The following is a 55,780-nucleotide window of genomic DNA, read 5'->3' as shown; positions in this document are numbered from 1 at the left end:
AAAGCCAAGAATTCGAGAAAGCGGCATCGCTGCGCGATACGGAGCAGAAGCTGCGCGAAGAGCTCGATTCGACGAAGAACGAATGGAAAGAGAAGCAAGGACGCACCGACTCCGAAGTGACGCCGGACGATATTGCCCAGGTCGTAGCAAGCTGGACCGGTATTCCTGTCGTGAAGCTGGCTGAGGAAGAAACTCAGCGCCTGCTGAAAATGGAATCCATCCTGCATGATCGGGTGATCGGCCAAGACGAAGCGGTCAAGGCGGTCAGCCGCGCGATTCGCCGGGCTAGAGCAGGTCTGAAAGACCCGAAACGCCCGATGGGCTCGTTCATCTTCCTTGGTCCAACCGGGGTCGGGAAAACCGAGCTGGCCCGTGCGCTCGCTGAGTCTCTCTTCGGTGACGAAAATGCCGTCATTCGGATCGACATGTCCGAGTACATGGAGAAGCACTCTACGTCTCGTCTGGTCGGAGCGCCTCCGGGATACGTCGGGTATGAAGAAGGCGGTCAGTTGACCGAGAAAGTGCGCCGCAAGCCGTACTCCGTTGTCCTGCTGGACGAAATCGAAAAAGCGCACCCCGAAGTGTTCAACATTTTGCTGCAGGTGCTTGAAGACGGTCGTCTGACGGATTCGAAGGGCCGTACGGTCGACTTCCGCAATACGCTAATTATCATGACATCGAACGTCGGGGCCGATATGATCAAGAAAAACTCGACGCTTGGCTTCACCGCCGCGCATGATGCAGGCAGAGATTATAACAATATGAAAGAAAAAGTGATGGGCGAGCTGAAGAAAAGCTTCCGTCCGGAGTTCTTGAACCGGATCGACGAGATTATCGTATTCCACTCCTTGGAAGAACATCATATCGCCGAAATCGTGACTTTGATGGCCGAGGAGCTCCGCAAACGATTGAAAGAGCAGGAAGTCGAATTCTTCCTGACCGACTCGGCCAAAGCGTTCCTGGCCAAAGAAGGCTATGATCCGGCCTTTGGCGCAAGACCGCTGCGCAGAGCGATTCAGAAGCACATCGAAGACCGATTGTCCGAGGAATTGCTGCGCGGCAACATTACCAAAGGCGACTCGCTTACGATCGACGAGAAGGACGGCGAATTGACCGTTCACCGTAACCAAGGCGTCGGTACGCAGGCTTAAGTCAAAAACTTTAGGAGGCGCAGGCTCCTTCCATAGCATCCCACGGCCGCAAGCTGGGCCGAAGGGATGCTTTTTTTTACTATATAAAGCTTTTTTTCTTTTCAGTGGCGGCAAGGGTTTTCAAGACAGGGTCAAAATGGTAAACTTTGAGTTGGGATAAGAAAGCAGGGTTAGATAATGGCGAAAACAAAAACAAAGTTCTTCTGCCAGTCATGCGGCTACGAATCGCCGAAATGGCTCGGCAAATGTCCAGGCTGTGAAGCTTGGAATACATTTGTGGAAGAAGTGGAAACCGTTGTTAAGAGCAAAGGGCTGCATACTAATTTTTTGAACAAGAAAGAAAAAGCGGTTTCTATCATAAACATAGAAAGCAGTCAGGAAGAGCGGATCGTTACGGACAACCGGGAGTTGAACCGCGTGCTTGGCGGCGGCATTGTGCCCGGCTCCTTGATTCTGGTGGGCGGCGACCCGGGGATCGGGAAGTCGACGCTGCTTCTGCAAACGTCGCATTTGCTGACGCAGCTGGACTTGAAGGTGCTGTATATTTCCGGAGAGGAATCCGTGCGCCAGACGAAGCTGAGGGCTGACCGGCTGCAAGCCGTTTCGCCGCTGTTGTTCGTGCTTTGCGAAACGAATGTTGAGCATATTGAAGCTGCGATCGACGAGATCGAACCGGATTTCATCGTTATCGATTCGATCCAAACGGTATACCATGGCGCGGTAGCCTCCGCTCCCGGCTCGGTCTCTCAAGTTCGGGAATGCACTGGGCATTTTATGCGGATTGCAAAAATGAAAGGAATCGCAACGGTCCTCGTTGGTCATGTTACTAAAGAGGGCGCTATTGCGGGACCGCGATTACTCGAACATATGGTCGATTGCGTGCTGTATTTCGAAGGGGAGAGGCATCATTCATACCGGGTGCTTCGCGCCGTTAAAAACCGGTTCGGTTCGACCAACGAAATTGGGATCTTCGAGATGCAGGAAAGCGGCTTGGTCGAGGTCAACAACCCGTCGGAGCTGTTTTTGTCCGAACGGCCTCTGGGCGTTGCCGGCTCGACCGTCGTCGCCAGTATGGAGGGGACGCGTCCAGTGCTCGTTGAGCTTCAAGCGCTCGTCTCGTCCACCAACTTTCCATCCCCCCGGCGGATGGCGACCGGCTTCGACCATAACCGGCTGTCGCTCATTATTGCGGTGCTGGAAAAGCGGATGGGCATGTTTTTGCAAACTCAGGACGCTTACCTAAACGTCGCGGGCGGCGTGAAGCTGGATGAGCCGGCCGTCGACCTTGCGGTAGCGGTCAGCATCGCCTCGAGCTTCCGCGATCAGCCCACGCAGCCGTTCGACGTCGTCTTCGGCGAGGTCGGACTAACGGGCGAGGTGCGCGGCGTGTCGCGCGTCGACCAGCGGGTACGGGAAGCGGAGAAGCTCGGCTTCCGCCGCGTCATTCTCCCGCAAAAAAGCCTGAAAGGCTGGACGCCCCCGGCAGGCATTCAAATTATCGGCGTCAACACCGTAGCCGAAGCGCTATCGGCTGCTTTAGTATAATTCTTTTGGTTATCAAGTTTTCAGTGGAGAACAGTGCAACTGCCAGAGAGTTTACGTGCCGCCTTTGAATGCGGAAAAATACCGCTATAGTTATATTAAATTTTCCGAATTCAAGAGCGGCCGCAGGCAGTTGCAGCTGTCTCGGAACGTCCAAACTTGATAACCAAAATTCGTCAGGAGGGACACCATTGAGCAAGGAAGAAGCAAAACGCGACGTCATGAGCCAACTGCTGCAGCTCGTTGCGCCGGGCACGCCGTTCCGGGAAGGGCTGGAGAATGTGTTGCGCGCCAAGACGGGCGGTTTAATCGTCGTCGGCTACAGCCCGGAAGTGATGGAGATTGTAGACGGCGGCTTTTCGATCAACTGCGATTTTTCCCCGAACTACTTATATGAGCTGGCCAAAATGGACGGCGCGATCATCCTCAGCGAGGATTTGAAGCGTATTCTGTATGCGAATACGCAGCTCATTCCAGACTCTTCGATTACGTCCTCCGAAACGGGCATCCGGCACCGGACGGCGGAGCGCGTCGCGAAGCAGACCTCCAAGCTTGTGGTGTCCATTTCACAGCGGCGCAACGTCATTACTTTGTATCAAGGCAGCTTGCGCTATTCGCTGAAAGATATCGGCGTCATTCTGACGAAAGCGAATCAGGCGATTCAAACGCTGGAGAAATACAAGTCGGTATTGGATCAGGATTTGACCAATCTGGGCGCTTCCGAATTTGAGGAGCTGGTCACTTTGCACGATGTGACTGGTGTGATGCAACGTATTGAGATGGTTTTACGTATTAAAGCAGAGATCAAGCGTTACATTAACGAGCTCGGTAACGAAGGCCGGTTGATCAGCATGCAGTTGGAGGAATTGGTTGGCAACACCGAGCATGAGGCTTATCTCTTGATTAAGGATTATGTCAAAGAGTTGACTGACGAGAAGGTGAAAGAAGTCCAAGCGACTCTTAAGAAGCATTCCACCGACGAGATGCTCGATCATTCGCACATTGCACGGACGCTCGGCTATCCACATACGCCTGGCAGCGCGGAGGAGACGATCTCGCCAAGAGGCTACCGGGTATTGAATAAAATACCGCGTCTTCCCTCTGTCATTATACATAATCTGGTGGAACGATTCTGTCAGCTTCCGCATCTGATGATGGCGACGATTGAAGAATTAGACGAAGTGGACGGCATCGGGGAAGTGCGTGCGCGTACGATTAAAGAAGGATTAAAGCGAATCCAAGATCAGGTACTCATTGACAGACATATTTAACTTGCATACAATCAGAGGATAGCCAAATATTATTACGATATTAGGGTAAAGTAAAACCAGAGGTGGACTAAAATATGATAACAAAATCCCTTCCGAATTTGTTTACGATTGGGAACTTGTTCTTAGGTATTATTGCGATTATTTCCGTGTTTAACAATAAACCCGAGCTTGCGGCGATCATGGTCATCGTTGCCATGCTTCTGGACGGATTGGACGGACGGGTTGCCCGTGCGCTCAATGCGCAGAGCGAATTCGGCAAAGAGCTGGACTCGCTATCGGATGTCATCTCGTTCGGTGTAGCTCCGGCATTCATCATGTATGTGGTGGCTTTCACCGAGATGAATACGGCGGCAGCTTGGATCGTGACAGCGATCTTCCCGATCTGCGGTGCGCTTCGTCTGGCCCGCTTTAATGTTGTTGCTGGAACGCCAGGATATTTTATCGGTCTGCCGATTCCTGCGGCCGGTGGCGTATTGTGTACGCTCGCGCTGTTCCATAAAGAATTGAACACCGTCGTACTCGTCTTGTCGACGCTTCTGCTGTCCTACTTGATGGTCAGCACCGTCAAATACCCAAACTTCAAAAAGGTCGGCATCCCGAAAGCTGCCATCTGGATTACACCCGTTGTCGTCGTGGTTGCCGTTGTACTGGCTGTCATGTATCCGGGGCTGTTATCCAAGCTCATCTTCGTACCGCTGCTTCTTTATGCGCTGTACGGCTTAAAAAAAAACGTTGATCGGCTGTTCTTCTGGAAACGAAGAAAACGTCCGTCCATGGAAGAGCCGGAGTCCAAAACAACGAGCATCTAAAACCGAATAAGCCACAGAAGGCTATGAAAATGAAAAGCATTTGTTTTCCGCAAGGAAAATGAGTGCTTTTTTTCATTTTCTTCAACTGATACGATTAGGCTGGAGTAATTTGGATCATAATTGTAACGAAAGGTAGAATTTGTTATTTTTATGGAGGTGAAAGTCTATGATGAAAAAATGGTTTCAGCTTCTATTTGCAGTTATCGGCGGTGCGCTAGGAGTACGGTGGAGTGATACGATAGGGAAACCATGTTTTGAATTCATAGCATCGGTTTTGGGGCGGGAAGAGATTCAAGGACAAGCCCTCTGGATGCTGGGGGCCGGCGCGCTGCTCTTCTATTCGATCAGTTCTTGGGCATTAACGTATCTACTGAAAGTGGTGCAGCGGGGAGAGGAACGCATCGCTAACGTACCAGTGACCGATCTGCTTGCGGGCTCGATCGGGATGGTTGTCGGCTTGCTCTTTTCGTCGGTACTGCTCCATCCGTTCAGCCAGGCAGGCGTATTCAGCCCCCTGCTGCATATGCTGCTGATCGCGGCATTTTCGTATGCGGGCTATCGGCTTGGGGCAGTGAAACAGGAGGAGCTATTCACCGTGCTGGACGCACGCCGTTCGGATCGCGGGAAGGGAGCTTCTGGGGAGGCCAAAGGATTCGAGGAGCATAAAATTCTCGATACGAGCGTCATTATTGACGGGCGTATTGCGGATATTTGCAAAACCGGATTTATCGAGGGAACCCTCGTCATTCCCGAATTTGTGCTGGAAGAGCTGCAGCATATTGCCGATTCGTCGGATTTGCTCAAGCGCAATCGCGGCCGTCGGGGGCTGGACATTTTGAACAAAATCCAGAAGGAGCTTGATGTTAAAGTACTGATCTACGAAGGGGATTTCGAAGAAATTTCCGAGGTGGACAGCAAGCTCGTGCGTCTGGCTAAAGCTTTGCATGGGAAAGTGATTACGAACGATTTCAATCTCAACAAAGTATGCGAGCTGCAGGGTGTGTCGGTTCTGAATATCAACGATCTGGCGAATGCGGTGAAGCCGGTCGTACTGCCCGGAGAGGAAATCCTCGTGCAAGTCATCAAGGACGGCAAGGAGCATGGACAAGGCGTCGCCTATTTGGATGACGGCACGATGATTGTCGTAGAAGGCGGCCGGGATTTTATCGGCATGACGCTCGATGTGCTGGTGACGAGTGTTCTTCAAACGTCCGCCGGTCGAATGATATTTGCCAAGCCGAAGCTATTGGAAAAAGCGCTCTAACACGGTATGATAAGATAGATGCGCTTGGAATAAGGCAAACAGGTTTGCTTCATTCGGAGCCGAACGATAGTGGCAGGTGGACAAGGTGACGGATAAACTGGGGGTCGTGGTCGTAGCCGCGGGCAGAGGCTCGCGGATGCGAACACAAGAAAGCAAGCAATACTTGCTGCTGGACGGTAAACCGATTTTGGTACATACGCTGGAACTGTTCGATCGGCTGGAAGCCGTAAGCGACGTCGTGTTGGTTACGGGGGCGGACGATGTAGAGCGGTGCCGGGGCTATATCGAGACTTACGGGCTAAGAAAGGTGAAACGGGTGATTCCCGGGGGGAAGGAACGTCAAGACTCCGTTTACCAAGGGCTGTTGGCCTTGGACGGCACCGTCCGTTGGGTGATGGTGCACGACGGCGTCCGGCCGTTTGCCGCCCGGGAGCATATCGCCGCATGCCTGGATAAAGCGATAGAGACTGAAGCGGCTGTTCTGGCTGTACCCGTAAAAGATACGATTAAAATCGTGGACGGCGAAGGGTTGATCCAAGCGACCCCGGACCGGCGCAGCTTGTGGGCGATTCAGACCCCGCAGGCTTTTCGCTTTTCTTTATTGCGCGAAGCGCACGAGCGGGCACGGGAGGAAAGTTTCGTCGGGACGGACGACGCCATGCTGGTCGAACGGCTCGGCATCCGGGTCGCCGTAGTGGAAGCCGACTATTACAATATCAAAATCACGACGCCTGAGGATTTGCCTTGGGCCGAGTGGATCAATCGACATGTCAGGGGAGAGCGAGAGTCATGATACGAGTGGGGCAAGGGTTTGACGTGCATCAACTGGTGGAGGGACGCAAGTGCATTATTGGCGGCGTAGACATTCCTTTTGAAAAAGGATTGCTCGGGCATTCCGATGCAGATGTGCTGCTGCACGCGCTAACCGACGCGATTCTTGGGGCGCTGGGGCTCGGGGATATCGGTAAGCATTTTCCCGACACGGATGCCGCGTATAAGGATGCGGACAGCTACAAGCTGCTTGTGCAGGTATGGGAGACTGTCAGGAAAGCGGGGTACCGTCTGGGCAATGCGGACTGCACGATCATCGCGCAGAAGCCGAAGATGGCGCCGTACATTCCCGCAATGGTCGAGCGGATCGCAACTGCGCTCGAAGCGGAGCATTCGCAGATTAATGTGAAAGCGACGACGACGGAGCAGCTCGGCTTCACCGGGCGAGGGGAAGGGATTGCCGCACAGGCGGTTGTTTGTCTCGTGAAAGATGTGCTATCATAACAAATAATCTTTTTACGGATCATAATGGCTTCCGGCGAGCGGTTGGCGCGGGAGTACGGGAGGAGAGGGCATTATGGCAGAGTTTCGCGTAAGATACGCGCCGAGTCCGACAGGGCATTTGCACATCGGCGGAGCACGGACGGCATTGTTCGATTATTTGATTGCCCGCAAGCAAGGCGGGAAATTCGTGGTCCGTTTCGAGGACACGGATCAGACGAGACATGTGGAATCGGGCGTCGACAGCCAGCTTAATGGCCTCAAGTGGCTCGGCGTGGATTGGGACGAGAGCGTGGACATCGGCGGACCGTACGGACCGTATCGGCAAACGGAACGGCTTCATTTGTATCAGCCGTTTGTCGATCAGCTGCTGGAAAGCGGTGATGCGTACCGCTGCTATTGCTCGGAAGCGGATCTGGAGAAGGAGCGCGCAGAGCAAGAAGCGGCAGGACAAATGCCGATGTACTCCGGCAGGTGCCGTCATTTGACGACGGAGCAAGTCGAAGCGTTTGTGGCCGAGGGCCGCAAGCCGTCGATTCGGTTTCGCGTACCGGAGAACCGGATGATCGCCTTCGAGGACCGCATCCGCGAGCATGTTGAGTTTGAGAGCAACGGGATCGGCGACTTCATCATCGTGCGTCAGGACGGGATTCCGACGTATAATTTTGCCGTTATTCTGGACGATCATCTGATGAAAATTTCATTGGTCATCCGTGGCGAAGAGCACCTGACCAACACGCCGCGGCAAATTATGATGTACGAGGCGCTCGGGCTGCCTGTGCCGGAGTTTGCCCATCTGGCGCTCATCTTGAACCCGGACCGCAAGAAGATGAGCAAGCGGGACGAGTCTATCATCCAATTCATTGAGCAGTACAAAGAGCTCGGGTATTTGCCGGAAGCGGTTATGAACTTTATCGCCCTGCTCGGCTGGTCGCCCAAAGGCGAGGAAGAAATTTTCACCAGAGAAGAGCTGATCGAGCAGTTCGATCTGGACCGGGTGTCCAAAAGTCCGGCCGTGTTCGATATGGATAAGCTCAATTGGATGAATAACGTATATATTAAAAAAGCCAATACCGCGCGGATTACAAAGCTGGCACTGCCACACTTGCAGAAAGCCGGAAAGCTGCCGGAGACGCTCAGTCCCGAGCAGGAGCAGTGGGTTCACTCGCTCGTCGGGCTTTATCAGGAGCAGCTGCCGTACGCCGCCGAAATCGTGCCGTTGTCCGAGCTGTTCTTCCGTGAGGATGTCAGCTATGACGATGAAGCCAAAGCGATGCTTGCCGAAGAGCACGCGCCAGTCGTCCTTGGCAGCTTCTTGAAGCAGGTCGAGGCCGCAACCGAGTTTACCGTGGATGCGCTGAAAGCGATGATCAAGGCGGTGCAGACAGAGACCGGATATAAAGGAAAGCAGCTGTTCATGACGATCCGCGTGGCGCTGACGGGACAAATGCACGGGCCCGACCTGAACATGACGCTGCATTTGCTGGGAAAAGAAACAGTGTCCGCACGCATCAAGAAGTTATTGTAATGCCTACAGTTTTCTTATATACTTAGAAAAAAATAAGATCATTTCTTCGATAACATACATCTACGGCGACGAACGGGAAAGTACGGAAAAGTCGGGATTCCCAGAGAGGACGATCGGTTCGGAAACGAACCGGCTGCGAGTCGTTCAATTCCCCTTTTGCGGAAGTGCACCCGGGAGCCGTAAAGACGATCTGACGCGAGCGCTCCGGTGCAGCGGCAGGGTAGTCTTTACCGTGACGTTCACGATACGAACGATTAAGACGGATAGACGTTGGGAGTGCGTTGCCCTTGTACGTTTATCCAAGCAGAGTGGAACCGCGAAAAAAGACGCCTCTGCAGCCGAAACGGCTGTAGAAGGCGTTTTTTTGCGTGATGCGTAGACGAAGCGTGCGCACAGGAACGGGGGATGATTCGTGTTTGCCAGAATGAAAGAAGACATCGAAACGATCTTTGAGAACGATCCGGCGGCGAGAGGCTGGTTTGAGGTCGTGTTCACCTATTCCGGTTTGCACGCTCTCTGGGGGCATCGCGTGGCGCACTGGTTTTATAAAAAAAGCTGGTTCACCCTCGCGCGCATCATTTCGCAAGCCAGCCGTTTTATGACAGGGATCGAAATTCATCCCGGCGCTGTGATCGGGAGGCGTTTTTTCATCGATCACGGTATGGGCGTCGTCATTGGAGAAACGTGCGAGATCGGCGACGACGTACTGCTCTATCACGGCGTAACGCTCGGGGGCACCGGCAAGGAGCGGGGGAAGCGGCATCCGACCATCGGCAACAACGTGGTCATCTCGGCGGGGGCGAAGGTGCTCGGGTCCTTCACGGTAGGGGATAACTCGCGGATCGGGTCGAACTCTGTCGTATTAAGCGAAGTCCCAGTCAACAGCACCGTCGTCGGAATCCCGGGCAAAATCGTCAAGCGGGACGGCGTGCGTGTCGGACGCTTGGAGCATGACAAGCTTTCGGACCCTGTTCAAGATATGATTCGCCAAATGCAGCAGCAAATCGACGAACTGAAGGCTGAGGCCCATAAAGAAAAGACCAGAATTGGAGGAGCCGTGAAACATGAGTCTTAAGATTTATAATACGTTGACTCGCACGAAAGAAGATTTCAAACCGCTGGAACCGGGGAAAGTGAAAATGTATGTCTGTGGTCCCACTGTGTACAGCTACATTCACATCGGAAACGCGCGTCCGGTCATTTTTTTCGACGTCGTGCGACGTTATTTGGAATCGATCGGCTACGAAGTGACATATGCCGCCAACTTTACGGATGTGGACGACAAGCTGATTAAAAAAGCGGCCGAAATGGGAGTCACCGTACCGGAAGTTGCCGACTTGTTCGTGCAAAAATATTACGAAGACACCAAAGGGCTCGGGGTGCGGGAAGCGACGCTTCATCCGCGCGTCACCCAGAACATGGCCGAGATCATCGATTTCATCTCCGGACTGATGGAGAAAGGCTATGCCTACGAGGCCGGCGGGGACGTCTTCTTCCGGACAGCCAAATTTCCGGAGTACGGCAAGCTGTCCCATCAGAACCTGGAAGAGCTGCAATACGGCATTCGCGTGGATGTCGACGAGCGGAAGGAAAGCCCGCAAGATTTCGTACTCTGGAAAGCGGCGAAGCCGGGCGAAATCAGCTGGTCGAGTCCGTGGGGCGAAGGGCGCCCGGGCTGGCACATCGAATGCTCGGCGATGATCCGCAAATATTTGGGCGATTCGATCGACATTCACGGGGGTGGGCAGGACCTGACCTTCCCGCACCACGAATGCGAAATTGCCCAATCCGAAGGCTTGACGGGGCAGCGGATGGCGAACTACTGGATGCATAACGGGTTCGTGAACGTCAACGATGAGAAAATGTCGAAATCGCTCGGCAACGGAATCAATGTACACGAGCTGCTGAAGACGATTCCGGGCCAAGTGATCCGGTATTTCATGCTGTCCGGGCATTACAGCAATCCGCTCAACTTCAGCGACGAAGCTGTGGAGCAGGCGAGAGGAAGCTTGGCGCGGATTGAGAACTGTCTTTCCTCGCTGAAACACCGTCTCAAGACGGCGGAAGCGGGGAAAGTCGATGCCGAAATGGCGGCGGCGGTGCAAAGTGCGCAGCAGCAGTTCGAAAGCAAGATGAACGACGATTTCAATACGCCGGACGCGATCACGGCGGTATTCGAGCTCGTCAATGCGGCGAATCCATACATCAACCGCGAGCAAGTGACGGTTCCCACCTTGGAGCTGCTGCTGAAGCAGTTTGAAGCGATGGATCAAGTGCTGGGCATACTAGCTCCTGAAGCCGAGGACCTGCTGGATGAAGAAATCGAACAATTGATCGTCGAGCGGACGGAAGCCCGCAAAGCGAAAAATTGGGCGCGTGCCGACGAAATCCGCAATTTGCTGACCGAGCGCGGCATCGTGCTTGAGGATACGGCCCAAGGCATTCGTTGGCGGCGGAGCTAGAGCGATGGAACGAGATGAACAGGCGCTGCCTTATTTGCAAGCGAATTTGTTTTCATTTCCGCCTTCGCGCGAGCCGAGGCTGCTTAATCCCCTTGTGTTGGCCTATATGGGCGATGCCGTCTACGAAGTCTTTATCCGGCAATATGTCGTCTCGCAGACGAATCATAAGCCGAACCATCTTCACCGGCTGTCTACCCGGTACGTCTCGGCCAAGGCGCAGGCGAAGGCGCTGCAGCGCTGGCTGCCGCTTCTGACCGAAGAGGAGACGGATATTGTCAAGCGGGGAAGAAACGCCAAATCGGGCACAACGGCCAAAAATGCCGATGTGCTCGAATACCGCCACAGCACGGCGTTTGAGTGCCTGATCGGCTACTTGTATTATACGCAGCGGTGGGAGAGGCTTCAGCAGCTGCTGATGCTCTCCTTGGAGCGGGACGAAACATCAACGACAACAGGAAAGGGGGACGCCTGACGTGGAAGAATTTATCGGAGGCAAGCATTCCGTACTCGAAGCGCTGCGTTCCGGGCGGACCATCAACAAAATTTGGATCGCCGAGCAGGCTCAAAAACAACTTACCCAGCCGATTCTCGCGGAAGCGAAGCAGAACGGCGTCATCGTGCAATTTGCGGACAAGCGCAAGCTGGACCAAATGGCCGGCGGTGTGCAGCATCAAGGCGTCGTTGCCCAGGTAGCGGCGTATGCCTATGCTGAGGTGGAGGATTTGCTGGCTTTGGCCGCGGAACGCAATGAAATGCCATTCCTGCTCATTCTCGACGAAATCGAGGACCCGCATAACTTGGGGTCCATCCTGCGGACGGCGGATTGTACCGGCGTACACGGGGTCATCATTCCGAAGCGGCGTTCCGTGGGGCTGACCGCAACGGTATCCAAAACCTCCGCAGGCGCGGTCGAATACGTGCCCGTGGCCCGCGTCACCAACCTCGCGCAGACGATCGAACAGCTCAAGGAGCAGGGCGTTTGGATCGCCGGAGCCGATGTGGGGGCGCAGCAGCCCATCTATCAAACGAACTTGAATCTGCCTCTGGCTATCGTGATCGGCAATGAGAACAAAGGCATCGGGCGGCTCATTCGCGAAAAATGCGACTTTTTGTTGAAGCTGCCGATGTTCGGTCAAATCAACTCGCTTAACGCCTCGGTCGCAGCGTCGGTCTTCATGTATGAAGTCGTCCGGCAGCGAATGGCTGCGGAATAGCGTCATGCTGCGGGGCAATGCGGCATGATTCAGGAGATCCTCATCGTAGACGGTTACAACATCATCGGATCATGGCCGGAATTGCAAAGGCTGAAGGAGATCCGGCTGGAGGAAGCACGCGACCGGCTGATCGAAACGATGGCCGAATACCAGTCGTTCTCCGGGATGAAGGTTATCGTGGTGTTTGACGCATACTACGTTCCGGGGCTTGGCGGCAAATATTTGCAAAGCAAGCTCCCGGTGTATTACACCAAGGAAAAGGAAACGGCGGATGAGCTGATCGAAAGGCTCGTCACCGACCATATCGGACGGCGCAAGCAGGTATACGTCGCGACCTCCGATATGACGGAGCAGCATGTAATTTTCGGCAAAGGGGCTCTCCGGATTCCGGCAAGCGAGCTTTTGGTCAAGGTGAGGCAGGTCCGCCAGGAAATCCGCCGGACGATCGACACCGAAGCATCGCCTAAGCGCAATTCATTCGACAGCAGGCTTAGCGGAGATATACGCGATCAGTTGGAGAAATGGCGCAGGGGGAATTAGAGGCTTTGAAGGCAATGCCTGTTGATTCGGCAACAATCTAGCTTTTTGTAGCGGGACTCCGGTTGACGGCGCTAGATTACATAATGTATACTAGTCCTATCTTTCAAGCGTTGGGCCGGAGGGATTGTAGTGAGTGTCAACCTCAAAGAGTTGAGAATGTACGAATACGACCTCAAGGCAGATGAAGATGTGGTCGAAGCAGTCCGTGAAGGGGATAGCGACGCCCTGGAGTACTTGATCAACAAGTACAAGAACTTCGTTCGCGCCAAAGCGCGCTCTTATTTTCTAATCGGCGCTGATAGAGAGGATATCGTACAAGAGGGAATGATCGGCCTATATAAATCGATTCGCGACTTCCGCGGCGATAAGCTAGCCTCCTTCAAAGCGTTTGCCGAGCTTTGCATCACCCGCCAAATCATTACAGCCATCAAAACCGCTACTCGCCAGAAGCATATCCCCCTAAATTCCTACGTTTCGTTGGACAAGCCCATCTATGATGAAGATTCCGACAGGACGCTGCTTGATGTCATTTGCGGCTCCCGCGTATCCGATCCCGAGGAATTGATCATTAACCAGGAGGAGTTCAGCGGGCTGGAAGATAAAATGGGAGAGATATTGAGCGACCTGGAACGCAGGGTGCTGATGCTGTATTTGGACGGACGGTCCTATCAGGAAATCGCCGTCGATTTGGACAGGCATGTCAAGTCGATTGACAATGCATTGCAGCGCGTGAAGCGCAAGCTGGAGAGGTATCTGGAAGTGCGTGACGCATAAAACGTAGATAAGCGCCTTTATTGCTGCGATAGCAAGGTGCTTTTTTGTTTATGTCTAGAGATTATTATAGAACGAATGTTCGTGTATGGCAAGCTGTTCTTTTGTAAAAAAATGATCAAGTTTTCGTTTAGGAACGAGCCGCCTGGTCAATAATGGATGAGACGGGACAGGCGCTATGTTAATCCTTTTTCCTTGACAGAAGATAGGCCGTATGCTAAAGTATATCGGGTAGCCTTAGACGGAAAGGCGTTTTTTTTGCTGGTCGTGTAAGGTTGTAAATTTCGAGGCTGGTCCGTAGGAGGTGTACATCATGCGGGTGATCATCACGTTAGCGTGCACAAACTGCAAGCAAAGAAACTATGCATCCACCAAAAATAAGCGCAACCATCCTGACCGCATGGAGCTCAAGAAATATTGCAAGTTTTGCAATGAACAAACTGCTCATCGCGAGACTCGCTAGTTTTTGGAGGTGTAGTTGTGTCCTTTTTGGCTAAAATGAAGCAGGGATTCGGCAACACATTTTCCTTTTTCGGCGACAGCTGGTCTGAGCTGAAAAAAGTGAAATGGCCTACCCGTAAAGAGCTGATTAGCTATACGCTGGTCGTGTTGTTTACGGTTGCCTTCGTGACGGTGTACTTCTACGTTTTGGACTTAGGAATTTCTGAGCTGCTTCGCCTCGTGTTTAAATAAATTTAGGCTATAGGGTGGCGCTATGGAAATGGAAAAAAGATGGTACGTCGTACATACCTACTCTGGGTATGAAAACAAGGTAAAGGCCAATTTGGAGAAGCGCGTCGAATCCATGGACATGAAGGACAAGATCTTTCGTGTGCTCGTTCCCATGGAGGAGGAGCTTGTGAATAAGGATGGCAAGAAAAAAACGGTTATGCGCAAGGTGTATCCGGGGTACGTTCTTGTGGAGATGATCCAAACGGACGACTCTTGGTATGTGGTGCGGAACACGCCCGGTGTTACCGGGTTCGTGGGTTCAACCGGTTCGGGATCGAAGCCGACGGCTTTGCTTCCGGACGAAGTCGATTCTATTCTCAAGCATATGGGTATCGAAGAGCCGAAGCCGAAAATCGACTTCGAACTCAAAGAGACTGTGCGCGTGAAAGTCGGGCCGTTCGCCAACTTTGTCGGTTCGGTGGAAGAAATTTTGCTCGACAAAAGCAAGCTGAAGGTCCATGTCAACATGTTCGGCAGAGAAACGCCGCTTGAGCTCGACTACCACCAGGTGGAAAAGCTGTAGCGTGAAACACTGCCATACTACGGGCGAGGAGGTGTCACACAATGGCAAAAAAGGTTATTAAAGTTGTGAAACTGCAGGTTCCTGCAGGGAAAGCGAATCCGGCTCCGCCGATCGGTCCGGCTCTCGGTCAAGCAGGCGTAAACATCATGGCGTTCTGCAAAGAGTTCAACGCTCGTACTGCCGATCAAGCAGGTCTTATCATTCCGGTTGAGATCTCCGTATTCGAAGACCGTTCTTTCACGTTCATCACGAAAACGCCGCCGGCTGCCGTATTGTTGCGCGTAGCTGCTGGGATCGAAAAAGGATCCGGCGAACCGAACCAGAAGAAGGTTGCAACTGTAAAACGCGCGAAAGTGCGTGAAATCGCCGAGCAAAAAATGCCTGACCTGAACGCTGCATCCGTTGAGGCTGCTATGCGCATGGTTGAAGGTACGGCTCGCAGCATGGGCGTAGTCATCGAAGACTAATCGCTTGCTGCACTCAGTGGGAGGATGTTCCGCTAATACCACATAGGAGGACATAAAAGTGGCTAAACACGGTAAGAAATACCTTGAAGTTGCTAAGCAAATCGATGCTGAGACGTTCTACGAGCCGCTCGAAGCCATCGAACTCGTTAAGAAAACGGCACGCGCCAAATTCGACGAAACCGTTGAAGTGGCTGTGCGTCTGGGCGTAGACCCGAGAAAACAAGACCAAGCCGTTCGCGGTGTGGTTGTACTGCCTCACGGCACAGGTAAAACGAAACGCGTTCTTGTATTTGCCAAAGGCGACAAAGCCAAAGAAGCGGAAGCGGCAGGCGCCGATTTCGTAGGCGATCAAGACATGATCAACAAAATTCAGCAAGGCTGGTTCGACTTCGATGTCTGCGTAGCTACGCCGGACATGATGAGCGAAGTGGGTAAACTCGGTCGTATCTTGGGTGGTAAAGGTTTGATGCCGAACCCGAAAGCGGGTACCGTTACGTTCGACGTGGCGAAAGCCGTTCAGGAGATTAAGGCAGGTAAAATTGAGTACCGTCTGGACAAGGCTGGACAAATCCATGCGCCGATCGGTAAAGTATCCTTCGACGCCGAGAAGCTTGCTGAGAACTTCAAAGCTTTGATCGACGCGCTCAACAGAGCAAAACCGGCTGCATCCAAAGGGGTATACCTGAAAAACATCGCGGTATCCTCGACGATGGGGCCAAGCGCTCGCGTCAATGCAACAGCCCTGAGATAAGGTAAAGCTTGGTAGTTGACTTTTGAAGTCATCCATGCTAACCTGTTTTAGGTTAACAAACGAATATGCTTACCGTAGACAGCAGGTGCTTTCGAGCTTAATTTCCTGCCGAGGTGTTGTGATATAAATTCGATATTCTGTATGGAATATATGAATCATCATGCCTTCGCCGTGTCTGCGAAGGCATTTTCGCTTTTAGCGGGAATGTCGGCGGAGAGTAGCGGCGAGGAAAGGAACGACCTCGGGAACGTGTTTACGAAGTAAGTTTTCGGACGCTTACGAAGCAGTTTTCTTACGAAAACTTGTAGGAGGTGCAAAATGGCAAACGTAAAAATTATCGAGCAAAAAGCTCAGCAAGTTACGGTAGTATCTGAAAAGCTGAAAGAGAACTCTTGCTCCATCGTAGCTGACTACCGCGGTTTGAACGTGAAGCAAGTAACCGAGCTTCGCAAACAACTGCGTGAAGCGGGCGTAGAATTCCAAGTGTTGAAAAACACACTGATTCGTCGCGCGACAGCTAGTGCGGAATTGTCTGATCTGGATGAGTATTTGACCGGTCCTACCGCGATTGCATTCAGCAAAGATGACATTATAACTCCGGCCAAAATTTTGACCGAGTTCGCCAAGAAAAACGACCAACTCAGCGTAAAAGCGGGTGTCGTTGAAGGTAAAGTGGTTGATTTCAACCAAATCAAAGCGCTGGCGGAACTGCCTTCCAGAGAAGGTCTTCTGTCCATGTTGCTCAGCGTGCTTCAAGCTCCGGTTCGCAACTTCGCCCTTGCGGTTAAAGCTGTGTCCGAGAAGCAAGAAGGCGGCGCGCAAGCATAATTGCGCGGCTTGAAATGATTAAAAAACATTCTTATTTGAAGATAATGGAGGTTTAACCATGAGCAAAGAGCAAATCTTGGAAGCCATTAAAGGCATGACTGTTTTGGAACTGAACGATCTGGTTAAAGCAATCGAAGAAGAGTTCGGCGTAACTGCAGCAGCTCCGGTAGCTGTTGTAGCAGGCGGCGGCGCTGCAGCAGAAGCTGCAGAGCAAACAGAATTCGACGTTGTTTTGACAAGCGCTGGCGCGTCCAAAATCAACGTTATCAAAGTTGTTCGCGAAATCACGGGTCTCGGCCTGAAAGAAGCAAAAGATCTCGTAGACAACGCACCGAAGCCGCTTAAAGAAAAAGTTTCCAAAGAAGAAGCTGATTCCGTTAAAGCAAAATTGGAAGAAGCAGGCGCTTCCGTAGAAGTGAAGTAATTCGAGCTACAGCACCCCTTGCAGAGGCGATCCTCTCCAAGGGGTTTTCCTTTTCAATCCGAACCAGGAGGCGGTGGATACGTGTCCGAGCATTACTATACCCCGAGACCCAGCGTAGAGCACGATTTGCATACGATCGAGGAAACGCTGCGCGGTCGTAGCTTTGTTTTTTGGACGGATGCCGGGGTCTTCTCCAAAAAGGGGGTCGATTACGGATCGAAGCTGCTTGTGCAGACGATGGTTTTGTCGAAGCAAGCCAGAGTGCTGGATGTGGGCTGTGGGTACGGCCCGATTGGACTGGCGGCCGCAGTACAAGCGGAGCAGGGAACTGTTACGATGGTGGACATTAACGAGCGTGCCATTGAACTCGCGAAACGAAACGCCGAGCGCAACCGGATCGCAAACGTACGGATCTTGCAAAGCGATTTGCTAGCAGAGGTGATGGACCAGACTTTTGATACGGTGCTGACCAATCCGCCTATACGCGCCGGCAAAGAGACGGTACACCGCGTGTTTGAGCAGGCTCACCATGTATTGGCTCCTGGCGGGGCGCTATGGGTAGTCGTCCAGAAAAAGCAGGGGGCGCCTTCGACGTATGCTAAGCTTGAGTCTCTCTACTCCCAAGTGGAAGAAGTCGAGCGCGACAAGGGCTATTGGATTATCAAGGCCGCGAAGTAATATTTCGGTTGGCGGCCATTTTTTTTATCCCATTCCTTTTAAGGTGATACGTAGTTAGAAGGAATGGGACAAAACGTGTCTGAGCTTAAGTTGACCGATATATTCCGCAGCAGGAAATATGTTGACTTGACTTTTGTTTTGTGATATTATTATAAAATGTCAGCATTAAGATAGGGTAAAATCTCTTTAGTCGACTAAAATGTCAAGATTTTTTTATACCAGTATGAATAAAATTTTTCCATTTGACGTATAATGTTAAAATTTTAGGTAAACCATACAAAGTATAAGGGAATTTATGGCAAGTCGAAAGGCGGACATCCATATTACTATTTGTATTAGTCATTTAGAAGCTTCCTGAAGAAGTGACACTTCGCGCAGTTATTTACTCGAGAAGGCTTCCCAAAGAGGCTTTTATTTTGTTCTATTGAGTAGACATGAGGGGTGAATCTAAGTTGGCGGGACATCTTGTTCAATTAGGTAGACGTAAACGCAGGTCATACGCTCGGATTCATGAGGTTTTGGAGGTTCCGAACCTGATTGAAATCCAACAAAAATCATATCAATGGTTTTTGGATGAGGGATTGCGTGAAATGTTTCAAGATATTTCCCCGATCCAAGACTTTACGGGGAATTTGGTGTTGGAATTTATCGACTACAGCTTGGGAGAGCCTAAGTATTCGGTCGACGAATCCAAGGAACGCGACGTCACCTTTGCTGCACCGCTTCGTGTGAAAGTACGCTTGATCAATAAAGAAACCGGCGAGGTTAAAGAGCAGGAAGTGTTTATGGGCGACTTCCCTTTGATGACCGAGACAGGCACCTTTATTATCAACGGCGCTGAACGGGTTATCGTCAGCCAGCTGGTTCGTTCCCCTAGCGTTTATTTTAGCACGAAAGTCGATAAGAACGGAAAGAAAACATATACGGCAACCGTGATCCCGAACCGCGGAGCCTGGCTGGAGCTGGAGACGGACGCCAAGGACATTATCTACGTGCGGATCGACCGTACGCGGAAAATTCCGGTCACGGTGCTGCTCCGCGCTCTTGGTTTCGGTACCGATGCGGAAATCATAGATTTGCTCGGCGACAACGAGTATATCCGCAACACGCTGGACAAGGACAATACCGATTCGACGGACAAGGCCTTGATCGAGATCTACGAGCGTCTTCGTCCGGGCGAGCCGCCTACGCTGGATAACGCGAGAAGCTTGCTTGTTGCACGCTTTTTCGATCCGAAACGGTACGATCTGGCTAACGTCGGCCGGTACAAAATCAACAAGAAGCTGCATATCAAAAACCGTCTGTTCAATCAGCGGCTGGCAGAGACGCTTGTCGATACGAATACCGGAGAAATCGTTGCCGAGGCCGGCCAACTGCTCGATCGCCGTCTGCTAGACACGATCATTCCTTATCTGGAAGAAAGCGTCGGCTTCACGGAATACAACGTGATCAACGGTGTGACCGAGTCGGATAAAATTCCGCTGCAGTGCGTCAGCGTATATTCTCCGCTTGAGGATGGGAAGGTCGTTAAGGTTATTGCCAACGGCAAGATCGATAAAACGGTCAAAAACATTACCCCGGCCGATATTATCTCATCCATCAACTATTTCATTAACCTGCTGCACGGTATCGGCAGCACGGACGACATCGACCACTTGGGGAACCGTCGTCTGCGCTCCGTCGGCGAGCTTCTGCAGAACCAGTTCCGGATCGGCTTGTCCCGGATGGAGCGCGTTGTGCGCGAGCGGATGTCGATTCAAGACGTGAACACCATCACGCCGCAGCAGCTTATCAATATTCGTCCGGTCATTGCGTCCATCAAAGAGTTTTTCGGAAGCTCCCAGCTTTCGCAGTTTATGGACCAAACGAACCCCCTTGCCGAGCTTACGCACAAACGTCGTTTGTCCGCATTGGGACCCGGCGGTTTGACGCGGGAGCGCGCAGGTTTCGAAGTCCGGGACGTTCACCACTCTCACTATGGACGGATGTGTCCGATTGAGACGCCGGAGGGACCGAACATCGGGTTGATCAACTCCCTTTCGACCTTTGCACGTGTGAATGAATTCGGCTTTATCGAGGCGCCTTATCGTCGCGTTGACCCGCACACGGACGTTGTGACGCATGAGATCTCCTACCTGACGGCCGATGAAGAGGATAATTACGTGGTGGCTCAGGCGAACGCCGAACTGACCGAGGAAGGCAAGTTTGCGAACGACTCCGTCATCGTGCGTTACAAAGACGACATTTTGACGCTTCCGAAAGAGCGAGTCGACTACATGGACGTCTCCCCGAAACAGGTTGTGTCCGTGGCGACCGCTTTGATTCCGTTCCTTGAAAATGACGACTCCAACCGTGCCCTGATGGGTTCGAACATGCAGCGTCAGGCGGTACCGCTTCTTATTCCGAAGTCGCCACTTGTCGGCACGGGGATGGAGCACAAATCGGCCAAAGATTCCGGCGTATGTATCGTTTCCAAAGTGAACGGCGTCGTCGAACGGGTTTCGGCTAACGAGATTTGGGTGCGCCGTCAGGAGATGGTGGACGGCCGCTTGGTCAACGGAGACATTATCAAGCATAAGCTGCATAAGTTTTTGCGCTCCAACCAAGGAACTTGCATCAACCAGCGTCCGATTTGCCATAAGGGCGAACAGGTGCGCGTCGGCGACATTTTGGCCGACGGTCCTTCGACCGAACAGGGCGAGCTGGCGCTTGGCCGCAACGTCGTCGTTGCTTTCATGACTTGGGAAGGCTACAACTACGAGGACGCGATTCTGCTTAGCGAAAAGTTAGTGAAGGAAGACGTCTATACTTCCATTCACATTGAAGAATACGAATCCGAAGCGCGCGACACGAAGCTCGGACCGGAAGAAATCACCCGCGATATTCCGAACGTGGGCGAAGACGCGCTGAAGAACTTGGACGAACGCGGCATTATTCGCGTCGGTGCGGAGATTGCCGCCGGCGATATTCTGGTCGGTAAAGTTACGCCTAAAGGGGTAACCGAGCTTACGGCGGAAGAGCGTCTTCTGCACGCGATCTTCGGTGAAAAAGCCCGTGAAGTCCGCGACACTTCGCTTCGCGTACCTCATGGTACGGACGGTATCGTCGTCGACGTGAAAGTGTTTACCCGCGAGAACGGTGACGAGCTTCCTCCAGGCGTCAATCAATTGGTACGCGCTTATATCGCCCAAAAACGGAAAATTTCCGAAGGCGACAAAATGGCGGGACGCCACGGTAACAAAGGGGTTATCGCGCGCATTTTGCCAGAAGAGGACATGCCGTTCATGCCGGACGGGACGCCGGTTGAAGTCGTATTGAACCCGCTGGGGGTTCCTTCCCGGATGAATATCGGACAGGTGCTGGAAGTTCACTTGGGGATGGCCGCGAAATATCTCGGTATTCACACGGCCACGCCGGTATTCGACGGCGCCCGCGAGTACGACGTTTTCGATACGATGGAAGAAGCCGGAATGCAGCGCAACGGTAAAACGATGCTGTATGACGGCCGGACCGGAGAATCGTTTGAACGCGAAGTTACCGTTGGCGTCATGTACATGATCAAGCTGGCGCACATGGTTGACGATAAAATCCATGCCCGTTCTACGGGACCATACTCTCTCGTTACGCAGCAGCCGCTCGGCGGTAAAGCGCAGTTCGGCGGCCAGCGCTTCGGGGAGATGGAAGTTTGGGCGCTTGAGGCGTACGGCGCAGCTTATACGCTGCAGGAAATCTTGACGGTCAAGTCCGACGATGTCGTCGGCCGCGTGAAGACGTACGAATCAATCGTCAAGGGTGAGAACGTTCCGGAGCCGGGCGTTCCGGAATCCTTCAAAGTATTGATCAAAGAGCTTCAAAGCTTGGGTATGGATGTGAAAATCTTGTCCGAGAATGAAGAAGAGATCGAAATGAAGGAAATGGACGACGAGGATGAGGTAACCAGCGACAAGCTGAACCTGAATCTCGAAGGCGCGGAGATTGGTGTAGAGTAAGGCTGAGATGGAATGCTTTGCAGACGTAAGTCATGGGCATATGCCCGCACACAGAATTTGCTGCACAAAACATGGAGGAGGGTTGCTCCTTGATCGACGTCAATAATTTTGAGTACATGAAAATCGGATTGGCTTCCCCCGACAAGATCCGTTCGTGGTCCAGAGGCGAAGTGAAGAAGCCGGAAACGATCAACTACCGAACGTTGAAGCCGGAAAAGGAAGGCTTGTTCTGCGAGAAAATCTTCGGGCCGACCAAAGACTGGGAATGTCATTGCGGTAAATATAAACGCGTCCGTTACAAAGGCGTCGTCTGTGACCGATGCGGCGTAGAGGTTACTCGCCAAAAAGTTCGCCGCGAGCGCATGGGCCATATTGAACTGGCTGCGCCGGTTTCGCATATTTGGTACTTCAAAGGCATTCCGAGCCGCATGGGGCTTGCGCTTGACATGTCTCCCCGTTCGTTAGAGGAGATCATCTACTTCGCATCCTATGTTGTAACGGATCCGGGAGATACGCCGCTGGAGAAAAAACAGCTGCTCTCCGAGAAAGAATACCGCAGCTATCGCGAAAAGTACGGCTATGCGTTCCAAGCTGGCATGGGCGCCGAAGCGGTGAAGAAGCTTCTGCAGGACATCGACATCGAGAAAGAAGTCGATACGCTGAAGGAAGAACTGAAGACCGCACAAGGGCAACGCCGCAACCGCGCAATCAAACGGTTGGAAGTCATGGAAGCGTTCCGTAACTCGAAAAATATGCCGGAGTGGATGGTGCTGGACGTACTGCCGGTCATCCCTCCGGAGCTCCGTCCGATGGTGCAGTTGGACGGCGGACGTTTTGCGACTTCCGACCTGAACGACCTGTACCGCCGGGTAATTAACCGGAACAACCGTCTGAAAAGACTGCTCGACTTGGGCGCTCCCGACATTATCGTGCAGAACGAGAAACGGATGCTGCAGGAAGCCGTAGACGCCTTGATCGACAACGGTCGCCGCGGCCGTCCAGTAACGGGTCCAGGTAACCGTCCGCTCAAATCGCTCAGCCATATGCTGAAAGGGAAACAAGGCCGTTTCCGTCAAAACCTGCTCGGTAAACGGGTTGACTATTCCGGCCGTTCCGTTATCGTCGTCGGACCGAGCCTGAAGATGTACCAATGTGGGCTCCCAAAAGAAATGGCGCTTGAGCTGTTTAAGCCTTTCGTTATGAAGGAGCTTGTCAACAAAGGTCTTGCACACAACATCAAGAGCGCGAAGCGCAAAGTAGAACGCGTTAGCCCGGAAGTATGGGACGTGCTTGAAGAAGTTATCAAAGAGCATCCGGTCCTGCTTAACCGTGCCCCCACGCTTCACCGTCTCGGGATTCAGGCGTTTGAGCCGATCCTGGTCGAAGGGCGCGCGATCAAGCTGCATCCGCTCGTATGTACGGCCTATAACGCCGACTTCGACGGAGACCAGATGGCCGTTCACGTGCCGCTGTCTGCAGAAGCGCAAGCAGAAGCTCGCGTCTTGATGCTGGCTTCGGGGAACATTTTGAACCCAAAAGACGGCAAGCCTGTCGTTACGCCTTCGCAGGATATGGTTCTCGGCAGCTTCTACTTGACGACCGATAATAGGCAAGCGAAAGGCTCGATGACGATTCTTCGCACCGTTTCTGAAGCCGTGTCCCTGTATCATCGCGGAGATGCTTCGCTTCATGCCCGCGTAGCCATTCCGGCCAAAGCGCTCGGGAAAACGAGCTTTACGCCGGAGCAGCAAGAAGCGATGCTTATTACAACGGTCGGAAAAATCATCTTTAACGAGATTTATCCTACGGACTTCCCGTACATCAACGAAGCGACCAAAGCGAACTTGTTGAACGGACCGTCGGATACCTATTTCGTATTCGAAAAAGGCGAAGACATCCGCAAAAAGATGGAAGAGCTGCCGGAGACGAAGGCCGTAGGTAAAGACTACCTCGGCACAATCATCGCTGAATGCTTCCGCCGTTACCATACGACGCAAACGTCGGTGACGCTGGATAACATTAAGCAGCTTGGCTTTACCTACTCTACACGGGCAGGAATCACGATCGCGGTGGCGGACGTTACCGTTCCGCAGGAGAAGGATCAAATTCTTCTAGAGTCCGACGAGAAAGTCAAGGTCGTGACGAACCAATACCGTCGCGGTCTGATAACGGACGACGAGCGGTATGAACGCGTCATTGCGATCTGGAGTAAAGCGAAGGATGAAATTACCGACATTTTGATGAAGTCGCTTGATAAATACAACTCCATTAACATGATGGTAGAGTCCAAGGCGCGCGGTAACAAATCGCAGATCACCCAGCTTGGCGGAATGCGCGGTCTGATGGCGACGCCGACAGGCCGGATCTACGAATTGCCAATCAAATCGAACTTCCGCGAAGGCTTGACGGTCTTGGAGTACTTCATCTCCACGCACGGTGCGCGGAAAGGTTTGGCCGATACGGCGCTTCGTACCGCTGACTCCGGTTACCTGACCCGCCGTCTTGTCGACGTAGCGCAGGACGTCATCGTGCGCGACGAGGATTGCGGTACCGACAAAGGCTTCCTGGTTAGCCGTATTCAAGACGGCAAAGAGGTTATCGAGGATCTGTACGACCGGATCGAAGGTCGCTATTCCTTCGAAACGATCCGCGATCCGAAGACCGGTGAAGTCATTGTTTCCCGCAACGATCTGATTGATGCAGGAAAAGCCGACCGGATTATTGATGCCGGCATCGAAAAAATACAGATTCGTTCCGTACTTAGCTGCCGCTCCAAACACGGGGTGTGCAAGAAGTGTTACGGACGTAACCTGGCGACAGGCCAGCACGTTGAGATCGGCGAAGCCGTAGGCATTATCGCGGCGCAATCCATCGGGGAACCGGGAACGCAGCTGACGATGCGTACGTTCCATACCGGGGGCGTTGCGGGCGACGATATCACCCAAGGTTTGCCGCGGATTCAGGAGCTTTTCGAAGCGCGGAATCCGAAAGGGCAAGCGACGATTTCGGAGATCGACGGCGTGGTAAAAGAAATTCGCGAAGCCAAAGACCGTCGGGAGATCGAGGTTCAAGGCGAAGCAGAATCCAAGGTGTACTCCATCTCTTACGGTTCCCGTATCCGGGTCTCCGTCAACCAGAACGTAGAGGCTGGCGACGAGCTGACCGAGGGTTCGATCGACCCGAAAGAAATGCTGCGCATTAAAGGGATCCGCGGCGTGCAGAACTATATTTTGCAAGAGGTTCAGCGCGTGTACCGGAACCAAGGGGTGGAAATCAACGACAAGCACGTTGAGGTTATGATCCGCCAGATGCTGCGTAAAATCCGTATCGTCGATGCGGGCAATACGACGCTACTTCCAGGCTCATTCGTGGATATCCACGAATACGAGGAAGCGAACAAAGTGGCTCTCTTTGCGGGCGAAGAGCCTGCAGTAGCGAAGCCGGTGCTCCTCGGGATCACCAAAGCGTCGCTGGAGACCGACTCGTTCCTGTCTGCGGCATCGTTCCAGGAAACCACCCGGGTTCTTACCGATGCGGCGATCAAAGGTAAAGTCGACAAACTGCTCGGCTTGAAGGAGAATGTCATCATCGGGAAGCTGATTCCAGCCGGTACGGGGATGTCGAGATACCGCAACATCCGTATCACCGACCCGAACGCCGTTCCGCTGGATGAAGAAATGACCGAGGCGGAAGCTGTAACGGTAGAATAAAGCATCTCATAGACTTGCCTTTAAAGTTTGAATTGAAAAATCTTGTTTAAAGGCAAGTCTTTATTCTTGACAGGGTATAATTGAAGTGCTAATATATCAAAGTGTGCCATTTTAGAGGCTCGTCACCTGGCCCTTGGAGGGGTTGTCACATGTCTTATGATAGAGTGAAGCAGGCAGCGAAACTGACTATTGGCACGAAGCAAGCGATGAAAACGGTGGAGCAAAGTCAAGCCACGGAAGTGTTCATTGCAAAAGATGCAGATCCGCGAATTACGATAAAAATAGTTAACCTCTGCAAGAAATTCGGGGTTAAAGTGACATACGTGGACTCCATGAAAATGTTAGGTAAAGCGTGTGGAATCGATGTAGGCGCAGCTGTGGCTGCGGTGGTGAATGAATAGACGTTTTTGTCCGAGAAACAGTGATGGATCGAGGGCAAAAACTTTTCCTTTGTTCATTTACGACTCGCCTGGATCTGTGGGCTTGAAAATTGCAACATCATTACAATGAAGGAGGTGGCCAATATGCCAACAATTAACCAGCTCGTTCGTAAAGGACGTCAAGCTAAAGTTGTAAAATCCAAATCCCCTGCTCTTCAAAGAGGCTTCAACGCTCTGAAAAGAGAAGTAACGGATCTGAGCTCCCCTCAAAAACGCGGTGTGTGCACTCGTGTAGGTACGATGACGCCGAAGAAACCGAACTCCGCACTTCGTAAATATGCGCGTGTTCGTTTGACCAACCGTGTCGAGGTTACAGCTTACATCCCGGGTATCGGACATAACCTGCAAGAGCACAGCGTGGTTCTGATTCGCGGAGGTCGGGTAAAAGACCTTCCGGGGGTACGTTACCATATCGTTCGCGGTGCGCTTGATACTGCAGGCGTGAACAACCGTAAACAAGCTCGTTCCAAGTACGGCGCGAAACGCCCGAAAGTGAAGAAATAATGAGTAGGAATCTAATCTAATGAACTTTTTGAGAAAGGGGGATAACTATGCCTCGTAAAGGTCCAGTTACTCGCAGAGACGTATTGCCAGATCCGGTGTATAACAGCAAGCTTGTTACCCGTTTGATCAACCGCATCATGATTGATGGTAAAAGAGGAGTAGCACAACAACTGCTTTACAATGCTTTCAATCTGATTCAAGAGCGTTCAGGTAAAGAGCCGATGGAAGTTTTCGAACAAGCCATCAAAAACATCATGCCTGTTCTCGAAGTTAAAGCCCGCCGTGTGGGGGGAGCTAACTACCAAGTGCCGATTGAGGTTAGACCTGAACGCCGCACGACGCTCGGACTGCGTTGGCTCGTCAACTACTCCCGCCTGCGCGGTGAGAAGACGATGGAAGAAAGACTGGCGCAAGAGATCATCGATGCAAGCAACAACACGGGCGCTTCCGTTAAAAAACGTGAAGACACGCACAAAATGGCTGAAGCCAACAGAGCGTTCGCGCACTATCGTTGGTAAAATTTTATTCCTATCAATAGGAAGGAGACAACCTGATGGCAAGAGAGTTCTCCTTAAAAGATACGCGTAACATCGGGATCATGGCGCATATTGATGCCGGTAAGACGACCACGACCGAGCGTATTCTGTTCTACACAGGCCGTTTGCACAAAATCGGTGAAGTTCACGAAGGTGGCGCAACGATGGACTGGATGGAGCAGGAACAGGAGCGCGGAATCACGATCACGTCCGCCGCTACAACCGCTCAATGGAAAGGTCACCGCATCAATATTATCGACACCCCGGGTCACGTTGACTTCACCGTTGAAGTTGAACGTTCCCTGCGCGTATTGGACGGAGCAGTAGGCGTATTCAGTGCCAAGGAAGGCGTTGAGCCGCAGTCGGAAACCGTTTGGCGTCAAGCGGACCGTTACGGCGTTCCTCGGATTGCTTACGTCAACAAGATGGATATCATCGGCGCAGACTTCCTGGGTGCCGTACAGCAAATGCGCGACAAATTGGGTGCAAATGCCGTTGCCATTCAACTGCCGATCGGTGCCGAGAGTGATTTCAAAGGCATTATCGATCTGGTTGAACGAGTCGCCTATATCTATAAAGACGACCTTGGTAAAGACGTTGAGCAAAGCGAAATCCCGGAAGACTACAAGGAAAGAGTCGAAGAGCTCCGTACAGAGCTTATCGAGAAAGTTGCCGAGCTGGACGAAGAACTCACAATGAAATACCTCGAAGGCGAAGAGATCACCGTTGATGAAATCAAGGCTGCCCTTCGTAAAGGGGTATGTGAAGTGAAAATCTTCCCGGTTATCTGCGGATCTTCGTACAGAAACAAAGGCGTACAGCCTATGTTGGATGCCGTTGTTGCGTACCTTCCATCCCCGATCGACGTACCGGATATCAAAGGTACGTTGGAAGACGGAACGGAAGTTGTGCGCAAATCCTCCGACGAAGAGTCTTTCTCAGCGCTGGCGTTCAAAATCATGACAGACCCGTTTGTCGGTAAGTTGACATTCTTCCGCGTATACTCCGGTGTCCTTAACTCCGGTTCCTACGTGGTCAATGCAACGAAAGGCAAGCGTGAACGGATCGGCCGTATTCTCCAAATGCATGCGAACAGCCGTCAAGAAATCAGCGTCGTATATGCTGGTGATATTGCAGCTGCCGTAGGCTTGAAGGATACAACGACCGGCGACACCCTTTGCGACGAGAAAAACCCAGTTATCCTGGAGTCGATGAACTTCCCAGAGCCGGTTATCCAACTCGCGGTTGAGCCGAAAACAAAAGCCGACCAAGACAAAATGGGTATTGCTTTGGCAAAACTGTCCGAAGAAGACCCGACCTTCCGCGCTCACACGGACGAAGAAACAGGCCAAACGATTATCGCAGGTATGGGTGAGCTTCACCTTGAGATTCTCGTTGACCGTATGCTTCGCGAGTTCAAGGTAGAAACCAACGTGGGTAAACCGCAGGTTGCTTACCGCGAAACATTCCGTCAAGCGGCCAGAGTCGAAGGTAAATTCGTTCGCCAATCCGGTGGCCGCGGTCAATACGGACACTGTTGGGTGGAGTTCGAACCTCTTGAGGCGGGAACAGGCTTCCAATTTGAGAGCAAGATCGTCGGCGGTGCGATTCCGAGAGAATACGTTGCGCCGATCCAAGCTGGTATCGAAGAGTCGATGAAAAACGGCGTGTATGCAGGCTTCCCGCTTGTAGACATCAAAGCTACCGTTGTCGACGGATCTTACCATGATGTTGACTCCTCCGAGATGGCGTTTAAAATCGCAGGTTCCATGGCCCTCAAAGCCGCTGCGGAAAAATGCCGCCCGGTTCTGCTTGAGCCAATCATGAAAGTGGAAGTTACCGTACCGGAAGAGTACATGGGCGACGTTATGGGCGACCTGAACTCCCGCCGCGGACGGATCGAGGGTATGGATACTCGACACGGAGCTCAAATCATTCGTGCGAAAGTGCCTCTCTCCGAAATGTTCGGTTACTCCACGACACTACGTTCCCGTACGCAAGGTCGCGGCGTATACTCGATGGAAATTTCCCATTATGAAGAAGTGCCTAAGTCCATTGCAGACGAAATCGTCTCCAAGCACAAAGGCGCCTAATATATTTAGTTATTTAAGGAGGCAATCTACTCATGGCAAAAGCGAAATTTGAGCGTAATAAACCGCACGTTAACATTGGTACCATCGGTCACGTTGACCATGGTAAAACAACTTTGACTGCTGCAATCACGACTGTATTGTCCAGAAAATACGGCGGTGCTGCTGTAGCATTCGACCAAATCGACAAAGCTCCGGAAGAGCGCGAGCGCGGTATCACGATCTCCACTGCGCACGTTGAATATGAAACTCCTAACCGTCACTACGCACACGTTGACTGCCCAGGCCACGCTGACTACGTTAAAAACATGATCACTGGTGCGGCTCAAATGGACGGCGCGATTCTGGTTGTATCCGCAGCTGACGGCCCTATGCCGCAAACTCGCGAGCACATCCTGCTGTCCCGCCAAGTAGGCGTACCTTACATCGTCGTATTCCTCAACAAATGCGACATGGTTGAAGACGAAGAGCTTCTTGAGCTGGTTGAAATGGAAGTTCGCGACCTGCTCAACGAGTATGAGTTCCCGGGCGACGACACTCCAATCGTTCGCGGTGCAGCTCGTGAAGCATTGCAAAACCCAGACGGTCCTTGGGCTGACAAAATCGTTGAGCTGTTTGAGCACATCGATTCCTACATCCCGACGCCTGAGCGCGCCACTGACAAGCCTTTCTTGATGCCGGTAGAGGACGTGTTCACGATCACTGGTCGTGGTACCGTAGCTACAGGTCGCGTAGACCGCGGTGTAGTTAAAGTCGGTGACGAGATCGAAATCATCGGTCTGGTTGAAGAAACTCGCAAATCCGTTGTTACGGGCGTAGAAATGTTCCGTAAGCTTCTGGATTCCGCTCAAGCGGGCGACAACATCGGCGCACTGCTTCGCGGTGTAGACCGTAAAGACATCGAGCGTGGACAAGTTTTGGCTAAACCGGGTTCGGTTAAACCGCACACGAACTTCTCCGCTCAAATCTACGTTTTGACTAAAGAAGAGGGTGGACGTCATAAGCCGTTCTTCACTGGCTACCGTCCGCAATTCTACTTCCGTACAACGGACGTTACGGGTATCATCAGCCTGCCAGAAGGCACAGAGATGGTTATGCCTGGCGACAACATCACGGTAACGGTTGAGCTGATCGCTCCGATCGCTATCGAAGAAGGTACTCGCTTCGCTATCCGCGAAGGCGGCCGTACCGTTGGTGCCGGTGCCGTTGCTTCCATCACGAAGTAATCCTAGTCTCCGGACTTTGCCCTTCATCTCTATGAGATGAAGGGCTTTTTAATTTTTTTAGGCAAATGTCGAATTTTTTCTTGCTTTTTGCTTTTGCTTTTAATATAATAGTGAACGTTGGTCTGTGACGTTGCGATGATGTGAGAGGTTGCTGACACACCCGGCCCCTTTGCCATAAGGACGGCGTCAGGAAATTTTCACGGAGTATGTCCGATACTAAATTGGACGATAGAAGGAGGGAATACTATGGCAAAGCAAAAGATTCGTATTCGTTTGAAGGCTTATGATCACAGAGTGCTGGATCAATCCGCAGAGAAGATCGTGGAAACAGCCAAACGTTCCGGTGCAGGAGTGTCTGGTCCGATTCCGCTTCCGACCGAGAAGCAAATCATCACGATTCTGCGCGCGGTTCACAAGTACAAAGATTCGCGTGAGCAATTCGAAATGCGCACACATAAGCGTTTGATCGATATCGTCAATCCGACGCCGCAAACCGTTGATGCGCTGATGCGTCTGGACCTGCCGTCCGGTGTGGATATCGAAATCAAACTGTAATATACGTTTGTGGATAAATAAGCGACAAGCAAGAGAGGAAAAGAGGTGTCAACGATGACAAAAGGTATCTTAGGTAAAAAGCTTGGGATGACTCAAGTATTTACGCCGGAAGGATTGGTTGTGCCGGTAACTGTAATCCAAGCGGGTCCTTGCGCAGTGCTGCAGAAGAAGGATTCGGAGAACGACGGTTACGAAGCCATCCAAATCGGTTTTGCCGATAAGAAAGAAAAGAACGCGAACAAACCTGAGTTGGGCCATGCGAAAAAAGCGGGCGCAACGCCTAAGCGCTACGTTAAGGAGCTTCGCGGCGTTCAGATTTCTGAGTATGAAGTTGGCCAAGAAATCAAAGCCGACGTATTCTCCGAAGGTGAATTCGTTGATGTAACAGGAACGTCCAAAGGTAAAGGATTCCAAGGCGTTATCAAAAGACATAACCAATCCACTGGCCCGATGTCTCACGGTTCCCGTTACCATCGTGGTCCGGGTTCGATGGGTTCCATCCAGGCTAACCGTGTTCCGAAAGGTAAGAAATTGCCGGGTCACATGGGTACGGAAACCGTTACGATTCAAAAGCTCGAAGTTGTGAAAGTAGACGTTGAGCGCAACGTTCTTCTGATCAAAGGCTCCATTCCGGGTCCTAAAAATAGCTTCGTTACGATAAAGTCTTCGGTGAAGAAGTAAGAAAGCAGGAAAGGAGGATAACAAATGCCAAAAGTAGCAGTGTTTAATGTTAGTGGTACCCAAGTAGGCGAAGTGGAACTCGCGGATAGCGTGTTCGGAATCGAGCCGCACGTTCATGTATTGAATGAAGCGGTATTGATGCAGCGTGCGTCCCTTCGTGCCGGTACGCATAAAACGAAAGGTCGTTCCGAGGTTCGCGGCGGTGGCCGTAAACCGTGGAAACAAAAAGGCACAGGTCGTGCTCGTCAAGGTAGCATCCGCTCTCCGCAATGGAAAGGCGGCGGTACCGTTTTTGGTCCGACACCTCGCAGCTATGCCTACAAACTGCCTAAAAAAGTTCGTCGTTTGGCAATCAAGTCCGCGTTGTCTTCCAAGGTGAAGGCGAGCGAAATTATCGTGCTTGACCAATTGCAATTGGCTCAACCGAAAACGAAAGAATTTGTAGCGATTTTGAATAACCTCAAAGTGGATCGTAAAGCTTTGGTTGTGACGGCTGCTTATGACGAAAACGTAGCATTGTCCGCACGTAACATTCCTGGCGTGAAGTTTGTTGCTGCCGAAGGGATTAATGTGCTTGATGTTATGGTCTACGACAAGCTGATCATTACGAAGGATGCGGTGCAAAAGGTAGAGGAGGTGTTTGCGTAATGAAGAACCCTCGCGATATTATCAAGCGCCCGGTCATTACCGAACGTTCCAGCGAAATGATGGCGGAAAAGAAATATGTGTTCGAAGTAGACATCCGTTCGAATAAAACGGAAGTCAAACAAGCGATCGAGCAAATCTTCAAAGTAAAAGTAACGAACGTAAATACGCTCAGAATGCCGGCGAAGCCGAAGCGTTATGGCCGTTATTCCGGATACACGTCCGAGTGGAAAAAAGCGATCGTCACTTTAAGCGCAGACAGCAAAGAGCTGGAGTTCTTTGAAAACTCGCAAGTTTAATTTTTTGAAGTAAGGAGGGAATCCACGTGCCAATTAAAAAATATAAACCAACCTCTCCTGCAAGACGTGCGATGTCGGTTTCTACTTTTGAAGAAATCACAACATCCACACCGGAGAAATCGCTTTTGGCTCCTTTGAGCAAAAAAGCGGGTCGGAACAACCAAGGTAAAATTACGGTTCGTCACCAAGGCGGCGGACACAAACGTAAATACCGCATCATCGATTTCAAACGGAACAAAGATGGAATACCTGGTCGCGTTGCTACAATCGAATACGACCCGAACCGTTCCGCTAACATCGCATTGATCCACTATGTGGATGGCGAGAAACGCTACATCATCGCTCCAAAAGGCTTGAAAGTGGGCGACCAAATCGTATCCGGTCCAGGTGCTGACATCAAAATCGGTAACGCGCTTCCTTTGGAAAACATTCCGGTAGGTACGGTTATCCACAACATCGAGCTGAAGCCTGGCAAAGGTGGACAATTGGTTCGCGCAGCCGGTACGGAAGCTCAATTGCTTGGTAAAGAAGAGAAGTATGTAACGGTTCGCTTGTCTTCCGGCGAAATGAGAAAAATCCTCAAAGTTTGCCGCGCGACTATCGGTTCCGTAGGTAACGAAGATTACGAACTTGTGAAAATCGGTAAAGCCGGCCGTTCCCGTTGGCTCGGTCAAAGACCGGAAGTTCGCGGTTCCGTTATGAACCCGAACGATCACCCGCACGGTGGTGGTGAAGGTCGCTCCCCGATCGGACGCAAATCCCCGATGTCTCCATGGGGCAAACCGACGCTCGGATACAAAACGCGGAAGAAAAACAAAGCTTCCAATCAATATATTGTACGTCGCCGCACGAAGTAATTACTTTTTCGGTTCGGTTAAAGAAGGGAGGAACGAAGAATGGGTCGCAGTTTGAAAAAAGGGCCTTTCGTAGATGGCTACCTTTTGAAGAAAGTCGAAGGCATGAACGTTGAGGGTGTGAAGAAGCAAGTGATCAAAACTTGGTCTCGCCGCTCCACGATTTTCCCGCAATTCATCGGTCACACGTTCGGTGTGTATGACGGCAGAAAGCATGTTCCGGTATACGTAACGGAAGACATGGTCGGACATAAACTCGGTGAGTTTGCACCAACCCGTACTTACAAAGGGCACGACGATGACAAGAAGACGGGTAGACGCTAGGCTCGGAACCTACAGATCAGTTTGTGAATGAGAGGAGGTACATCCATGCAACAAGCTAAAGCTATTGTAAGATACGTTCGAATTGCTCCGCGCAAAGCGCAACTCGTTGTTGACTTGATCCGCGGCAAGCAAGTGGGCGAAGCGATCGCCATCCTGCGTCACACGCCGAAAGCGGCTTCCCCGATCGTTGAGAAATTGCTCAACTCAGCTATTGCCAATGCGGAGCATAACTACTCCATGGATCCTAATAGTCTGGTGGTTTCGCAAGTATTTGTGGACCAAGGCCCGACTTTGAAAAGATTCCGCCCTCGTGCGATGGGTCGTGCGAGCCGCATCAATAAACGTACCAGCCACATTACATTAGTGGTATCTGAAAAATAAGGAGGGACAACGTGTGGGTCAAAAAGTAAACCCGGTAGGACTTCGTATCGGCATTATCCGTGATTGGGAATCCAAATGGTACGCCGGTAAAGATTTCGGCGATTTGCTGATGGAAGACGTAAAAATCCGTGAATATTTGAAACAAAAGTTGAAAGAATCTGCCGTTTCCCGCATTGAAATCGAGCGTGCCGCTAATCGCGTGAACGTGACGATTCATACGGCGAAGCCAGGCATGGTTATCGGTAAAGGCGGTTCTGAGGTTGAAGTTATCCGCGGTTATCTGACTAAGCTGACGAACGGCAAAAAAGTACACATCAACATCTCTGAAGTAAAACATCCGGAACTGGATGCGATCTTGGTTGCAGAAAGCATTGCACAACAATTGGAGCGTCGCGTATCGTTCCGTCGTGCACTGAAGCAAGCGATTCAAAGAACGATGAGAGCCGGTGCAAAAGGGATCAAGACATCGGTCAGCGGTCGTCTGGGCGGAGCGGAAATCGCCAGAACGGAAGGTTACAGCGAGGGTACGGTTCCTCTTCATACATTGCGTGCGGACATCGACTACGGTACGGCAGAAGCTCACACCACTTACGGTCGGATCGGCGTAAAAGTATGGATCTATCGTGGCGAAGTTCTTCCAACGGCTAAGAAAAAGGCTGCTACGGAAGGAGGCAACTAATCATGTTAGTTCCTAAACGTGTGAAACACCGCAAAGAGCACCGCGGAAATATGCGCGGTCGCGCCAAAGGCGGTACGGAAGTTCATTTCGGCGAATACGGCTTGCAAGCGATGGAGCCGGCTTGGGTAACCAACCGTCAAATCGAAGCTGCCCGTATTGCGATGACTCGTTACATCAAGCGGGGCGGTAAAGTTTGGATCAAAATTTTCCCTTCCAAACCGATCACCCAAAAGCCGCTTGAAGTTCGGATGGGTAGCGGTAAAGGTAACGTAGAAAAATGGGTTGCTGTCGTTAAGCCGGGTAAAGTTATGTTCGAACTTGCCGGCGTAAGCGAAGAAATCGCCCGTGAAGCTATGCGTCTCGCCTCTCACAAGCTGCCGATCAAAACGAAGTTTGTGAAAAGAGAAGAAGTAGGTGGTGAAGCAAATGAAAGCTAGTGAATTTCGCAACTTAACCACTGCTGAGATCGAACAAAAGATTGCCGGATTTAAAGAGCAGCTCTTTAACCTCCGTTTTCAACTGGCTACAGGTCAACTGGATAATCCCGTACAAATTCAAAAAGTCCGCAAAGAGATTGCCCGGGCAAAGACTGTTTTGCGTGAAAGAGAATTGGGAATCACTAGTTAATGAATGAGAGAGGAGGATCTCAGAATGGCTGAACGCAACGAGCGTAAAACGCAGCTGGGTAAAGTCGTAAGCGACAAAATGGACAAAACCATCGTTGTGGCTGTAGAAACCTACAAAAAACACGACTTGTACCACAAACGCATTAAATATACGAAAAAATTCAAAGCTCATGACGAAAACAACGAAGCGAAAATCGGCGATGTTGTTAAAATCATGGAAACTCGTCCGCTTTCCAAAGACAAGCGTTGGAGACTGGTCGAAGTCGTAGAAAAAGCGGTTATCGTTTAATATAAGCATCGGGCATCAATTCCGGAAGGAGGGAATACACAATGATTCAACCTTTTACTCGTTTGAACGTAGCTGACAACTCTGGTGCGAAGCAACTGATGTGTATCCGCGTGTTGGGTGGTACGGGTCGTCGTACGGCTAACATCGGTGATCTGATCATCTGCTCCGTGAAAGAAGCAACACCAGGCGGCGTTGTCAAAAAAGGCGACGTTGTTAAAGCAGTAGTCGTACGTACGAGACGCGGTGCTCGCCGTAAGGACGGATCCTACATCAGCTTTGACGAAAACGCAGCCGTAGTTGTAAAGGAAGATAAGAGCCCGCGCGGCACACGTATCTTCGGGCCGGTTGCTCGTGAACTTCGCGACAGAGACTTTATGAAGATCGTTTCTCTGGCTCCGGAAGTTATCTAATAAACCAAGCAGCTGCTTACAAAGTCGGCTTTCATAGGAAAGTTTGTAGGAGGTGTACACAGTGCCAAAACAACCGAAGAAACTCGAGTCTCACAACAATAAATTGCACGTGAAAAAAGACGATACGGTTTTTGTTATCACCGGTAAAGACAAAGGGAAGAAGGGCCGCGTTATCGCAGCATTCCCTCGTGAAAACCGTGTGCTGGTCGAAGGCGTGAACATGATCAAGAAGCATTCGAAGCCTTCCCAACAAAATCCGCAAGGCGGCATTATCACGCAAGAAGCTCCGATCCACGCATCCAACGTGATGCTGGTAGATCCGAAGAGCGGCCAACCTACTCGCGTAGGTTACAAAGTGCTGGACAACGGCAAAAAAGTTCGCGTTGCGAAAAAATCCGGCGAAGTTATCGACTAATCGTATAAGTAAGAAAGGAGGTACACGGATTCATGGCTGCAAGAATGAAAGATCGCTTTTTGAACGAAATTACGCCTGCCCTGATGCAGAAATTCAACTACACCACGGTGATGCAGGTTCCGAAAATTGAAAAAGTGGTTATCAACATGGGTGTTGGCGAAGCAGTTGCTAACTCCAAAGTGCTCGATACCGCTGTTAACGATCTGCAGTTGATCTCCGGACAAAAGCCGGTTATCACCAGAGCGAAAAAATCGATCGCAGGCTTTAAACTGCGTGAAAATATGCCGATCGGTGTGAAAGTTACGCTTCGAGGCGAGCGTATGTATCACTTCTTGGATAAATTGTTCAACGTTGCTCTTCCTCGCGTACGCGACTTCCGCGGCGTATCGACCAAGGCTTTTGACGGCCGCGGCAACTACACGCTCGGTTTGAAAGAACAACTCATCTTCCCAGAGGTTGAGTACGATAAAGTGGATAAAGTGCGCGGTATGGATATCGTTATCGTCACAACCGCTAAAACGGACGAAGAGTCCCGCGAATTGTTGGGTCAATTGGGCATGCCGTTTTCCAAATAACATGCTTACGAAGCAAGTTTCCTAATGGAGACTTTGGAGGTGTAAACTGAAGTGGCAAAAACTTCGATGAAGATTAAGCAGCAGCGTCCTCCGAAATTCAAGGTGCAGGCTTACACACGCTGCGAACGCTGCGGTCGCCCGCATTCCGTACTACGGAAATTCAAAATTTGCAGAATTTGCTTCCGCGAATTGGCATACAAAGGCCAGATTCCTGGCGTGAAGAAAGCAAGCTGGTAAACTTTAAGCTCTCGGGAAGGAGGTTCACTACACATGGTTATGTCCGATCCAATTGCAGATATGCTTACACGCATCCGCAACGCTAACGTCGTTCGTCATGAAACTGTCGAAATTCCGGCTTCGAAGGTCAAAAGAGAAATCGCTGAGATCCTCAAGAAGGAAGGCTTCATTCGTGACGCTGAATATATCGAAGACAGCAAGCAAGGCATCATCCGCTTGTTCCTGAAATACGGCCCTAACAATGAGCGCGTTATTACAGGACTCAAAAGAATCAGCAAACCGGGCCTTCGCGTTTACGCGAAAAGCCAAGAAGTGCCTCGCGTACTTGGCGGTTTGGGAATCGCAATTCTGTCCACGTCCAAAGGCGTGATGACGGATAAAGAAGCTCGTCAAACCAAAGCTGGCGGAGAGGTAATCTGCTACGTTTGGTAATCAAGATTTTGAATGAACGGAGGTGCACAACATGTCCCGTATTGGTCGCAAACCGATCACGATCCCAAGCGGAGTAAACGTGACTATTGACAATACACTCATTACGGTAAAAGGTCCGAAAGGCACTTTGAGCCGTGAATTGCATAGAGATATGAAGATCAGCGTTGAGGACAATGTTCTGACCGTAGAACGTCCTTCCGACAACAAATTGCACCGCTCTCTGCATGGTACGACCCGCAGCGTTGTACAAAACATGGTTAGCGGAGTAACTGATGGTTTTGCTAAATCTCTTGATCTCGTCGGCGTAGGTTACCGTGCGAACAAATCCGGCAACAAGCTGGTTCTGAACGTGGGTTACTCCCACCCGGTTGAAATCGAGCCGGAGAACGGTATCGAGTTCGAAGTTCCTACCAACACTAAGATCATCGTTAAAGGGATCGACAAAGAGTTGGTTGGAGCTACAGCAGCAAAAGTTCGTTCCGTTCGTGAGCCTGAGCCATACAAAGGCAAAGGTATTAAATACGAAGGCGAGCGTATCCTTCGCAAAGAAGGTAAAGCCGGTAAGAAGAAATAAGGCTGCTTAAGCTGATCGCATAATCCGTACTTCGGATGATCCAACTCGAAAGGAGTGAACCTCGAATGATTACCAAAGGCGATAAAAACAAAGCGCGTTTGAAAAGACATCTTCGCGTTCGTAAGAAAATTCAAGGAACGACGGAACGTCCTCGTTTGAACATTTTCCGTTCCTCTAAGCATATGTACGCGCAACTGATCGACGACGTTAAAGGCGTAACGATCGCAGCGGCTTCTACGCAGGACAAAGAGCTCAAAGAAGGGCTCGGAAACGGCGGAAACGCAGAAGCAGCTTCGAAAGTCGGCGCTCTGATCGCTGAGCGTGCGAAAAAAGCAGGTATCGCGAAAGTCGTTTTTGACCGCGGCGGTTACCTGTACCATGGACGTGTTAAAGCACTTGCAGACGCTGCTCGTGAAGCAGGTCTTGAATTCTAATCCAATTCATCAATAAGGAGGTAAAGGACTTGCGTATTGATCCCAATACATTAGAACTGACTGAAAAAGTCGTTCATATTAACCGCGTAGCTAAAGTCGTAAAGGGCGGTCGCCGTTTCAGCTTTAGCGCACTCGTGGTTGTGGGCGACGGCAAAGGTTGGGTAGGCGCGGGAATCGGGAAAGCTTCCGAGGTACCTGATGCGATTCGCAAAGGTATCGAAGATGCGAAGAAAAACCTGATTCACGTTCCTATCGTCGGAACGACAATTCCTCACATGGTGATCGGACATTTCGGCGCAGGACGCGTATTGCTTAAGCCTGCTTCGAAAGGTACCGGAGTTATCGCCGGCGGCCCGGTTCGTGCGGTTCTTGAACTGGCAGGCGTAGGCGACATTCTGACGAAGTCCCTCGGGTCTTCGAACTCCATCAACATGGTTAACGCTACTCTGGAAGGCTTACAGCGCCTGAAGCGTGCGGAAGAGGTTGCCAAGCTTCGCGGTAAAACCGTAGAAGAACTCTTAGGTTAGGAGGGATACCATGGCTAAGCAACTGCAAATTACCCTCAAGCGCAGCCTGATCGGTCGTCCTGAAACTCAGCGTCGTACGGTTACGGCTCTCGGACTTCGCAAACTGCATCAATCCGTTACTCAACAAGACAATGCTGCAATCCGCGGCATGGTTAACCAAGTAAGTCACTTGGTTGAAGTTAAAGAAATTGAAGCTTAAGGTTTTAACATATAGCTAGAGGAGGTGCAAACGATGAAATTGCATGAGCTTTCTTCCGCCCCAGGTTCCCGCGACACGCGCAAGCGTGTAGGTCGTGGTATCGGTAGTGGGATGGGTAAAACAGCTACTCGCGGTCACAAAGGTCAAAACTCCCGTTCCGGCGGCGGTGTCCGTCCCGGCTTCGAAGGTGGTCAGAACCCGCTTTATCGTCGCTTGCCAAAACGTGGATTTAACAACAGATTCCGTACGGAATATGCGGTTATCAACGTAGAGGATCTGAACAAGTTTGCAGCAGGTACGGAAGTAACTCCTGAAGTTCTTTTGGAATCCGGTATCGTGAAAAACCCTAAAGACGGCATCAAAATTTTGGGTAACGGTGAAATCACGGTTCAACTGAACGTTAAGGCCAGCAAGTTCTCCCAATCTGCGGTAGAGAAAATTCAGGCTGCCGGCGGTAAAACCGAGGTGATTTAATGTTTCGTACCATATCCAATATTATGAAAGTAGACGATCTGAGGAAACGGATCCTGTTCACTCTTCTGGTGCTGATCGTCTACAGAATTGGTGCTTTTATTCCGGTACCTAACATCAATACAGAAATTCTCAAGGCTCAAGACCAAGCTAACGCAGGTGGTGTATTCGGCTTGCTGAATACATTCTCCGGCGGCGCGTTGTTCCAATTCTCCATCTTCGCGATGGGGATTATGCCGTATATCACGGCATCCATCATCGTGCAGCTTCTTTCCATGGATGTCATTCCGACATTCACGCAATGGGCTAAAGAAGGAGAAGTCGGCAGAAAGAAGTTAAGCCAAATCACCCGTTACGGGACCATCGTGCTGGGAATCATTCAGGCCTTTGGCCTGGCGATCGGATTTAACCGACTGTATGCCGGTCTTGTGATCAATCCGACCTTTACGACGTATGCGTTGATCGCGATCGTTCTTACGGCTGGGACTGCTTTTCTGATGTGGTTAGGGGAACAAATCACCGAAAATGGCATTGGAAATGGTATTTCCATTATCATCTTCGCAGGGATTGTTGCGGCAATCCCGACTGGCATCGGACAAATATACCAAACGCAATTTGCAGATGCAGGCGGCGCGCTCTTCCTTAACATCTTGAAGGTCGTTATTATTGCCGTCGTGGTCATTGCCTTGATCGCCGGTGTGATTTTCGTCCAGCAAGGCGTTCGTAAAATTCCGGTGCAGTATGCAAAACGGGTGGTAGGCCGCAAAATGTTCGGAGGACAGTCGACGCACATTCCGCTTAAAGTAAACGCGGCTGGCGTCATTCCGGTCATCTTCGCGCTTTCGCTATTAGTGTTTCCTCCGACGATTGCAAGCTTCTGGAGAGGTAACGCGGTGGCGGAATGGATTATCACCAACTTGAACTACACACATCCGCTCGGTATGGTGTTGTACGTTTTGTTGATCATCGGCTTTACGTATTTCTACACGTTTGTACAGATGAATCCTGTGCAAATGGCGGATCAGATGAAGAAAAATGGCGGATATATCCCAGGCATCCGTCCGGGCAAAACCACCTCGGTTTACTTGACGCGAGTCATGACCCGAATCACATTGTCCGGCGCGCTTTTCTTGGCTGCCATCTCGATAATTCCAATGATTATCGGTTCTGTGGCTGGACTGCCGAACTCCGTTACCATTGGCGGTACGTCTTTGCTGATCGTTATCGGTGTAGGACTTGAGACGATGAAACAAATCGAGAGCCAACTGATTAAACGCCACTACAAAGGCTTCATTAATAAATAGCAAATAGGTACTGATAGTGTGCTTTAAGCTATCGGCACCTATTGTGCTGTTAGTATCGATAGATGCCAGTGGGGAGGAAGTCTGATGAACGTCATCTTTATGGGGCCCCCGGGTGCAGGAAAAGGTACTCAGGCGGAACGTATCGTTGATGAGTTTCAAATTCCGCATATTTCTACGGGAGATGCCTTTCGGCTGGCGATGAAGCAGGAAACGCCGCTCGGGCTTGAAGCGAAGAAGTATGTGGATCAAGGTTTGCTCGTACCGGATGAAATTACGATCGGGATTGTTCGTGAACGCCTTCAGCAGCCGGATTGCAGCAAGGGCTTTTTGCTGGACGGTTTTCCAAGAACCATCTCCCAAGCTGAAGCATTGGATGAGATTTCGGCTTCGCTGGGTAAAACCATCGAGCACGTGATCAATCTGAAAGTGGATCGGAATTTGCTGCTTGCCCGTTTGACAGGTCGCCGGATCTGTAAATCCTGCGGAGCTACGTATCATGTCTTGTTTAACCCTCCTGCACGTGAGCATGTTTGCGACAAATGTTCTGGCGAGTTGTATCAACGTTCGGATGACACCGAAGAAAAAGTAGGGACTCGTTTGGACGAGTATATCAATAAAACCGCTCCGCTTCTGGAGTATTATCGTAACAAGGGAATATTGCGTGAGGTTAACGGTGAGCAAGAGATTAATACGGTTACTGCACAAATCAGTTCACAATTGCGGGGGCTTGCGTAATGATCATCTGTAAGTCAGCTGCTGAATTGGAATTGATGCGGGAGGCGGGACGGATTGTCGCCGAAACGCATCGGGTGCTGCGGCAAGCCATTCAGCCCGATATTACAACGAAACAGCTCGACCAGATCGCAGAAGATTTTATTCGCAGTCAGGGCGCAATTCCGTCATTTAAAGGCTACAGTGGTTTTCCTGGCAGTATTTGCGCTTCGGTCAACGACGAACTGGTTCACGGCATACCCAGTCAACGAAAGCTTAAAGACGGTGACATCATCAGTCTCGACATCGGTGCAGAGTACAAAGGATATCATGGGGATTCCGCATGGACCTACGGTGTTGGCGAGATTTCCGATACGGCCCGCAAGCTGCTCGAAGTAACCGAAAGGTCGCTTTATGCAGGACTTGCCGAAGCCAAGCCGGACGCCAGGCTGTACACGATATCCCACGCCATTCAAAAAGTGATTGAAGATGAAGGTTTTTCGGTTGTTCGGGAATACGTAGGACATGGCATCGGAACGAAGCTCCACGAGGAGCCGCAGATTCCGAACTACGGTATTCCAGGGCGAGGTCCGCGGCTGAAGCCCGGTATGGTACTTGCAATCGAGCCGATGGTCAACGTGGGCGAACGTTATGTTAAGACCCTCGAAGACAATTGGACGGTTGTGACGGTGGATGGCACACTGTGCGCGCATTTTGAGCATACCATAGCGATTACGCCGGACGGCTACGAGATTTTTACGCTGCCCGGTAAGTAAAGCACGATGGCAACATCGAACATGCCCCAGATCGGACAAATCGTAAGGGTGAATCGGGGACGGGAATCCGGATCGTACGCTGTCATAATCGGCGTCGTAGACCAACGGTACGTGTGGATTGCAGACGGCGGAAAACGGAAATCAGACGCACCCAAAAAGAAAAACGTGATTCATCTTGAGCTTCTGCCGGCGATCAGCAGCGAAGTGGCTGATAGTATGATGACTACCGGTCGAGTCACCAACGGAAAGCTGCGGTTTGCATTGACAAAGTATGCGGACCATGAATCAGCGAAAGCGCAAGAGAAAGGAGAATGACTGTGGCCAAAGAAGATGTGATTGAAGTTGAAGGTACAGTGATTGAACCTCTTCCGAATGCAATGTTTAAGGTTGAACTGGAGAACGGTCATAAGATACTTGCTCACGTATCCGGTAAAATCAGAATGCACTTTATCCGGATCCTGCCCGGCGATAAAGTGACGGTCGAGCTCTCGCCCTATGATTTGACCAGAGGCCGTATAACCTATCGTTTTAAATAAATTGTACGAAGTCAGTTTTCTATCGAAAACTCAGCTAACTCTTACGATGTAAGTTTTCTCACGAAAACTTTGAGGAGGTTAACACCATGAAGGTTAGACCGTCGGTCAAGCCGATTTGCGAAAAATGCAAAGTCATTCGCCGCAAAGGGAACGTTATGGTAATCTGCGAAAATCCGAAACATAAACAAAAACAAGGTTAAGGAGGTGCTGTGTTAAATGGCACGTATTGCTGGTGTAGACTTGCCTCGTGACAAACGAGTAGTAATCGCGCTGACCTACATTTTCGGGATCGGTAACACGACTGCTCAGAAAATCGTCGCTCAAACCGGTATCAATGCCGATACTCGCGTTCGCGACTTGACAGAAGACGAAGTAAGCAAAATCCGCGACGTCATCGACAAAACGCTGAAAGTGGAAGGCGACCTGCGTCGTGAAATCGCACTGAACATTAAGCGCCTGATCGAGATCGGCTGCTATCGTGGTGTTCGTCACCGCCGCGGCCTGCCTGTTCGCGGTCAACGTACCAAAACAAATGCTCGTACGCGCAAAGGTCCTCGTCGTACGGTAGCTAATAAGAAAAAATAGTAAAGGGGGTAACCTTTTAAATGGCTAAACCTAAAAAAGTCGTTCGTACCAAACGTCGTGATCGGAAAAATATCGACTCCGGAGTGGCTCATATCCGCTCCACGTTCAACAACACTATCGTAACCATTACCGACCCGCACGGGAATGCAATTTCTTGGGCAAGCGCCGGTAACCTCGGGTTCAAAGGCTCGCGTAAAAGCACTCCGTTTGCTGCACAATTGGCTGCCGAAACTGCCGCAAAAGCTGCTATGGAGCATGGTATGAGAGCAGTTGAGGTTATGGTTAAAGGACCGGGTGCAGGTCGCGAAGCTGCGATTCGTTCGCTGCAAGCTGCAGGTTTAGAAGTTAACCTGATTAAAGACGTTACACCGATTCCTCATAACGGTTGCCGTCCTCCGAAACGCCGTCGTGTCTAATTAGGATTGCTAAGCCAAGCGGTATAATTTTCCAAAAGTTGTGAATACTATTTGGATAGGCATACTGCGCGTTTATACGTCTTAAGTTATCCAAAGGGAAACGACGTTTGAAGGAGGGTGTAACCATGATCGAAATCGAAAAGCCGAAAATAGAAACCGTATCATTGAGCGAAGACGGCACCTATGGCAAATTTGTCGTAGAGCCATTGGAACGAGGCTACGGAACGACTCTTGGGAACTCGCTTCGCAGAATTTTGCTTTCGTCTTTGCCGGGCGCCGCTGTGACGTCCGTGCAAATCGACGGCGTGCTGCATGAGTTCTCCACGGTTCCTGGCGTCATGGAAGATGTTACGGAGATTATCCTGAACCTGAAAGGACTGTCGCTCAAGATACACTCCGACGAGGAGAAAGTGCTTGAGATCGATGCCGAAGGCGAAGGGGCTGTTGTGGCTGGCGATATTCGCGGCGATAGCGATGTGGAGATCTTAAACCCGGATTTGCACATTGCTACGCTGTCCTCCGATGCAAGGCTGCATATGAGAATTTATGCGAATCGCGGCCGGGGATACGTATCGGCAGATAAGAACAAAAAAGAGGAACAGCCGATCGGCGTGATTCCGATCGATTCGATCTACACTCCGATTACTCGTGTCAATTACAGCATAGAAAACACTCGCGTCGGTCAAGTTACCAACTATGATAAGTTGACCCTTGAAGTTTGGTCAGATGGAAGCATCCGCCCGGAAGAAGCCGTAAGCTTGGGCGCCAAAATTTTGACGGAGCATCTGATGCTGTTCGTCGGTCTGACCGACGAAGCCAAGGACGCTGAGATTATGGTGGAGAAGGAAGAGGATAAGAAGGAGAAAGTTCTGGAGATGACTATCGAAGAACTCGATCTCTCGGTTCGTTCCTACAACTGCCTGAAGCGCGCCGGCATCAATACGGTGCAGGAATTGATTACGAAAACGGAAGAAGACATGATGAAGGTCCGCAACTTGGGTCGCAAATCTCTGGAGGAAGTTCAAGAGAAGCTCGAAGAGCTTGGTCTTGGCCTGAGAATGGAAGATTAAGTCTTAAGTCGCGCACCTCTGACCAATCAAGCAGAAGGAGGTTGCTCACATGGCATACCAAAAGTTGGGTCGTGACTCCAGCGCGCGTAAAGCTTTGTTTCGCGATCTGGTAACCGACTTGTTCATACATGAGCGCATTCAAACGACGGAAGCGAAAGCCAAAGAACTTCGTTCCATCGCAGAAAAATTGATCACCTTGGCAAAACGTGGTGACTTGCATGCACGTCGGCAAGTGGCTTCCTTCGTTCGTCGCGAAGCGGCAAACGAAAACCAAGATGCGATTCAAAAGCTTTTCTCCGATCTGGCTCCTCGCTACGCTGAGCGTCAAGGCGGCTATACCCGCATTTTGAAGCTCGGACCTCGTCGCGGCGATGCTGCTCCAATGGTTTACTTGGAGCTTGTAGACCGGGCTTAAGAGAAAAAGGATGGGAAAGGGTGGACGGGATCTTACGATTCTGATGAAACCCTTTTTTTTGTAGGATCGAAATTTTGTTTTTCCAAGCACGGAGGACTGCCTTGAGAAACATCTGCATGACGGTATCCTATAACGGGATGAGCTACCATGGCTTCCAGACGCAGCCTCAGAAGATTACGATTCAGCAGCAGCTGGAGCAAGCATTGCGTCATCTCACCTTCGAGGAGATCAAAGTGACGGCTTCGGGGCGGACCGATGCGGGGGTTCATGCGCGGGGACAGGTTTATAATTTTCAGACCGGTTCTCAAATCCCGATTGAACGCTGGTGCATGGCGATGAACTCGCGTTTGCCGGATGATATTGTGGTATGGGATACTAGAGTGGTGCCGGATGATTTTCATGCCCGAAGGTCCGCTAAGCGCAAGACGTATCGATATACGTTGCGATGTGGGAAATATCCGGACCTGTTTAAGCGGAACACGGAGTTTTACCATCCGACTGCCCTTGATGTAACGGCCATGCAGGATGCGCTGAGCTGCTTTGTCGGCAAGCATGACTTCACTTCGTTTTGTTCGAGTCGGTCATCGGCGGAAAGCCATGTTCGCACGATCTTCGAAGCTCGCTTGGAGTGCGAACCGATAGAGCCGCACTTGCAGTCGTACGCTATCCACATTTATTTGACCGGCAGCGGTTTCTTATATAATATGGTGCGGATCATTGTAGGTACCTTGATTGAGGTTGGCGAAGGGAAGCGGAGCCCGTCTATTATTCGCGACGTCTTGGCGGCGAAAGACAGGGCTTTGGCAGGGCCGACGGCGATGGCGCACGGGCTTATGCTGTGGGAAGTTTTTTACGGAAAAGATGCGCCAAATGCTTGATTACTGCATGCCGATGTAGTAAAATAACAGATGGTGTTTCTTATGACTGGCTACCCCACGGCCCCGGGTCAATGAAACGGCAACCAACTTGTTTTAACCTATAACCATGACTATGAATGACCTGTGATGAAGATAGATTTAGGAGGAACATTAACATGCGTACCACATATATGGCGAAGCCTAGTGAAGTTGAACGCAAATGGTACATCATCGATGCTACCGATAAGACGCTCGGACGTCTGGCTAGCGAAGCGGCGAGCATTCTGCGCGGCAAACATAAGCCTCAATTTACTCCGCATGTAGATACTGGCGATTTCGTTGTCGTCATCAATGCTGAGAAAATCGTTTTGACAGGTAAAAAACTGCAAAACAAAATGTACTATCGTCACTCCCTGCATCCGGGCGGTCTGAAAGTGACTTCGGCTCAAGATATGCTGAACAATAAGCCTGAGCGTATGTTGGAACTGGCGATTTACGGTATGCTTCCGAAAAACCGTTTGGGCAACCGCCTGAAAACGAAGCTCAAAGTGTATGCAGGTTCGGAACATCCGCATCAAGCACAACAACCTGAAGTTTGGGAACTTCGCGGTTAATAAAGGGAGGACTGTCTAGTGGCACAAGTACAATATTATGGCACCGGTCGTCGTAAGCATTCGGTAGCACGTGTACGTTTGGTACCGGGCGAAGGCCGTATCATTATTAATAAACGCGAGCTGGACGAATACTTTGGTCTGGAAACGCTGAAATTGATCGTAAAACAACCGCTTAACCTGACTGAAACATTGTCCAAGTACGATGTATTGGTTTTGGCTCATGGCGGCGGGATCTCCGGACAAGCCGGCGCGATCCGTCACGGGATTTCCCGCGCTCTGCTGAAAGCAGATCCGGAATTCCGCGGCGCCCTGAAAAAAGCGGGCTTCTTGACTCGTGACCCGCGGATGAAAGAGCGTAAAAAGTACGGCTTGAAAGCTGCTCGTCGCGCTCCTCAATTCTCCAAACGTTAATATCGACACAAACGAACCTTTCCGAATTCACTTCGGAAAGGTTTTTTTATTTTCACCGAACAAGCCCGAGAACAATAAAATAAGGCAGAAGCCTAGAGAAAATTTTAAATTGACAAAAAGGGTCCATCGTTTATAATTAAGCTAAATAAAATAAAACACATAACTATACTCGGAATTAAATTGCCGGAGGTGCGAAAAGCTATGAATTTATTTGAGAAAGAGGAGTTAATCCGTCAAGCAGCAGAGGATTTTGAATCTCAAAGCCCGGAGGCACTTTTATCCTGGGCGGTAGAAAGATTCCCCAACATCACTTTAGCCTGTAGTTTCGGAGCAGAGGACGTCGTATTGGTCGATATGCTCCAGAAGATCAGTCCCCAAACGGATATCTTTTACCTGGATACGAACGTGCATTTCCAGGAAACCTATGACACCCGCGACCGCCTGCAGCAGCACTATGGAGTCGAATTCGTTCAAGTGCTTCCAAAGCTTACGCTGGAGGAGCAGGCGCAGCAGTTTGGCGAGGAACTGTGGAAGAGCGCTCCGAACCAATGCTGTAACATCCGCAAAGTCGATCCGTTAACGAATATCCTCAAAAACTACAATGCCTGGATCACAGGAATTCGCCGCGATCAAGCGCCGACGCGCGCCAACGCCAAGAAGGTCGAATACGACGTGAAATTCGGTCTTGTCAAATTCAATCCGCTCGCCAGTTGGACATCTGAAGATGTATGGAGTTATATTCTAAGCAACAATATTATTTACAACCCGCTTCATGATCGGAACTACCCAAGTGTCGGCTGCGAGCACTGTACTCGTCCGGTAGCGGCGGGTGAGGACCCGAGAGCGGGACGTTGGGCCGATTTCGAGAAGACGGAATGCGGACTTCATAAATAAGCATAGGGCAATAGGAGGAGCAATAGCGATGGGAGAAACCATTCGACCGCACGGCGGGACGCTCATTAACCGAGTGATTGAGGGCGAGAAAAGGGCAGGCCTGCTGGAGCATGCCGCAACGTTATATTCGCTTAGCATCGACGCATGGACGATTTCCGATCTCGATTTGATCGGTGTCGGCGCTTTTTCGCCGCTTACGGGCTTTTTGAGCGAACAGGATTATCATTCTGTCGTGGAACGCATGCGCTTGCAGGACGGAACGGTCTGGAGCATTCCGATTACGTTAGCCGTCGAGCCGCAAATCGCCCGTGACCTTGCCATCGGACAGGAAGTAGCGCTTGTAGGGGCCCAGGACGGCATCATCTACGGCATGATTGAAGTCCAAAGCATATATCAGGTCGACCAGCGCAAAGAAGCGCTGAACGTGTTTAAAACCGACGATGAAGCGCATCCGGGCGTCCAGAAGTTGTTCTCCAGACCGTCTACCTATGTAGGCGGGCCGATCCAAGTATTAAACCGTCCGAAGCCGGATAAATTCGAGGAGTTTTACTACACCCCAGCCGCAACGCGGCGACTTTTTTCTGAAAAGGGCTGGAAGACCGTAGTCGGCTTTCAAACGCGGAATCCGGTTCACCGGGCACACGAGTATATTCAAAAAAGTGCGATGGAAATCGTCGATGCGCTCTTTTTGAACCCGCTCGTGGGCGAGACCAAGTCTGACGATATATCGGCCGATGTCCGGATGCGCAGCTACTTGGTCCTGCTGGAACATTACTATCCGAAGGACCGCGTATTTTTGGGCGTATTTCCAGCGGCGATGCGCTATGCCGGGCCGCGGGAAGCGATTTTCCATGCGATGGTCCGGAAAAATTATGGCTGCACGCATTTTATTGTAGGGCGCGATCATGCGGGCGTAGGCGACTATTACGGAACGTATGAAGCACAGGAAATCTTCAGCAACTTCACTCCCGTAGAGCTGGGCATCACGCCGCTGTTTTTCGAGCACAGCTTCTTTTGCACCAAATGCGGCAACATGGCCTCCAGCAAGACGTGTCCGCACGATAAGGAAGACCATCTGCACCTTTCCGGAACAAAAGTTCGTGCGCTGCTGCGGGATGGCCAATGCCCGCCGCCTCAGTTCACGCGGCCGGAAGTGGCGGAAGTGTTGATCCAAGGTATGAAAGCGCCTGAATATCAGGTATAAGCATCAGGTATAATTGTCCACCTCGTCCCATAAGATGAAAGAGAGTCTAGGGATGTGAGGTGGATTTTTTCATGTTCGGAAAAAGAAAGAGGGTCGTCGTTTGGCTGACCATGCATAGCGGGATCAAAATCGTCATGTCAGCCTTGTTGGTGGCGCTCATGCTGTTCATGTTCACCTACGAGCTCCCATCCACCAAAACATGGACGTATTGGACGATGCCGCTGTCCGGTAAAATCATTGCATTGGATGCCGGACACGGCGGGCCGGACGGAGGCGCTCGAAGTAAGGACGGGCTGGAGGAGAAGGATGTCAATTTGGCCATTGCCTTGCACCTACGGGATTATTTGCAGCAGTCGGGAGCATTGGTGGTCATGACCCGGGAGGACGACCGGGACCTGGCCTCTGCGGAAACGAAGGGGTACAGTAAACGCAAAACCGAAGACCTGCTGAAACGGGCTGAGTTTGTTACCAAGCAAAAGTCCAATCTATTCGTCAGCATCCATCTGAACAGCATACCGTCCCCCCGTTGGTCGGGTGCGCAGACGTTTTTTTACCCGAATCATGCCGACAATTCGACCTTGGCAGCATTGATTCAGGAGGAAATGAAAAGGAATTTGAAAAATACGGATCGGGTCGCGAAGCAGGCCGACAAAGAAATCTATTTGCTTAAAGCGCTGACCATTCCAAGCGCTCTCATCGAAGTCGGATTTTTATCCAATCCGGGTGAAGCTCAATTGCTTCGGGATTCGTCTTATCAGAAAAAGATAGCGACTTCCATTTATCAAGGCATTCTCCGGTATTACTCGGGTGAAAAAGTGGGCTCCTGATGAATTTGTGGTATAATATACCGCAGTAGAACTTAACTATGGATCGCCGAGGTGACATTGTGATAACCAAAGAACAATTGCTGGCTTCCATAAGCCCGCTGAAGGACCTGGAATTCGGCTTAGGCTTGGCCGATTTGAATTTTATTCGCGATATCATGATCAAAGAACAACATGTGTCGGCAACCGTACTGCTGTCCAGTGATAACGAATCGTACAAGCAGCAACTGCAAAATCAGATTGCCGAGGCTTTCAAGCAAGCAGGCGCTACCGACGTTCACCTGCGCTTTCGGCTGCTGTCCGAATTCGAACGCAACGAAGCAGCGCGCAAGGCTCAAGAATCGGCTTCTGCTCATGAAAAAACCGAGCAGCCTTCCGAGCCTTCCGTCAACGTGCTTGACCCGCAATCGGGAGTGCGTTTCATTGCTATTGCGAGCGGAAAAGGCGGCGTCGGGAAATCGACAGTCACGGTCAACTTGGCCGTAGCGTTAGCAAGATTAGGGAAGAAAGTCGGCCTGGTCGATGCCGACATTTACGGATTTAGCGTTCCCGATATGATGGGAATCGAAGAGAGGCCGCAGCTCGTGGACAACCGCATTATTCCGGTTGAGCGGTTCGGCGTTAAAGTGATTTCCATGGGCTTTTTTGTCGAAGAAAATACGCCGGTCATTTGGCGCGGTCCGATGCTGGGGAAAATGCTCCGCAACTTCTTTAACGAAGTGGAGTGGGGCGAGCTTGACTATATTTTGCTGGACCTGCCCCCGGGAACGGGAGATGTGGCCCTTGACGTCCATCAGATGATTCCGCACAGCAAAGAAATTATCGTTACCACGCCTCATGCCACAGCCGCTTTTGTAGCGGCCCGGGCCGGTGCGATGGCCATTCATACGGAGCATGAGATTATCGGCGTCGTCGAAAATATGTCGTACTATGCCTGTGGCAAATGCGGCAATAAAGACTATGTATTCGGCCGTGGAGGCGGTGGCAAGTTAGCCGAGGAGTTGCATACGAAGCTACTGGCTCAAATTCCTCTGGGTGTCCCGGACAACCATGTGGCCGAACCAGATTATTCTCCTTCGGTTTACAAAGCCGATACCGAAACAGGGCTCATTTACCGCGATATGGCGGAGCAAGTTATTCAACAGCTAGAGGAAAAAGGATCAGCCTGACGAGGCTGATCCTTTTTTTTCAACTTTAAGGTTATCCTCCGCCTTGCTTAGATCCGCCACCTTGCTTGCCTTTTCCTCCTTCTTGTTTTTGCTGGCCCTTGCCTTCACCGCCCTTCTTCTTGCCTTTCTCTTCTTTAGGCTTCGACTCTTCCTGCAGCACTTTCTTCATCAATTCCATCATTTCCAAGCGAAATATCGGACTTTGAAGGGATTCCTGTATAACAGCTTTCGTTTGAGTGCGGTAGGCATTGCCCTTCATTGCATCCAATAGCATCGTTTCAAAATCGGGGCTTTTCATTGCATCCATCATCGCTTTTTGATATTCCGGGTCCTTTAATAAATCTTTTTGAAGCTGCTTGGTATCTTTTTGAATGGCTTTTGCGAATTGACCGGCGAATTTCGGGTCGCTAATCATTTTTTGCAGAAACTTATTGCTTTCCGTATCGGTCAGCACATCTTTTACCGCAAGCTGCAACTGCTGCGTATCACCAGCAGATAATAATTGGAGCTTGCTGTTCTCATGTATGGTAGCCTGTTGGATAGCTTTCCGCCCGTCTTCGGTTTTCAAAATATCGAGCACCATTGACTTGGTGTCTTTGTAAGTATTCCCGCCACCGGAGGATGAAGTTTGGGATTCGGAACCGCAGGAAGTTAAGAAGCCGACGATTAGGACGGCGGGTAAAAAACGAATCCATCGCGCTATCATCAGTTCGGGCTCCTTTCATTGTTTTGCCGTTAGTATTTGTTGCGTCCCCGAGGATTAACACAATTGCTGTTAGCTTTTTATTGCGAAGGTTGGTACAATTAACTGTTGAAATGACTTATTGGGGGTATAGCGGTCGTGACGTTAAGAAAATGGTTTTATTTATTTTGGACCACGCTGCTGATCGGTGCTGTGACGGCCGTTGTGGCCGGGCTTGCACTACAATTAACAGACCAACAGGTTGAGCTCGGCGGAAAACAAATCGGCTTTAGCGTGATCACGATGATCCTTGGCGGTGCTACGATCAGTGTGTTGAGCCAGATGGGCTTTTTCGCTTATTTGATCGTCCGGTATATTGTGGGCGGCATTCTTCGAAAATGGGCTTGGGATATCGTCCAAGTGATCATTATGGTGATCGTCTTGTTCGATTTGATCTATTTGCGCTATGTTAGCAGTGGGCAGCAGATGAGCTGGGGAGTGTATATGATCCTTCCGCTTTCACTAATTATGGTATCGATCGGCGTAGCTTGGTGGAAAATAAAATTGACGAATCGCAGCGCCGCTATTCCGACATTATTTTTTATGATTGCGGTCACGGCGATCGAGGCTATCCCTTCCCTGCGGCTCGACAACGCAGCTTCTACAATCTTTATGATGGTTCCGCTGTACTTGTGCAATGCTTGGCAAATTTTGATCCTCAGCAAAGTGCTGAACACAAATAAAGAGCCGGTGTAACGGCTCTTGTTGTTTTTTTACATAAGAAGCGGGTTAACGTACAGGTTTCATGGTTTGATCTTCGACAGGCGGTTGATTGCTGACCTTCGTTTGCTTCATCAATTGACTAACGGTCACGAACTCGTAACCTTTTTCGCGTAATTTGTCGATAATAACGGGGAGCGCTTCGTGGGTTTGCTTGACGGAGTCGCTGGCGTGAAATAAAACGATATCGCCCGGATGCGCTTTAGATAAGACGCGGTTGATGATCGTGTCGACTCCTTTATTCATCCAATCCTGAGAATCCGTATCCCATTGAATGACCGTATAACGCAGCTCGTTAGCGATCTGCAGTACGCGTTTGTCAAAATCGCCGTTTGGAAGCCGCAGCAGGTTCGGACTTGCGCCGGTGACTTCCTGAATAACTTGATGAGCCGTCTTAATCTGGGCGCGGATTTCCTCATCGCTTAAGCTGCTGTAGTTCACGTGCTTATGTCCGTGACTGCCGATTTCCCACCCGCCTTTGACGATTTTGCTCACGGTATCGGGATGGCTTTTGGTCCAAGGGGAAGATAAGAAGAAGGTTGCGTTTCGAATCCCCTTGTTTTCCAGAATTTGAAGGATCGGCTCCGTGCGCGTATCCCCCCAACTGATATCGAAGGTGAGAGCGATCAGCTTTCTTTCCGTGGGAATGCTGTAGACAGCGGCGGGTTCGTATTGGGAGAAGACCGAAACATTTTCCCTTTCCGAATAAATAATGCCGATGGCGAACAGGACAGCAACGGTAATAATTAGCGCTTGTTTGAGCTTCTTGCCGTTCATGACATAAAAATAATTCACTGGCTAGGCCTCCTTTGCCCATCTCATCCGGAAAGGCTTGTATTAATAGATGTGTATGCTCGTACCCATATCTTATGCTTAAAAGGGGGACTCTCTTTGAATTGGAAAAACGCAATGATGCAAATGAAGCTGATGAAACATTACTTTATTGCATCCGCCTTGGTATTTGTCGCGGGTATCGTGATGGGCGCTCTGTACTCCAGCCAGTTTCATGCGTTTATCAACGGCCAGATCGAAGCAATAAAACAAATCTCTGGTTCTATTGCAGGCAAGCCGAATCAGCAATGGTCTTTATTTTGGCTCATTTTTTGGAATAATGCTTTCAAATCGTTGTTGGTCATTGCCTTGGGGCTGTTTTTCGGGGTATTCCCCCTGTTTTTTCTTCTTGCCAACGGCTTGCTGCTTGGGTACGTATGTATGGTGTCGGCTCAAAAACATTCTTGGTTGTTTGTGATCAAAACGATCCTTCCCCACGGAATTCTGGAAATTCTGGCGATTATCATGGCTTGTGCCTTAGGGCTGCGATTGGGCATGATGGTACTGAAGACGCTGCTTTCTTCACTTAGTCCGACCCGATCGGTCAAAACAAGAGAACAGTTTCTGCTGTTTATCAAAGCGCTGTTGCCTCTCAGTGTTATGCTCGTAGCTGTGTTGTTCGTAGCCGCGTTAATCGAAAGCACGTTAACCTTATGGTTGGCCCGCGGGTAAAAAAATAAATGAAGCGCAAACTCATAAAAATGCCCAAAACTGTGCATAACAGTAAAACACAAGACGGTTTTGGCGATTTAAAGAGGTATGCAGCCAAGGCGCCGACCTTTCTTGGTTTGGACTCGATACGCTAACGCTGCATATCTTTTTTGCATTTACGCACTTCATTTTGGAAAGGGGCCACTACGGCATGCTTGGCTTTTTGTTTAACGAACGGGAATGCAGAGAACTGGATTACGTCCTGCGCAAGGAGCTGGATGAAATGCTCTTCGACTTGAGTGACAAAAGAATCGATGCGGACATCAAAACGGCGATCGAATCGCGGTACAAAGTCATTTTCCGTATGTATGCCCGCCTAGCCTCACCAAAAGAAATTTCGAAATACGCAAGAAACCGGATGTACCATTAAAATAAATTGAAAATCGCTTGACTTCCGGTGCGCTCTTATGATATTTTATTACTCGTTCTCCTTTTGCAAGCAAGCAGCTTCACCTCTGGATACAAAATGAAATAAAAAAAGCTTGCTTTTTAATAAGTGAATGTGATATATTATAAAAGTCGCCGCTAAACAAGGTGACAACAAGAGACAAAGGTTGCAGAGCTTAACAATGCAGCATTTGTTAAAGGAAATTGCCCTTTGAAAACTGAACATTGAGTGAGTGTCATAAAGAGAATGAAAATTCTCGTCAGTAGTAAATTT

At 50.7% G+C, this 55,780-nt stretch carries 72 protein-coding genes and 1 other annotated feature (1 of these 73 cut by a window edge); of the genes, 70 read left to right on the top strand and 2 right to left on the bottom strand.

The genetic code is table 11. The annotated features are described in order from the left end of the window. The 67 genes from clpC to NLX71_RS19270 form a co-directional block, all read left to right on the top strand. On the top strand, window positions 1-1,151 hold the 3' portion of the coding sequence (gene clpC, locus NLX71_RS19600) for an ATP-dependent protease ATP-binding subunit ClpC (protein ID WP_254365450.1). Its footprint begins 1,294 nt before the window's first position; the window shows 1,151 of its 2,445 coding nt (coding positions 1,295-2,445); its start codon lies off the left edge, out of view; the stop codon is at window positions 1,149-1,151. A gap of 177 nt (window positions 1,152-1,328) precedes the next feature. Next, on the top strand, window positions 1,329-2,696 hold the full coding sequence (gene radA, locus NLX71_RS19595; protein WP_254365449.1) for a DNA repair protein RadA: 1,368 nt from the start codon (window positions 1,329-1,331) through the stop codon (window positions 2,694-2,696). Window positions 2,697-2,884: 188 nt separating this feature from the next. Then, the gene (disA, locus tag NLX71_RS19590; protein ID WP_302058347.1) at window positions 2,885-3,964 is read left to right on the top strand and encodes a DNA integrity scanning diadenylate cyclase DisA; all 1,080 of its coding nucleotides are present in this window, start codon (window positions 2,885-2,887) and stop codon (window positions 3,962-3,964) included. Between the two features lie 74 nt (window positions 3,965-4,038). Next, window positions 4,039-4,773: a CDP-diacylglycerol--serine O-phosphatidyltransferase gene (gene pssA / locus NLX71_RS19585; protein WP_254365448.1), complete on the top strand. Its 735-nt coding sequence runs from the start codon at window positions 4,039-4,041 to the stop codon at window positions 4,771-4,773. 166 nt (window positions 4,774-4,939) lie between these two features. After that, a complete protein-coding gene (locus NLX71_RS19580; RefSeq protein WP_254365447.1) occupies window positions 4,940-6,037 on the top strand; it encodes a PIN/TRAM domain-containing protein in 1,098 nt (365 codons plus the stop codon). An 85-nt stretch (window positions 6,038-6,122) separates the two neighbouring features. Next, a complete protein-coding gene (ispD, locus tag NLX71_RS19575; RefSeq protein ID WP_254365446.1) occupies window positions 6,123-6,830 on the top strand; it encodes a 2-C-methyl-D-erythritol 4-phosphate cytidylyltransferase in 708 nt (235 codons plus the stop codon). After that, window positions 6,827-7,312: a 2-C-methyl-D-erythritol 2,4-cyclodiphosphate synthase gene (ispF, locus tag NLX71_RS19570; protein ID WP_090674778.1), complete on the top strand. Its 486-nt coding sequence runs from the start codon at window positions 6,827-6,829 to the stop codon at window positions 7,310-7,312. Before ispD ends, ispF begins: the two co-directional genes overlap by 4 nt. Before the next feature lie 73 nt (window positions 7,313-7,385). Beyond that, window positions 7,386-8,837 carry a glutamate--tRNA ligase gene (gene gltX / locus NLX71_RS19565; RefSeq protein ID WP_302058346.1) on the top strand — a complete coding sequence of 484 codons (1,452 nt, stop codon included), beginning with the start codon at window positions 7,386-7,388 and terminating at the stop codon, window positions 8,835-8,837. A gap of 412 nt (window positions 8,838-9,249) precedes the next feature. After that, window positions 9,250-9,912 carry a serine O-acetyltransferase gene (cysE, locus tag NLX71_RS19560; protein ID WP_254365445.1) on the top strand — a complete coding sequence of 221 codons (663 nt, stop codon included), beginning with the start codon at window positions 9,250-9,252 and terminating at the stop codon, window positions 9,910-9,912. Then, window positions 9,902-11,299: a cysteine--tRNA ligase gene (gene cysS / locus NLX71_RS19555; RefSeq protein ID WP_254365444.1), complete on the top strand. Its 1,398-nt coding sequence runs from the start codon at window positions 9,902-9,904 to the stop codon at window positions 11,297-11,299. The genes cysE and cysS overlap by 11 nt, the downstream gene beginning before the upstream one ends. A gap of 4 nt (window positions 11,300-11,303) precedes the next feature. After that, window positions 11,304-11,771: a Mini-ribonuclease 3 gene (locus NLX71_RS19550; RefSeq protein WP_054975986.1), complete on the top strand. Its 468-nt coding sequence runs from the start codon at window positions 11,304-11,306 to the stop codon at window positions 11,769-11,771. 1 nt (window position 11,772) lies between these two features. Further along, on the top strand, window positions 11,773-12,513 hold the full coding sequence (rlmB, locus tag NLX71_RS19545; RefSeq protein WP_254365443.1) for a 23S rRNA (guanosine(2251)-2'-O)-methyltransferase RlmB: 741 nt from the start codon (window positions 11,773-11,775) through the stop codon (window positions 12,511-12,513). Window positions 12,514-12,537: 24 nt separating this feature from the next. After that, a complete protein-coding gene (locus NLX71_RS19540; protein ID WP_254365442.1) occupies window positions 12,538-13,053 on the top strand; it encodes an NYN domain-containing protein in 516 nt (171 codons plus the stop codon). Window positions 13,054-13,182: 129 nt separating this feature from the next. Then, a complete protein-coding gene (sigH, locus tag NLX71_RS19535; RefSeq protein ID WP_254365441.1) occupies window positions 13,183-13,827 on the top strand; it encodes an RNA polymerase sporulation sigma factor SigH in 645 nt (214 codons plus the stop codon). A gap of 310 nt (window positions 13,828-14,137) precedes the next feature. Beyond that, window positions 14,138-14,287 carry a 50S ribosomal protein L33 gene (gene rpmG / locus NLX71_RS19530; protein ID WP_090674770.1) on the top strand — a complete coding sequence of 50 codons (150 nt, stop codon included), beginning with the start codon at window positions 14,138-14,140 and terminating at the stop codon, window positions 14,285-14,287. Window positions 14,288-14,304: 17 nt separating this feature from the next. Next, on the top strand, window positions 14,305-14,517 hold the full coding sequence (gene secE, locus NLX71_RS19525) for a preprotein translocase subunit SecE (protein ID WP_010498901.1): 213 nt from the start codon (window positions 14,305-14,307) through the stop codon (window positions 14,515-14,517). Between the two features lie 28 nt (window positions 14,518-14,545). After that, entirely contained in the window at window positions 14,546-15,079 is a 534-nt protein-coding gene (nusG, locus tag NLX71_RS19520; protein ID WP_254365440.1) for a transcription termination/antitermination protein NusG, read from the top strand. A gap of 41 nt (window positions 15,080-15,120) precedes the next feature. Next, entirely contained in the window at window positions 15,121-15,546 is a 426-nt protein-coding gene (gene rplK, locus NLX71_RS19515; protein ID WP_254365439.1) for a 50S ribosomal protein L11, read from the top strand. A gap of 58 nt (window positions 15,547-15,604) precedes the next feature. Further along, the gene (gene rplA, locus NLX71_RS19510; RefSeq protein ID WP_254365438.1) at window positions 15,605-16,297 is read left to right on the top strand and encodes a 50S ribosomal protein L1; all 693 of its coding nucleotides are present in this window, start codon (window positions 15,605-15,607) and stop codon (window positions 16,295-16,297) included. 54 nt (window positions 16,298-16,351) lie between these two features. After that, window positions 16,352-16,497 (top strand) — a sequence feature (ribosomal protein L10 leader region). Window positions 16,498-16,615: 118 nt separating this feature from the next. Continuing rightward, window positions 16,616-17,125, top strand: coding sequence for a 50S ribosomal protein L10 (gene rplJ / locus NLX71_RS19505; RefSeq protein WP_254365437.1), 510 nt, complete (start codon window positions 16,616-16,618; stop codon window positions 17,123-17,125). 58 nt (window positions 17,126-17,183) lie between these two features. Further along, entirely contained in the window at window positions 17,184-17,549 is a 366-nt protein-coding gene (gene rplL, locus NLX71_RS19500; protein ID WP_254365436.1) for a 50S ribosomal protein L7/L12, read from the top strand. Between the two features lie 81 nt (window positions 17,550-17,630). Then, complete coding sequence (locus NLX71_RS19495; protein ID WP_254365435.1) at window positions 17,631-18,227, top strand: class I SAM-dependent methyltransferase; 597 nt, start codon at window positions 17,631-17,633, stop codon at window positions 18,225-18,227. Window positions 18,228-18,661: 434 nt separating this feature from the next. Further along, window positions 18,662-22,216, top strand: coding sequence for a DNA-directed RNA polymerase subunit beta (rpoB, locus tag NLX71_RS19490; protein WP_254365434.1), 3,555 nt, complete (start codon window positions 18,662-18,664; stop codon window positions 22,214-22,216). Window positions 22,217-22,305: 89 nt separating this feature from the next. Further along, complete coding sequence (rpoC, locus tag NLX71_RS19485) at window positions 22,306-25,926, top strand: DNA-directed RNA polymerase subunit beta' (RefSeq protein WP_254365433.1); 3,621 nt, start codon at window positions 22,306-22,308, stop codon at window positions 25,924-25,926. A 149-nt stretch (window positions 25,927-26,075) separates the two neighbouring features. Further along, window positions 26,076-26,327 carry a ribosomal L7Ae/L30e/S12e/Gadd45 family protein gene (locus tag NLX71_RS19480; RefSeq protein ID WP_254365432.1) on the top strand — a complete coding sequence of 84 codons (252 nt, stop codon included), beginning with the start codon at window positions 26,076-26,078 and terminating at the stop codon, window positions 26,325-26,327. A 123-nt stretch (window positions 26,328-26,450) separates the two neighbouring features. Beyond that, the gene (gene rpsL, locus NLX71_RS19475; protein WP_254365431.1) at window positions 26,451-26,870 is read left to right on the top strand and encodes a 30S ribosomal protein S12; all 420 of its coding nucleotides are present in this window, start codon (window positions 26,451-26,453) and stop codon (window positions 26,868-26,870) included. A gap of 47 nt (window positions 26,871-26,917) precedes the next feature. Further along, a complete protein-coding gene (rpsG, locus tag NLX71_RS19470) occupies window positions 26,918-27,388 on the top strand; it encodes a 30S ribosomal protein S7 (RefSeq protein ID WP_254365430.1) in 471 nt (156 codons plus the stop codon). Between the two features lie 35 nt (window positions 27,389-27,423). After that, window positions 27,424-29,499 carry an elongation factor G gene (gene fusA, locus NLX71_RS19465; RefSeq protein ID WP_254365429.1) on the top strand — a complete coding sequence of 692 codons (2,076 nt, stop codon included), beginning with the start codon at window positions 27,424-27,426 and terminating at the stop codon, window positions 29,497-29,499. A 32-nt stretch (window positions 29,500-29,531) separates the two neighbouring features. Beyond that, window positions 29,532-30,722 (top strand): elongation factor Tu, encoded by a 1,191-nt coding sequence (tuf, locus tag NLX71_RS19460; protein WP_254365428.1) that lies wholly within the window; start codon window positions 29,532-29,534, stop codon window positions 30,720-30,722. Between the two features lie 246 nt (window positions 30,723-30,968). Next, on the top strand, window positions 30,969-31,277 hold the full coding sequence (gene rpsJ, locus NLX71_RS19455; protein WP_006212922.1) for a 30S ribosomal protein S10: 309 nt from the start codon (window positions 30,969-30,971) through the stop codon (window positions 31,275-31,277). A 54-nt stretch (window positions 31,278-31,331) separates the two neighbouring features. Beyond that, the gene (gene rplC, locus NLX71_RS19450; protein WP_090674746.1) at window positions 31,332-31,958 is read left to right on the top strand and encodes a 50S ribosomal protein L3; all 627 of its coding nucleotides are present in this window, start codon (window positions 31,332-31,334) and stop codon (window positions 31,956-31,958) included. A gap of 24 nt (window positions 31,959-31,982) precedes the next feature. Continuing rightward, window positions 31,983-32,606, top strand: coding sequence for a 50S ribosomal protein L4 (gene rplD / locus NLX71_RS19445; protein ID WP_254365427.1), 624 nt, complete (start codon window positions 31,983-31,985; stop codon window positions 32,604-32,606). Next, window positions 32,606-32,902 carry a 50S ribosomal protein L23 gene (rplW, locus tag NLX71_RS19440; RefSeq protein ID WP_010498877.1) on the top strand — a complete coding sequence of 99 codons (297 nt, stop codon included), beginning with the start codon at window positions 32,606-32,608 and terminating at the stop codon, window positions 32,900-32,902. Before rplD ends, rplW begins: the two co-directional genes overlap by 1 nt. A 26-nt stretch (window positions 32,903-32,928) precedes the next feature. Next, entirely contained in the window at window positions 32,929-33,759 is an 831-nt protein-coding gene (gene rplB, locus NLX71_RS19435) for a 50S ribosomal protein L2 (protein WP_254365426.1), read from the top strand. Window positions 33,760-33,798: 39 nt separating this feature from the next. Beyond that, entirely contained in the window at window positions 33,799-34,080 is a 282-nt protein-coding gene (rpsS, locus tag NLX71_RS19430) for a 30S ribosomal protein S19 (RefSeq protein ID WP_090674738.1), read from the top strand. A 45-nt stretch (window positions 34,081-34,125) separates the two neighbouring features. Continuing rightward, window positions 34,126-34,461 (top strand): 50S ribosomal protein L22, encoded by a 336-nt coding sequence (gene rplV / locus NLX71_RS19425; protein WP_010498872.1) that lies wholly within the window; start codon window positions 34,126-34,128, stop codon window positions 34,459-34,461. Between the two features lie 13 nt (window positions 34,462-34,474). Continuing rightward, window positions 34,475-35,140 (top strand): 30S ribosomal protein S3, encoded by a 666-nt coding sequence (gene rpsC / locus NLX71_RS19420; RefSeq protein WP_254365425.1) that lies wholly within the window; start codon window positions 34,475-34,477, stop codon window positions 35,138-35,140. 2 nt (window positions 35,141-35,142) lie between these two features. Further along, on the top strand, window positions 35,143-35,577 hold the full coding sequence (gene rplP / locus NLX71_RS19415) for a 50S ribosomal protein L16 (protein ID WP_054976000.1): 435 nt from the start codon (window positions 35,143-35,145) through the stop codon (window positions 35,575-35,577). After that, window positions 35,567-35,767, top strand: a complete 201-nt coding sequence (rpmC, locus tag NLX71_RS19410) for a 50S ribosomal protein L29 (RefSeq protein WP_013921153.1) — start codon at window positions 35,567-35,569, stop codon at window positions 35,765-35,767. The genes rplP and rpmC overlap by 11 nt, the downstream gene beginning before the upstream one ends. Before the next feature lie 24 nt (window positions 35,768-35,791). Continuing rightward, complete coding sequence (gene rpsQ, locus NLX71_RS19405; protein ID WP_013921152.1) at window positions 35,792-36,055, top strand: 30S ribosomal protein S17; 264 nt, start codon at window positions 35,792-35,794, stop codon at window positions 36,053-36,055. A gap of 41 nt (window positions 36,056-36,096) precedes the next feature. After that, complete coding sequence (rplN, locus tag NLX71_RS19400) at window positions 36,097-36,465, top strand: 50S ribosomal protein L14 (RefSeq protein ID WP_010498867.1); 369 nt, start codon at window positions 36,097-36,099, stop codon at window positions 36,463-36,465. A 61-nt stretch (window positions 36,466-36,526) separates the two neighbouring features. Beyond that, window positions 36,527-36,880: a 50S ribosomal protein L24 gene (gene rplX, locus NLX71_RS19395; RefSeq protein ID WP_081481723.1), complete on the top strand. Its 354-nt coding sequence runs from the start codon at window positions 36,527-36,529 to the stop codon at window positions 36,878-36,880. A 32-nt stretch (window positions 36,881-36,912) separates the two neighbouring features. Next, on the top strand, window positions 36,913-37,455 hold the full coding sequence (gene rplE / locus NLX71_RS19390; protein WP_254365424.1) for a 50S ribosomal protein L5: 543 nt from the start codon (window positions 36,913-36,915) through the stop codon (window positions 37,453-37,455). Between the two features lie 51 nt (window positions 37,456-37,506). Continuing rightward, entirely contained in the window at window positions 37,507-37,692 is a 186-nt protein-coding gene (locus tag NLX71_RS19385; RefSeq protein ID WP_010498863.1) for a type Z 30S ribosomal protein S14, read from the top strand. Between the two features lie 33 nt (window positions 37,693-37,725). Further along, window positions 37,726-38,124, top strand: coding sequence for a 30S ribosomal protein S8 (rpsH, locus tag NLX71_RS19380; protein WP_254365423.1), 399 nt, complete (start codon window positions 37,726-37,728; stop codon window positions 38,122-38,124). Window positions 38,125-38,155: 31 nt separating this feature from the next. Further along, entirely contained in the window at window positions 38,156-38,698 is a 543-nt protein-coding gene (gene rplF / locus NLX71_RS19375) for a 50S ribosomal protein L6 (protein WP_090674730.1), read from the top strand. 65 nt (window positions 38,699-38,763) lie between these two features. Then, window positions 38,764-39,132 carry a 50S ribosomal protein L18 gene (gene rplR, locus NLX71_RS19370; RefSeq protein ID WP_253415853.1) on the top strand — a complete coding sequence of 123 codons (369 nt, stop codon included), beginning with the start codon at window positions 38,764-38,766 and terminating at the stop codon, window positions 39,130-39,132. 29 nt (window positions 39,133-39,161) lie between these two features. Then, window positions 39,162-39,659: a 30S ribosomal protein S5 gene (gene rpsE / locus NLX71_RS19365; RefSeq protein ID WP_010498854.1), complete on the top strand. Its 498-nt coding sequence runs from the start codon at window positions 39,162-39,164 to the stop codon at window positions 39,657-39,659. A gap of 10 nt (window positions 39,660-39,669) precedes the next feature. Beyond that, complete coding sequence (gene rpmD / locus NLX71_RS19360) at window positions 39,670-39,858, top strand: 50S ribosomal protein L30 (protein WP_010498853.1); 189 nt, start codon at window positions 39,670-39,672, stop codon at window positions 39,856-39,858. Window positions 39,859-39,891: 33 nt separating this feature from the next. Continuing rightward, window positions 39,892-40,332, top strand: a complete 441-nt coding sequence (gene rplO, locus NLX71_RS19355) for a 50S ribosomal protein L15 (RefSeq protein ID WP_090674726.1) — start codon at window positions 39,892-39,894, stop codon at window positions 40,330-40,332. Then, window positions 40,332-41,633, top strand: coding sequence for a preprotein translocase subunit SecY (gene secY / locus NLX71_RS19350; RefSeq protein WP_254365422.1), 1,302 nt, complete (start codon window positions 40,332-40,334; stop codon window positions 41,631-41,633). The genes rplO and secY overlap by 1 nt, the downstream gene beginning before the upstream one ends. Window positions 41,634-41,717: 84 nt before the next feature. Further along, window positions 41,718-42,368, top strand: coding sequence for an adenylate kinase (locus NLX71_RS19345; RefSeq protein WP_254365421.1), 651 nt, complete (start codon window positions 41,718-41,720; stop codon window positions 42,366-42,368). Continuing rightward, window positions 42,368-43,120 (top strand): type I methionyl aminopeptidase, encoded by a 753-nt coding sequence (gene map, locus NLX71_RS19340; RefSeq protein ID WP_254365420.1) that lies wholly within the window; start codon window positions 42,368-42,370, stop codon window positions 43,118-43,120. The genes NLX71_RS19345 and map overlap by 1 nt, the downstream gene beginning before the upstream one ends. A gap of 6 nt (window positions 43,121-43,126) precedes the next feature. Then, window positions 43,127-43,435 carry a KOW domain-containing RNA-binding protein gene (locus tag NLX71_RS19335; protein ID WP_254365419.1) on the top strand — a complete coding sequence of 103 codons (309 nt, stop codon included), beginning with the start codon at window positions 43,127-43,129 and terminating at the stop codon, window positions 43,433-43,435. 2 nt (window positions 43,436-43,437) lie between these two features. Continuing rightward, window positions 43,438-43,656, top strand: coding sequence for a translation initiation factor IF-1 (infA, locus tag NLX71_RS19330; RefSeq protein ID WP_009676800.1), 219 nt, complete (start codon window positions 43,438-43,440; stop codon window positions 43,654-43,656). Between the two features lie 86 nt (window positions 43,657-43,742). Next, window positions 43,743-43,856: a 50S ribosomal protein L36 gene (rpmJ, locus tag NLX71_RS19325; RefSeq protein WP_003333770.1), complete on the top strand. Its 114-nt coding sequence runs from the start codon at window positions 43,743-43,745 to the stop codon at window positions 43,854-43,856. A gap of 16 nt (window positions 43,857-43,872) precedes the next feature. Then, complete coding sequence (gene rpsM / locus NLX71_RS19320) at window positions 43,873-44,241, top strand: 30S ribosomal protein S13 (RefSeq protein WP_054976007.1); 369 nt, start codon at window positions 43,873-43,875, stop codon at window positions 44,239-44,241. Window positions 44,242-44,261: 20 nt separating this feature from the next. Further along, window positions 44,262-44,657 carry a 30S ribosomal protein S11 gene (gene rpsK, locus NLX71_RS19315; protein ID WP_254365418.1) on the top strand — a complete coding sequence of 132 codons (396 nt, stop codon included), beginning with the start codon at window positions 44,262-44,264 and terminating at the stop codon, window positions 44,655-44,657. A gap of 125 nt (window positions 44,658-44,782) precedes the next feature. Continuing rightward, complete coding sequence (locus NLX71_RS19310; protein WP_254365417.1) at window positions 44,783-45,727, top strand: DNA-directed RNA polymerase subunit alpha; 945 nt, start codon at window positions 44,783-44,785, stop codon at window positions 45,725-45,727. A 49-nt stretch (window positions 45,728-45,776) separates the two neighbouring features. Further along, window positions 45,777-46,142 (top strand): 50S ribosomal protein L17, encoded by a 366-nt coding sequence (gene rplQ / locus NLX71_RS19305; RefSeq protein WP_010498832.1) that lies wholly within the window; start codon window positions 45,777-45,779, stop codon window positions 46,140-46,142. A 101-nt stretch (window positions 46,143-46,243) separates the two neighbouring features. Then, window positions 46,244-47,020 carry a tRNA pseudouridine(38-40) synthase TruA gene (gene truA / locus NLX71_RS19300; RefSeq protein ID WP_254365416.1) on the top strand — a complete coding sequence of 259 codons (777 nt, stop codon included), beginning with the start codon at window positions 46,244-46,246 and terminating at the stop codon, window positions 47,018-47,020. 155 nt (window positions 47,021-47,175) lie between these two features. Next, a complete protein-coding gene (gene rplM / locus NLX71_RS19295) occupies window positions 47,176-47,613 on the top strand; it encodes a 50S ribosomal protein L13 (RefSeq protein ID WP_254365415.1) in 438 nt (145 codons plus the stop codon). A gap of 18 nt (window positions 47,614-47,631) precedes the next feature. Continuing rightward, on the top strand, window positions 47,632-48,024 hold the full coding sequence (gene rpsI, locus NLX71_RS19290) for a 30S ribosomal protein S9 (RefSeq protein ID WP_090674711.1): 393 nt from the start codon (window positions 47,632-47,634) through the stop codon (window positions 48,022-48,024). 201 nt (window positions 48,025-48,225) lie between these two features. Then, window positions 48,226-48,918 (top strand): phosphoadenylyl-sulfate reductase, encoded by a 693-nt coding sequence (locus NLX71_RS19285; protein ID WP_254365414.1) that lies wholly within the window; start codon window positions 48,226-48,228, stop codon window positions 48,916-48,918. Window positions 48,919-48,946: 28 nt separating this feature from the next. Continuing rightward, entirely contained in the window at window positions 48,947-50,122 is a 1,176-nt protein-coding gene (sat, locus tag NLX71_RS19280) for a sulfate adenylyltransferase (protein WP_254365413.1), read from the top strand. Between the two features lie 71 nt (window positions 50,123-50,193). Then, entirely contained in the window at window positions 50,194-50,949 is a 756-nt protein-coding gene (cwlD, locus tag NLX71_RS19275) for an N-acetylmuramoyl-L-alanine amidase CwlD (protein WP_254365412.1), read from the top strand. A 59-nt stretch (window positions 50,950-51,008) separates the two neighbouring features. Beyond that, complete coding sequence (locus tag NLX71_RS19270; protein WP_309248971.1) at window positions 51,009-52,115, top strand: Mrp/NBP35 family ATP-binding protein; 1,107 nt, start codon at window positions 51,009-51,011, stop codon at window positions 52,113-52,115. A gap of 31 nt (window positions 52,116-52,146) precedes the next feature. Here NLX71_RS19270 and gerD read toward each other — a convergent pair whose 3' ends face one another. Next, complete coding sequence (gene gerD, locus NLX71_RS19265) at window positions 52,147-52,821, bottom strand: spore germination lipoprotein GerD (protein WP_254365411.1); 675 nt, start codon at window positions 52,819-52,821, stop codon at window positions 52,147-52,149. Between the two features lie 135 nt (window positions 52,822-52,956). On the opposite strand from gerD, the gene NLX71_RS19260 reads away from it, so the two are divergent. Further along, window positions 52,957-53,553 carry a KinB-signaling pathway activation protein gene (locus NLX71_RS19260; protein WP_254365410.1) on the top strand — a complete coding sequence of 199 codons (597 nt, stop codon included), beginning with the start codon at window positions 52,957-52,959 and terminating at the stop codon, window positions 53,551-53,553. Between the two features lie 33 nt (window positions 53,554-53,586). Here NLX71_RS19260 and pdaB read toward each other — a convergent pair whose 3' ends face one another. Further along, window positions 53,587-54,372 (bottom strand): polysaccharide deacetylase family sporulation protein PdaB, encoded by a 786-nt coding sequence (pdaB, locus tag NLX71_RS19255; RefSeq protein WP_254365409.1) that lies wholly within the window; start codon window positions 54,370-54,372, stop codon window positions 53,587-53,589. A 96-nt stretch (window positions 54,373-54,468) separates the two neighbouring features. Between pdaB and NLX71_RS19250 the strand changes: the two genes are divergently transcribed. Then, the gene (locus NLX71_RS19250) at window positions 54,469-55,080 is read left to right on the top strand and encodes a stage II sporulation protein M (protein ID WP_254365408.1); all 612 of its coding nucleotides are present in this window, start codon (window positions 54,469-54,471) and stop codon (window positions 55,078-55,080) included. 190 nt (window positions 55,081-55,270) lie between these two features. Beyond that, entirely contained in the window at window positions 55,271-55,489 is a 219-nt protein-coding gene (locus tag NLX71_RS19245; protein WP_036691499.1) for a hypothetical protein, read from the top strand. Window positions 55,490-55,780 lie beyond the last annotated feature (291 nt).

The sequence above is a fragment of the Paenibacillus sp. MZ04-78.2 genome (assembly GCF_024213375.1).
Taxonomy (GTDB): Bacteria; Bacillota; Bacilli; order Paenibacillales; family NBRC-103111; genus Paenibacillus_G.
This window is presented reverse-complemented; position numbering and strand designations above follow the sequence as displayed.

Coding starts and splice junctions, on each gene's coding strand:
- rpmC (WP_013921153.1), top strand. CDS start 35,567: ATGAAAGCTAGTGAATTTCGCAACTTAACCACTGCTGAGATCGAACAA.
- rplW (WP_010498877.1), top strand. CDS start 32,606: ATGAAGAACCCTCGCGATATTATCAAGCGCCCGGTCATTACCGAACGT.
- rpsJ (WP_006212922.1), top strand. CDS start 30,969: ATGGCAAAGCAAAAGATTCGTATTCGTTTGAAGGCTTATGATCACAGA.
- rpsG (WP_254365430.1), top strand. CDS start 26,918: ATGCCTCGTAAAGGTCCAGTTACTCGCAGAGACGTATTGCCAGATCCG.
- secY (WP_254365422.1), top strand. CDS start 40,332: ATGTTTCGTACCATATCCAATATTATGAAAGTAGACGATCTGAGGAAA.
- tuf (WP_254365428.1), top strand. CDS start 29,532: ATGGCAAAAGCGAAATTTGAGCGTAATAAACCGCACGTTAACATTGGT.
- NLX71_RS19345 (WP_254365421.1), top strand. CDS start 41,718: ATGAACGTCATCTTTATGGGGCCCCCGGGTGCAGGAAAAGGTACTCAG.
- cysS (WP_254365444.1), top strand. CDS start 9,902: ATGAGTCTTAAGATTTATAATACGTTGACTCGCACGAAAGAAGATTTC.
- rplR (WP_253415853.1), top strand. CDS start 38,764: ATGATTACCAAAGGCGATAAAAACAAAGCGCGTTTGAAAAGACATCTT.
- rpsM (WP_054976007.1), top strand. CDS start 43,873: ATGGCACGTATTGCTGGTGTAGACTTGCCTCGTGACAAACGAGTAGTA.
- rpoB (WP_254365434.1), top strand. CDS start 18,662: ATGAGGGGTGAATCTAAGTTGGCGGGACATCTTGTTCAATTAGGTAGA.
- cwlD (WP_254365412.1), top strand. CDS start 50,194: ATGTTCGGAAAAAGAAAGAGGGTCGTCGTTTGGCTGACCATGCATAGC.
- rplE (WP_254365424.1), top strand. CDS start 36,913: ATGGCTGCAAGAATGAAAGATCGCTTTTTGAACGAAATTACGCCTGCC.
- NLX71_RS19285 (WP_254365414.1), top strand. CDS start 48,226: ATGAATTTATTTGAGAAAGAGGAGTTAATCCGTCAAGCAGCAGAGGAT.
- gltX (WP_302058346.1), top strand. CDS start 7,386: ATGGCAGAGTTTCGCGTAAGATACGCGCCGAGTCCGACAGGGCATTTG.
- rplP (WP_054976000.1), top strand. CDS start 35,143: ATGTTAGTTCCTAAACGTGTGAAACACCGCAAAGAGCACCGCGGAAAT.
- rpsK (WP_254365418.1), top strand. CDS start 44,262: ATGGCTAAACCTAAAAAAGTCGTTCGTACCAAACGTCGTGATCGGAAA.
- rplK (WP_254365439.1), top strand. CDS start 15,121: ATGGCAAAAAAGGTTATTAAAGTTGTGAAACTGCAGGTTCCTGCAGGG.
- sat (WP_254365413.1), top strand. CDS start 48,947: ATGGGAGAAACCATTCGACCGCACGGCGGGACGCTCATTAACCGAGTG.
- NLX71_RS19245 (WP_036691499.1), top strand. CDS start 55,271: ATGCTTGGCTTTTTGTTTAACGAACGGGAATGCAGAGAACTGGATTAC.
- rplD (WP_254365427.1), top strand. CDS start 31,983: ATGCCAAAAGTAGCAGTGTTTAATGTTAGTGGTACCCAAGTAGGCGAA.
- NLX71_RS19480 (WP_254365432.1), top strand. CDS start 26,076: ATGTCTTATGATAGAGTGAAGCAGGCAGCGAAACTGACTATTGGCACG.
- NLX71_RS19540 (WP_254365442.1), top strand. CDS start 12,538: ATGATTCAGGAGATCCTCATCGTAGACGGTTACAACATCATCGGATCA.
- rplN (WP_010498867.1), top strand. CDS start 36,097: ATGATTCAACCTTTTACTCGTTTGAACGTAGCTGACAACTCTGGTGCG.
- gerD (WP_254365411.1), bottom strand. CDS start 52,821: ATGATAGCGCGATGGATTCGTTTTTTACCCGCCGTCCTAATCGTCGGC.
- map (WP_254365420.1), top strand. CDS start 42,368: ATGATCATCTGTAAGTCAGCTGCTGAATTGGAATTGATGCGGGAGGCG.
- rpmD (WP_010498853.1), top strand. CDS start 39,670: ATGGCTAAGCAACTGCAAATTACCCTCAAGCGCAGCCTGATCGGTCGT.
- nusG (WP_254365440.1), top strand. CDS start 14,546: ATGGAAAAAAGATGGTACGTCGTACATACCTACTCTGGGTATGAAAAC.
- rplM (WP_254365415.1), top strand. CDS start 47,176: ATGCGTACCACATATATGGCGAAGCCTAGTGAAGTTGAACGCAAATGG.
- rpsQ (WP_013921152.1), top strand. CDS start 35,792: ATGGCTGAACGCAACGAGCGTAAAACGCAGCTGGGTAAAGTCGTAAGC.
- rpmJ (WP_003333770.1), top strand. CDS start 43,743: ATGAAGGTTAGACCGTCGGTCAAGCCGATTTGCGAAAAATGCAAAGTC.
- rplJ (WP_254365437.1), top strand. CDS start 16,616: ATGGCAAACGTAAAAATTATCGAGCAAAAAGCTCAGCAAGTTACGGTA.
- NLX71_RS19335 (WP_254365419.1), top strand. CDS start 43,127: ATGGCAACATCGAACATGCCCCAGATCGGACAAATCGTAAGGGTGAAT.
- rplQ (WP_010498832.1), top strand. CDS start 45,777: ATGGCATACCAAAAGTTGGGTCGTGACTCCAGCGCGCGTAAAGCTTTG.
- ispF (WP_090674778.1), top strand. CDS start 6,827: ATGATACGAGTGGGGCAAGGGTTTGACGTGCATCAACTGGTGGAGGGA.
- NLX71_RS19580 (WP_254365447.1), top strand. CDS start 4,940: ATGATGAAAAAATGGTTTCAGCTTCTATTTGCAGTTATCGGCGGTGCG.
- fusA (WP_254365429.1), top strand. CDS start 27,424: ATGGCAAGAGAGTTCTCCTTAAAAGATACGCGTAACATCGGGATCATG.
- rplC (WP_090674746.1), top strand. CDS start 31,332: ATGACAAAAGGTATCTTAGGTAAAAAGCTTGGGATGACTCAAGTATTT.
- rplL (WP_254365436.1), top strand. CDS start 17,184: ATGAGCAAAGAGCAAATCTTGGAAGCCATTAAAGGCATGACTGTTTTG.
- rpsL (WP_254365431.1), top strand. CDS start 26,451: ATGCCAACAATTAACCAGCTCGTTCGTAAAGGACGTCAAGCTAAAGTT.
- rplO (WP_090674726.1), top strand. CDS start 39,892: ATGAAATTGCATGAGCTTTCTTCCGCCCCAGGTTCCCGCGACACGCGC.
- rpsH (WP_254365423.1), top strand. CDS start 37,726: ATGGTTATGTCCGATCCAATTGCAGATATGCTTACACGCATCCGCAAC.
- pssA (WP_254365448.1), top strand. CDS start 4,039: ATGATAACAAAATCCCTTCCGAATTTGTTTACGATTGGGAACTTGTTC.
- rpsS (WP_090674738.1), top strand. CDS start 33,799: ATGGGTCGCAGTTTGAAAAAAGGGCCTTTCGTAGATGGCTACCTTTTG.
- radA (WP_254365449.1), top strand. CDS start 1,329: ATGGCGAAAACAAAAACAAAGTTCTTCTGCCAGTCATGCGGCTACGAA.
- NLX71_RS19550 (WP_054975986.1), top strand. CDS start 11,304: ATGGAACGAGATGAACAGGCGCTGCCTTATTTGCAAGCGAATTTGTTT.
- rplF (WP_090674730.1), top strand. CDS start 38,156: ATGTCCCGTATTGGTCGCAAACCGATCACGATCCCAAGCGGAGTAAAC.
- NLX71_RS19310 (WP_254365417.1), top strand. CDS start 44,783: ATGATCGAAATCGAAAAGCCGAAAATAGAAACCGTATCATTGAGCGAA.
- rpmG (WP_090674770.1), top strand. CDS start 14,138: ATGCGGGTGATCATCACGTTAGCGTGCACAAACTGCAAGCAAAGAAAC.
- rplV (WP_010498872.1), top strand. CDS start 34,126: ATGCAACAAGCTAAAGCTATTGTAAGATACGTTCGAATTGCTCCGCGC.